Genomic DNA, 56,350 nt, shown 5'->3' with positions numbered 1-56,350 from the left:
AAGACCGACATGAGCCTGTCCAACAACAAGGGCCTTCGCCTGGTGAGTGGCGGCCTCTGTCCGAAGAACCACGTGATCCCGGACGCCATGTACGCACCCGAGGAGCTCCGCATCCTCCGGGGTGCGCCACCATGGATGGAACCGGACGGCATCGAGCTGGTCGCCGAAGTCACCTCCAGCAAGCCCAACCAGGACCGCATCGCCAAGCGGCATTGCTACGCCCGGGCCGGCATCCCGCTCTACCTCCTCATCGACCGCGAGAAATCGCAGGTCAGCCTCTTCTCCAAGCCCCACCGCGACGAGTACACCGAGGTCCACCTCGCCGCCTTCGGCGAGCCCCTCGCCCTCCCCGCCCCGTTCGAGTTCGAGCTGGACACCAAGGACTTCCTCTGACCGCTCCCTGAACACGAAAACGGCCCGCACCCCCCGTCAGGGGTGCGGGCCGTTCCGCCGCTGCGGCGCCGGGTCAGCTACGGGTGGCCATGGCGCGCAGGAAGAAGGTGAGGTTGGCGGGGCGCTCGGCGAGGCGGCGCATGAAGTAGCCGTACCACTCCTGGCCGTACGGGAGGTACACCCGCATGGTGTTGCCCTCCTCCGCGAGGCGCAGCTGCTCCTCGGGGCGGATGCCGAACAGCATCTGGTACTCGAAGGAGTCCCGGGTGCGGTTGTTCCACTGGGCCAGCTGGCCCGCGATCTTGATCATGTTGGGGTCGTGCGAGGCGATCATCGGGTAGCCCTCGCCGGCCATCAGGACCTTCAGCGCGCGGACGTACGCGAGGTCGACCTCGTGCTTGCCCTGGAAGGCGACCGACTCGGGCTCCTTGTAGGCGCCCTTGCACAGGCGCACGCGGGAGCCGGGGCCGGAGAACTCGCGGCAGTCGGCCTCGGTGCGGCGCAGGTAGGCCTGGAGGACGACGCCCAGCCAGGGGTAGTCCGCCCGCAGCTCGCGCGCGATGGCGAGGGTGGAGTCGGTGGTGGTGTGGTCCTCCATGTCGAGGGTCACCGTGGTGCCCGCTGCGGCGGCGGCCTCGCAGATGCGGCGGGCGTTCTCCAGCGCGATCTTCTCGCCGTCCACCGGCAGGAACTGGCCGACGGCCGACAGCTTGACCGAGACCTCGGCGCCGGCCGCCAGGCCGGTCTCCTTGAGGGCCTTGAGCAGGTGCTCGTAGGCCTCGGCGGTGCCGGCGGCCTGGGCCGCGTCCTGGGTGTCCTCGCCGAGGTGGTCGAGGGTGACCTTGCGGCCGGTGGCGATCAGGTCGTCGGTGGCGGTCACGGCGTCGTCGAGGACGTCGCCGGCGACGAAGCGCTCGACTATCGCGTGGGTCGGGGGGAACTTCTCGACCACGGTGCGGACCTGGGGGGACCGGGAGGCCGCGAGAAGGGCGGAACGGAGCATCGTGACTCCAGGAGCTGGTGTTTCCAAGGGTGGCAGAAAGAGGGCCGGGGCGGCGGTACGGGGGTGAGCCGCCGCCCCGGCGGGGCGGCGCCCGGCTGCGGGACCGGGCGTCGCGGGTGACCGTTGGCTACGGAGCGAGCCGGTTGGTCGGGGGGCTGGTCAGCCCATGTGCGGGTAGCGGTAGTCGGTCGGCGGGACGAAGGTCTCCTTGACCGAGCGGGTCGAGGTCCACCGCGCCAGGTTCTGCTTGGCGCCGGCCTTGTCGTTGGTGCCCGAGGCCCGGCCGCCACCGAAGGGCTGCTGGCCGACGACGGCGCCGGTCGGCTTGTCGTTGATGTAGAAGTTGCCGGCGGCGAAGCGCAGCTTGTGCATCGCGTCCTGGGCCGCCGCGCGGTCCTGGGCGATGATGGCGCCGGTCAGGCCGTAGGCCGACACGGACTCCATCTGGGCCAGCATCTCCTCGTACTTCTCGTCCTCGTAGACGTACACGGCGAGGATCGGGCCGAAGTACTCCTCGCGGAAGTACTCGGCGGCCGGGTCCTGGCAGACCAGCACGGTCGGGCGGACGAAGTAGCCGACGGAGTCGTCGTAGGTGCCGCCGGCCAGGACCTCGACGGTCTCGTCGGCCTGGGCGCGGTCGAGGGCGGCCTTGTTCTTGGCGAAGGCGCGCTCGTCGATGACGGCCGACATGAAGTTGGACAGGTCGGTGACGTCGCCCATGGTGAGGCCGTCGACCTCGGCGGCGAACTCGTCCTTGAGGCCGGCCCAGATCGAGGCGGGGACGTAGGCGCGGGAGAGCGCCGAGCACTTCTGGCCCTGGAACTCGAAGGCGCCGCGGGTCATCGCGGTCTTCAGCACGGCCGGGTCGGCCGACGGGTGGGCGACCAGGAAGTCCTTGCCGCCGGTCTCGCCGACGATCCGCGGGTAGGTGCGGTAGCCGGCGATGTTGTTGCCGACCTCGCGCCACAGGTGCTGGAAGGTGGCGGTGGAGCCGGTGAAGTGGATGCCGGCCAGCGACGGGTGCTTGAGCGCGACGGCGGAGACGTCCAGGCCGTCGCCGGTCACCATGTTGATGACGCCCTTGGGCAGACCGGCCTCCTCCAGCAGCTGCATCAGCAGGTGCGCGGAGTACTGCTGGGTCGGGGACGGCTTCCACAGCACCACGTTGCCCATCAGCGCGGGCGCGGTCGGCAGGTTGCCGGCGATCGCGGTGAAGTTGAACGGGGTGATCGCGTAGACGAAGCCCTCCAGCGGGCGGTGGTCGCTGCGGTTCCACACGCCGTCCGAGGAGATCGGCTGCTCGGCCATGATCTGGCGGGCGAAGTGCACGTTGAAGCGCAGGAAGTCGACCAGCTCGCAGGGGGTGTCGATCTCGGCCTGCTGGGCGGTCTTGGACTGGCCGAGCATGGTGGCGGCGGCCAGGGTCTCGCGCCAGGGGCCGGCCAGCAGGTCGGCGGCCTTGAGGAAGATCGCGGCGCGCGAGTCGAAGGAGAGCGCCTGCCAGGCCGGGGCTGCGGCCAGGGCAGTGTCGATGGCCTCCTGCGCGTCGGCCTGGGTGGCGTTGCGCAGGGTGCCGAGCCTCGCCGCGTGGTTGTGCGGCTGGACTACGTGGATCTCGGTGCCGCCGCCCATCCGGCGCTCACCGTTGATCGTCATGGTCAGCTGGACCGGCTCCTGGCCGCCCAGCTCCTTCAGCTTGGCCTCCAGGCGAGCCCGTTCCGGGCTGCCGGGGGCGTAGCTGTGGACCGGCTCATTCACCGGCGCGGGGACCTGGGTCACAGCGTCCATAGAGCGCACGCTCTCCTTCGTTCAATGCGGGGGGATTGCCTGCGCGGGTCACACGCGGGCCACAGCACGAACGCTATTCCTGCCCGCCCGGCCACTTGATTGGCCGGGCGGCTAAATTCCCCCGTACGGCGTTGTCCGGCCCGACGAAGGCGGTCACGCCGCGGTCACGACCGCCCGTCAGGCGGCCCGCCCGGCACGCTTCCCCCGACCCACCGGCACCCCTGGCACCACCGGCACCACCCGCCGCTCCCAGTCGATCCGGTACCCGTGGACGGGGCGGAGCATCTTCTCCGGGCTCATGAAGGTCTTCATCGCGATCGGCGCGACCGCCCGGAACAGCATCCGGGCGACCGGCCCGGAGGCCTTCTGGTTGTTGGTGCGCACCGCGTCGGCGGCGATCTTCTCGACCCGGGGCCGGCGCATCGCCTCGTACGCGGCGAAGGCGGCGGTGTGGTCGGGCAGGTCGCGCAGGCAGCGGGCGAGTTCGACGGCGCTCTCGACGGCCAGCGAGGCGCCCTGGCCGGAGCTGTTGGACGGCGCGTGCACCGAGTCGCCGACCAGCACCATCCGGCCGCGGTACCAGTGCGGGACGGACGGCATGATCTCCAGCCGGGGGAAGGCCTCCATGGTGGCGGGGTCGGCCAGCCGCAGCACGTCCCGGGCCGGCCGGTCGTCGGCGTGCAGCTCGCGGCAGCGGCGCAGCCACTCGTCCATCCCGGCGTCGCGGACCTCCTCGGGGCTCAGCTGCTCGGGCTGCGGGATGTTGCTGAACCAGGCGGTGCCGCTGCCGTCGGCCTGGCCCCAGTAGCCGAAGAAGGCGCGGGCGCCGTTGGCGAAGTGCACGCTCTCGCCGCGCCCGGCCCGGCCGGGCAGCCGGTACGCGCTGTAGCCGCCGATGCCGAGCAGCCCGGTGTACCGGGCGGCGGGCGCGGCCGGGTCGATCAGGGTCCGTACGGCCGAACCGGTGCCGTCGCAGCCGATCAGCAGGTCGCCGGTGGCGCTGCTGCCGTCGGCGAAGTGGGCGGTGATGCCGTCGGCGCCCTCCTCGGCGCCGACCAGGCGCTTGCCGTGCCGGACCTCGATGCCCGTCTCGCGCAGCCGCCGCCGCAGCACCTCGTACAGTTCGGCGCGGCGCATCAGCCGCTGGCGCGGCAGGTCGGCGAGGCCGGCGAACTCGCCGAGCACGCCGCCCTTGCCGTCCTCGATCACCATCGGTCCGACCGGCTGCCCGATCCGGCCGACCTCCGCCTCCAGCCCGACGACGGCCAGCGCGCCGAGCCCGTTGGGGGCGATCCCGAAGGTCCCGCCGATGCCCTCGGCGGAACTCCGGTAGGCCTCGAAGACCTCCGCCCCGATGCCGGCCTTGTGCAGCGCCAGCGCCGTCACCGGGCCGGCGATGCCGCCGCCGATGACCAGGGCCTTCCTGCTCGACGTACGCGGTTCGCTCATTGCAGACTCCTCATGAAGTCCCGCAGGGTCCGGTTGAACTCCGGGTCCCCGATCTGTGTGATGAGCCTCTCGGTATAGCGGCGCTCGGCCTGCAGCATCGCGAGGGCGAACTCCTCCTCGACGACGAACATCGGGTGGACGCCCAGCTCCCCGCCCTTGTGCAGCAGGGCGCGCGAGGCGTCGATCCGTTCGTCCAGCGCCTCCAGCCGCCGGCCGAGCAGGGCGGCCGACTCCTCGGTCGGGAGCACCACCAGCAGGCACAGGGCGACCCCGAACGCCGGGTACTCGTCCTGCGGTTCGGAGAGCCACTCGCGCATCCAGTCGAGCATCTCCGCCTGGCCCTCGGGAGTGAGGGCGTAGACGGTGCGCTCCGGCCGCTGGGTGTCGCGGACGGTCTCCTGCTCGGCGACGAACCCGGCCTTCCGCAGTTGCTCCACGACCATGTAGAGCGAGCTGCGGTTGTACTTCACGTTGCGGTCCTTGCCGTGCTCCTTGAGCCGGCGCCCCATCTCGTAAGGGTGCATCGGTTCGGCTCCGAGCTCGGCCAGGACCACCAGGGCCAGCGGGTTCGAGACCTTGCGTCGCTTCGCCATGAGAGCGTTCCCCATCAATTGGTCGGTACTGACTATCCATTCTCGTATAGTCGAAGTCAACTATTCAGGCCCAACCAATCCGCCCTCTGTCCGCCCGGCTAAAATCGACCGCGGAACGCTGTCCGCCCGGACGAAGAAGGAGGGACGTGACCACACCCGGCCTCCCGCTCCGCCAGCTGCTGATGTCGCTCGGCGAGCCCCTGGTCGAACTCCAGGCCGCCCCCCTGGGCCTGGACGTCCCCGTGCGCGACGTCGCGATCCTCGACCCGGAGGACCCGCCGACCGCCTCCCCCGGTGAACTCGTCCTCGCCATCGGCGCCCGCGGCCGGGCCGCGCTGCCCGCCCTGCGCGCGGCGGGCCGGGCCGGTGCCGCCGCCGTCGCGGTCAAGCTGGACGCCCCCGGCCAGGCCGACGCCCTGCGCGAGGCCGCCACCGACGCGGGCGTCGCCCTGCTGTCGGTGCGCCGGGAGACCCGCTGGGAGCACCTGGACTCACTCGCCCGGGCGATCATCGCCGGCCCCGACGCCCCGGCCGCCCCCGGCACCCCCGAGCCCAACGCGGGCGACCTCTTCTCCCTCGCCCAGACCGTCGCCGTGCTCACCAACGGCATCGTCTCGATCGAGGACACCTCCAGCCGGGTCCTCGCCTACTCCCGCTCCTCCGACTCCGACGAGGTCGACGACCTGCGCCGGCTGTCGATCCTCGGCTGGCAGGGCCCGGAGCCGTACCTCTCCAAGCTCCGCGAGTGGGGAATCTTCCAGCACCTGCGCAGCTCGGACGCCCCGATCGCGGTCGAGCCGCACCCCGAGCTCGGCCTGCGCCGCCGCCTCGCGGTCGGCATCCGGGCCGGGGCGCAGCCGCTCGGCACCATCTGGGTGCAGGAGGGCGCCCAGCCGCTGGCCCCGCACGCGGAGCAGGCCCTGGTCGGCGCCGCCCGGGTCGCGGCCGCCCAACTGGTGCGCCGTCGCCGGGAGTTGTCCGCCGACGTCCGGCTCACCCAGACCCTGCTGACCGGACTGCTGGAAGGCTCCACCGGCCCCCAGTCACTGGCCACCCACCTCGGCCTGGACCTGCGCCGCCCGGCCACCGTGCTGGCCTACGGCGCCCACACCACCGAGGCGCTGCACCGCTCCGACGTCACCGGCCTGATCTCGGTGCACACCGCCGCCCGGCACCGCACCGCGCTGCTCGCCCCGATCGAGTCCCGGGTCTACGTGCTGCTGCCCGAACTGCCGCCCGGCCTGCCGATGAGCACCGTGCGCGACTGGGCCGCCGAGGTGGTCACCGCGGCCCGGGAGCACCTCGGCGTCCCGCTGCGCGCCGCGATCGGCTCGACCGTCGACGGCCTGTCCCAGGTGCCGGACTCGCGCGCCCAGGCCGACCGGATCCTGGACGCGATGGGCCGCGGCGGGGTGGACCTGGACGTCGCCGCGCTGATCGACGTCCAGGCCGAGGTGCTGGTCAGCGAGATGCTGGCGCTGCTCCAGGAGCGCGGCGGCCTGCGCGACCCCCGGCTCACCGCGCTCACCGCGTACGACCGCCGGCACGGCACCCGGCTCGCCGAGTCCGTGCTGGCCTGGCTGGACGCGCTGGGCGAGGTCCGGGTCGCCGCCGACGCCCTGCACATCCACCCCAACACCCTGCGCTACCGGGTGCGCCGCGCCGAGCAGTTGACCGGCATCGACCTCGCCCAGCCGCAGCAGCGGCTGCTGGCGATGCTGCAGCTGCGGCTTCCCGCGGACGAGTAGTCACCACCGGCGCAGCGTCAGGAGCCGTACCCCTGGCCGCGCTTGTGCTCGTTCAGCCGGCGCCACGGCCCGCTGATCGCCAGCTGGATGCCCGGCTCCTGGATGTTGGCGAACAGGGTCCGGCCGTCGTCCGAGAAGGTCACCCCGGTGAACTCGCTGAACTCGGGCTTCTCGGCGCCGCCGATGTTCAGCTCGTTGCGGGCGATCGGGTAGACCAGGCCCTCCTCGGTGGCGCCGAACAGGTGCGAGACGCCGTTGCCGTCCTCCGCGATCACGATCCCGCCGTACGGCGAGACGGTGATGTTGTCCGGGCCGTCGTAGTTGTCGTGGTCGCCCCAGACGTCCTCGTTGACGCCCAGCAGCACCTTCAGCGTGATGGTGCGACGGGCCGGGTCGAAGAACCAGACCTGGCCGTCGTGCTGCAGCGGGCTCTCCGAACGGGCGTAGCTGGAGACGAAGTAGAAGCCCTTGTCACCCCACCACATGCCCTCCAGCTTGCGGGCCCGGGTGACCTCGCCCTCCTTGAACTGCTTGCGCACCGAGACGGTCCGGGCGTCCCGGTCCTGCACCTTGACCCAGTCCACGCCGTACACGGTGCCGACCTTGGTGGCCCGGGAGAGGTCGTCGACGAACTTGCCGTGCGAGTCGAAGACCTTGAAGGCCTCCAGCACCCCGGCGTCGGCGGCCAGCTTCCGCAGCTGGTACCGGCCGTGCTTGAAGCCGGCCGGCGGGGTCCAGCGGAACAGCAGGCCGTTCGGGTTGGAGGCGTCTTCGGTCAGGTAGACCTGGCCGCGCTTCGGGTCCACCACCACGGCCTCGTGGGCGTAGCGGCCGAAGGCCTTCACCGGCTGCGGGTCGCGGTTGTAGTCGTCGTCGAAGGGGTCGACCTCGAAGACGTAACCGTGGTCCTTGGTGAAGCCGTTCTTCCCGGCCTTGTCCTCGGTCTCCTCACCGGACAGCCAGGTGCCCCACGGGGTCACCCCGCCCGCGCAGTTGGTGGCGGTGCCGGCGATGCCGACCCACTGCTCGACCGAGCCGTCCCGCTTGGCGTGCACGATGGTGCAGCCGCCGGCCGCGCCCGGGTCGTAGACGTGCCCCTCGGTCAGCGGCACCGGGTGGGGCCAGTTGGCCCGGGCGCCGGACAGCTCGTGGTTGACCACCAGCAGGTTGCCGCCGCGCTCGTCCTCGAAGGCGGAGGTGCCGTCGTGGTTGCTCGGGGTGAACTCGCCGGTGCGCAGCCGGGTCCGGCCCGCCCGGTTGAGCACCTTGTACGAGAAGCCCTTGGGCAGCGACAGCAGCCCGGCCGGGTCCGGCACCAGCGGGCCGTAGCCGATCGCGGCGCCGCCGGCCGAGTTGGTCCCGGCGGCCCCAGCGGCACCGGCGGCACCGGCGAGCGGCGCCTCCCCGCCGACCGGCGCGGCGATCGCACCGGGGGCGCTGGCCAGCGCCCCGGCGCCGCCGGCGATCAGCACGCCGGCCCCGGCGAGGGTGGAACGGTTGACGAAGTCCCGGCGGGACAGCGACATGGCAGCAACTCCTGAGGGGTGTACGGGCGTCGAGGCGGGTCGTCGACACCCGGCAGACTCCGCCGCAGGGGTGAACCCGGCATGACGCCCGCCTCACCACGAGGCGGCCATTTGCCAACCGATGACCTTCACATGACCAATGCTTTACCGATAGCCGGTCAGCCGCGCCCGGCCCGCCACTGCTCCCAGGCCGCCAGCCACAGCTGCTCCACCACCCGCCGCTCCTCCCGGCCGTCCGCCCCCGCGTCGCCCGGACGCTCCCGCCAGAGCTGCTCCCAGGCCCGCTGGGCCGGCAGGCTGGCCACCTCACTGGCGAACACCGTGTAGCGGACCACCTCCTCGACCGCCGCCTCCCCGATCGGCGTGCCGACCAGCCAGTGCGACTGCTGGGCCAGCCGGTTGAGGTGGTTGACCATCGAGGTCACCGCCGCCGCGGCCTCCTCCCGGCTCTCCGTGGCGAGCCGCATCTGCTGGCGCACCGCCGCCTCCCAGCGCAGCGCGCCGACGTCCCCGCGCAGCCCGCGCGGCAGCCTCGGGGTGCGCCCGACCCGCACCTGTGCCTCGATCGCGGCGGACTCGGCGATCCGCTGGGCGATCAGCTCCCGGTGCGCCTCCAGCCCGACCGCGGGCGGCAGTTCGCGCTCCTCGACCGGTACGTAGCGGGCCCGCCGGGAGGCCAGGTCGCGCAGCAGCTCGGTGCGTCCGCGCAGGTAGTCGTCGAAGTCGCCGATCCCGCCGAGCTCCACGCCGCCGGGCGGCAGCCCCCGCCCGCACACCGTGACGGCCTGCCGGCCGACCCGCAGCCGCCCGGCCCAGACCGGCCCGGCCGCACCGCCCGCGGCCGTGACCGCGCCCGCCCCGACCGCGGTCACCGGCCGGTCCTCGTGCACCTCCAGCGCGCGCGGCTCACCGTCCACCGTGATCCATTCGCGCAGCGCCCGCACCCGCCCCGGACCGTCGCCCTCGTCCACGCCCAACTGCTCGTAGACCCGGTCCCGTTCGTCCTCGACCACGTCCTCCAGCTCGGGCAGCACCTCGCACTCGTCGGCCCCCGGCCGGTAGGTGCGCACCGTCACGTACGGCCCGGCCGACGTGGTCCAGTCACCGCACTGCACCTCGACCCAGCGCAGTTCGCCGCCGCAGGTCTCGAAGGCCGTCAGCGCCTCGCCCCGCCCCCGCGCCCCGGCCACGCCGAACACCGGGAAGTCCACCGCGGCGAGGGTCCGGCGGGAGAACTCCTCCTGGTCGGCGAAACGATCCTGCCTGCCCGGCCGCTCAGGTTCCGACCGCTCGGCGTTCCACTCCTGGGGCCTTCCGCCGCTCTCCCGCACCATCCTCTGCCGCACCCCCGAGTCCTCGCGCCCGCACTGCTGACGCCACCTTACGTGCCCGGAGCTGCCGGGTCATCAGCTCGCCTGCCGTACGGGGGCGCTGGCCGTGTCAGTCGGCCAGGTTGTCAGCCGCCCTCCCTACGCTGGCCGCATGACCGCACAGAACAGCACCGACCAGGCCGCCTTCCCCGCCCGGATCAGCATCGTCACCCTCGGCGTCACCGACCTCGACCGCAGCACCCGCTTCTACGAGGACCTCGGGTGGAAGCGCTCCTCCGCTTCCAGCCCCGAGATCGTCTGGTTCCGCACCGCCGACTCGGTGCTCGGCCTCTTCCCCACCGAGGAGCTGGCCGCCGACGCGGGCGTGCCCGCCACCGGGGAGCCCTCGTTCCGCGGCGTCACCCTCGCGGTGAACCTGGAGTCCCCCGCCCTGGTGGACGCCGCCCTGCGCACGGCCGTCGAGGCCGGCGCCGTGGTGGTCAAGCCGCCGGTCCCGACCAGCTGGGGCGGCTACTCCGGCTACTTCGAGGACCCGGACGGGCACCTGTGGGAGCTGGCCCACAACCCGTTCTTCCCGTTCACCGAGGCCGGCTCGCTGGACCTCCCGTAGCGCGGGCCCCGGATCCGCACCGGATCCAGGGCCCGCCGCCCCACCGCGACCGCGCTCCACCGGGCCCGCGCCCTACCGGACCGCCCCGCGGTTCAGCCCGTGGGCTGCCCGCGGTTCAGCCCTTGGACCGCGCCTTGAAGGCCGCCTTCCGCGCCTCCTTGGCCACCGCCCGGTCCAGGTGCAGCTCCCCGATCGCCTCCAGGACGTCCGCCGTGTACGGGTGGTCGACCCGCCACAGCTCGCCGAAGTACGACGCCGGATCGCCGATCGTCGGAAGGTCCGCGATCAGCTCGCGCAGCAGCTCGGCGTCACTGCCGTTGTCCAGCAGCTGGGCGGCGAAGGTGTCGACCACCGTCCACAGTGCCATCGCCCGGTCCGGCACCGGCACGTCCGTCCGGCCCAGCGCGGACAGCCAGGCCCGGGCCGAACCGCCCAGCTCCGGGTCGCCCAGCACCTCCCGGACGGCGGGCTCGGCGCCCTCCCCCAGCAGGTTGAGCGCCGAGACGCACAGCATCCGGCGCAGCGGCCCGTACGCGTCGTCGCCGCGCGCCGCCGCCAGCAGCTCGCGCGCCGCCGGCTCCGGCTCCCGGTCGGCCACCCAGACCCGCAGCTCCTCCTCGGGCAGCACATTGGCCGACTCGCACAGCCCGCGCAGCAGCTCCGCGGCGTCCCCCTGGGCCAACTCGCCGACCAGCGGCGCGTCGTAGCCGTCCTCCAGCAGCCACTGCCGGATTCCGTACTGGCCGAGCGGGGTGAGCCGGACCAGCCCGAAGCGGGCCGACTCCTCCTCGTCCAGCGGGGATTCGCCGACGACGGCGGGCTCCTCGCCCTCCTCCTCGTCGAACAGCTCCGGGTCGATCGGCCGGTAGTCCAGCAGGCCCAGCTCGGCGAGGTCGCCCAGCATCGGGTCCAGCGCGACCATCACATCGGTGATGTCGCCGAGCAGCTCCTCGCTCGGCTCCTCGCCCTCCGGCACCACCAGCAGCGCGGCCAGCACGCCCAGCGGCACCGTCTCGTTGCCCGGCTCGGCGAACGCGGTCGTCTCGTACAGCACCTGCAGCGCCTCGTCGAGCAGTTCGGCGGCGGCGTCCCGGGCCTCCTCGACCTCGTTCAGGCCGTCCTCGTCCTCCTCGTCGGCCCCGGTCTCCGCCTCCTCCCCCTCCTCCGGCACCGAGTCGGCCTCCACCGCCAGCTCCCGGACGATCCCGGCGGCGGTCAGCCACAGCTCCAGGACGGTCTCCGCGTCCCCCCGCTCGGCCGGCTCCAGGTCCGGCCCGGGCACCGCGACGTGCTCCCCGGCGGCGGTCGTGCCCAGCTCCACCAGGTCCAGGTCACAGGCCAGCGACCAGGCCCGCAGCGCCTCGATCTCGGCCTCCTCCGGCACCTCGCCCTCGGCCGGGGCCAGCCCGAGCAGCCGGGCGACCGGCCCCCGGTCCTCCTGGGCCAGGTCGCCGAACTCGTCCACCACCCGGTGCGGGTACGCCCAGCGGGCCAGCGCCAGCGCGTAGCCGAACATCGGCACGGCCTTCGCCTGCTCGGCCAGCTCCTGCTCGGGCGGCAGCTTCACCGGCGGCACCAGCACCGCCGCGTCGTCCAGGTCCTCGTCGTCCAGACCGTGCGCGGCGAACGCCCCGTAGAGGTCCTGGAGCTCCAGGTCCGCGGGCAGCACCGCCTCGGCCGCACCCTCTCCCGCCGAAGTCCCGGTGTTCTTCCGACGTCGTCCGGCCATCGTCGTGTGCTCTCCCTCAGCCAGCGGTCAGCTCGAACAGCTCCGCGTATCGATCTACCACCTCAGCGTATAGGCCGGGCACCCCCGATGCCCGGCCCCGAAGGGCGCACACAGGGGCGCGCGCCGGATGTGCGCGCCCACCCCTTATCCTTCGCATTGGTGCCCGCGCACACCCCGCGCGGCCCACCGGGCAACGAAGCCCGCATCCTCACGCTCACCCGCTCCACCAGGGAGCCCCGCACCGCGGCCACCACCACAGCGCCTCCGGAGGGGCGCGCCGGCACACCCCGCCGACCCCGGTGGTGCCCGGCCACAGGAGACCCCTGCCATGGCGGACCTCTCCCCCGCCGGCTCCGCGCTGCGCACCGCGCAGTTCGACGGACGCCGACTGTCGGAGGCCCTGCTCCCCCTGGAGCTCGCGCCCCGCGCCCAGCTCCAGCTCTCCGCGATCAGCCGCTGGAACGCGCTGCGCGGAGTCCGCGTCGGCCTGGTGGCCGGCGCCCTGCTGCTGATGCTGATCGGTGCCAACCTGGCGACGCCGATCTACCCGCTCCTCCAGCAGCGCCTCGGTCTCGGACCGCTCGACACCACGATCCTCTTCACGATCTACGTGTTCGCGCTGGTCCCCGTCCTGGCCGTGGTCGGCCACTGGTCCGACCACCTCGGCCGCCGCGCCCTGATCCTGCCCGCCGTCGCCCTGGCCGCCGCCGGGGACGTGGTGTTCGCCACCGCCGGCAGCTTCTGGCAGCTCGCCATCGGCCGGGCCGTCCAGGGCATAGCCGTCGGCCTGTCCACCGGAGCCGCCGGAGCCGCCCTCGGCGACCTGCTGCCCGACCACCCGGCCCTGGCCCCCAAGCTCACCCTTGCCTGCTCGGCCGGCGGCGTCGCCCTCGGCCCGGTCGTCGGCGCCCTGCTGGCCGGCGGCTCCGACCCGCTGCTGACCCCCTTCCTGCTGCACGCCGTCGCCCTGCTCGCGCTGTGCGTGCCGCTGGCCCTGGTCCACCCGCGGATGCCCGGCCGCAACCGCCCGCCGGCCTCCCCGCCCCGCATCACCACCCCGGCCCACCTGCGCCCCCAGCGCCTGCGGCTGCCCCGCACCGGGCGCCGCGAGTTCCTGCTCGCCGCCACCGCGGGCTTCATCTCCTACGGGGTCTTCGGCGTCTACCTGGCCCTCGCCCCGGCCTTCTCCGCCAAGCTGCTGCACACCTCCTCGCACCTGACCGGCGCGATCGTGGCCGCCCTGCTGCTCGGCTCCTCGGCCGTCGCCCAGCTGATCATCCCGCCGACCACCGACCGCACGGTGATCGCCCTCGGGATGACCGGCCTGGCCGCCGGCCTGGGCCTGGTCGTCGCCGCCGGGTACACCGGCACCCCGGCCCTGCTCTTCATCGGCAGCGTCCTCGGCGGCGTCTGCCAGGGCGTGGCCTTCCGCTCCCTGTTCACCGCCGCCGTCGCCGTCATGGACCCGGAACGCCGGGGCTCCGAGCTGAGCTCCCTGTGGATCATCGTCTACCTCGGCAGCTCCGCCCCCGTCATCGCCGTCGGCGCCCTGGTCCAGAGCTACGGCCTCCTCCCCGCCGTCAGCGGCTTCGCCGCCGTCGCCGCCGTCCTCTGCGCCGGCCTCGCCCTCACCGTCGCCCGCAAACCCACGACGGCCTGACCACCCACCCCACCTAACGCCGCTGCCCGGGCCCCCTCACGGAGTCCCGGGCAGCGGCGTTCCCGCCACCAGGTGAACACCCGCGCACCATCTGCTCCCCTGAGAAGTTCCCCACCGTTCCCCACCATCCACCCCCACCCGCCTCCCGGCGGGTGCCCGCCCCCGCCCTCGGTCTTGGCTGAGGCGAGGTGGTCACCCCTCCACCTGACCGAGCGGTCTACTCGGCAGCAAGTTGACGGCCCCATCCTGAGGGCGCCTGGCCGGGGGGACCGGATCGGCTCATGGACCGAACACACCAGTCCACCAGTTGATACAGCCTCAGGTGAGCAACTTGCTGTCGAATCCGTCGGCCAGAAGCCGCTGATAAGCGTCACGAACGATCTCCGGAACGTCCTGGGCGACGGCGAACCCGAGCCTCGGGTACTCGATCACCCGCTGGAGATCTCCCACGAGGCCGTCGATCACGAGAGCATCGTCGCCGATCGTCTTCACGTAGTCGTTCAGGTTCATCGGGGTCGAGGCGCACACCGCCTCCACCTGTGGCCACACCTGGCGGCACGTGGCGTACGCTCGGCGCTCCATGTACGGCATGCTCACCAACAGCACCGAACGCACATCGAGCCCGGCAGCCTCCAGGGCCTCCCGAGAGAACTGGATGTTCTGCCCGGTGTTGCGGGCCCGCGGCTCCTGGAGGATCGCGTGACCGGGCACACCGAGCGCGAGGGCGTGCTCGGTGAAGTGCGCGGCCTCCCCGCGGGGGAAGTGATCCGGCCGGGAGGGGTTCGGCCCACCGGTGAACACGATCCTGGACACCAGACCGTCCAGGTACAACGCGGCCGTCTCAGCGGCGACCCCGAGGTCGTGGCAGCCCAGGCCGATCGCCACATCGCACGGTTGCCGCCGGTGCCCCATCTGGTGGTACTCCCAGATCAGCGTGGCGTCCGCCCACTGCCGACCGGTGATCTCACGCTGCCAGCTGTCCGTCACGTCGTTCTCCCGCTCACTGGAGGCACGCTGCCCGCTGGAAGCCCGCTCGGATGCCATGGGCACTCCTCTGCCGGTGTGTCGTACCGTACTTGGCCTCCAAGGCCCCGGCCCGGTCCGGCGGGGCGAGCTCCCTCCTCGTCCCTCGCACGATCACTCGGCCGGATGTTCCCGTGAGCAGTGGTCAGCCGAAAGCCCCGCATCGGAGCCGAAGCCCGCCCGCCGGCCCAAGGGGGCGGGTACCTTCCCCGACCCTGCATAGGCGGCGCACCGGCCGTCGGCCGAGGAGAGCCGTCGCCCAGGCGGACTCGTCCTGCAGCCTGGACTGCGTTCATCAGGCAAGTCATGCGTCGGGATCAAAGGCCCCTGCTTTGAACCAGCAACGTCAGCGCGCCTTGAGACGGTCCATGAGGTCTGCGACACCGTCGACCTGTCGGTAGGGCTTGAATGCCGGGGCGAGCTCGCGTACCAGGGTGACGCACCGTTCGGCGCCGATCCGGGTGGCGAGGTCGAGTGACTGGTTCGTAACGGCGAGGGCGTGTTCGATCTCGCGGGCCTGAAGGAGGCTGCGGGCCTCGTAGGTCAGGAAGATGCCGCGGGTCTTGTCGCGGGAGCGCGGCAGCAGGCTCATGCCCTCGCCGATACGGGTGTGGGCATCGTCGGCGCGGCCAAGGTCGAGCATGCACTGGCCGGAGTCGACGGCCAGGTCGGCCGTGCTCATCCACCGGCACCAGCCGGGGGCCGGGTCGGGGCTGTCGGTCAGCAGGGCGGCCTCGGCGGCGGTCAGGTCCCGGTGGCAGTCGGAGGCGGCACCGAGGGCGGCGTGCGCGCGGGCCCGGCGGAGGTGGAGCAGGGAGCGGGCGGTGGGGTGCAGGGTGTGGATGAGGGCCTGGCTGAGCGGTTCGACGGCGGCGCCGGGCTGGGTGAGCCAGATCGACTGGTAGGCGAAGTCGGAGAGGATGCCGGCGCCGAGGTCACGGTCGCGGGCGGCGTGCGCGTTGGTGAGGGCCGCGTTCCAGAGCTTGCCCGCCGCGTGATGGTGGCCCTGGTCGAAGCGGTACCAGCCGCAGGTGCTGGCCAGGGAGGCGGCCAGCAGGTGAAGCCGTCGGCCGACGGGTTCGGTATAGCGGCCTTGTTCCAGCAGGTCGGTGACCGTGTCCAGCTGGGCGTCCATCAGCTTCGCGGTGTGCTGGCGCTGTTCGGTGGGCAGCGCGGTCAGCTTGGCGCTGGTGCCCTCAAGCCAGTCGACCAGTTCCGCGTCAACGTGCTTGCCGTTCAGCGCGGTGGTGAGCCGGTCGGGTTCGAGGGCGGCCCACTGGGTGGAGAGCCCGGCCAGCGCCAGCGCGCTGAAGGTCATGAAGGTGCGGCGGCGATGGTCCATTGCGGCTCTCTGTGCATCTCGAAGGGCGAGGACGGTGAACGCCGAGCCGAGCGGCACCGGCTGTTCCTGGCCGGGCAGCCAGTGGGGCCACTCGAAGGCTTCCAGGTCGGAGATCGGCACGTCGAAGGCTTCGGCGATCAAGAGCTGGGACTCGATGCCGGGCGTCTTGCGCCAGTTCTCCCACTTGCTGACGGCGGCCTTGTCGGTGCCGGAGCGAAGGCCCTCGGGCCTGTTCCTGGCGGCGTGGTGGATGCGGGCCGCGAGGTCGCTCTGGGACCAGCCGCGAAGCGCGCGGGCGTACGCGAGGGGATGCCGGATCTGGTCGTCCACGGGGCCAATCCCATCATCGACGGTGACCGTGAGCCTACTGCGAGCGATGGCGGGACTACCCCGGGACTACAGACAACGCCTGGTTGGTGACCGTGAGTTGGGCTCTACTCGTCGTGCACCGACAAGTTCCTTCAGGAAGCGGAAGGAGTCCGCGCATGAAACGACGCGCTGCGGTCATCGGCCTCGGCCACCAGGCGCTCGAAGACCACCTGCCCGGCCTGCTCGCCTCCAGCCGGGCCGAGCTCGTCGCCATTTGCGACCGCAACCCTGACACTTTGCGTCAGCGGCAGGAAGCCCTCCAGGTCCCCGGATTCACCAGCGCCGGTGAGCTGCTGGACGCCGTGGCCCCGGATTTCGTGGTCGTCGCCGTCCCGCACCACGCCGGCCGGGAGGTCGTCGAGGAGTGCGCCGCACGGGGCGTCCACGTCCTCAAGGAGAAGCCGTTCGCCACCAGCGTGTGGGAGGCCCGGGATCTCGCCCAGGTCTGCCGGGCCGGGCAGGTCGAGCTGATGGTCACCCTCCAGCGGCGCTTCAACCCGATCCACGCGAGCGTCGCCGGGATGCTGGACCAGATCGGCACCCCGTTCCTGATCGACGGCCAGTACACCTTCCACACCGACGACCCCGGCGCAGGCTGGCGCGGGGACGTCCGGCAGGCCGGCGGCGGCTGCATCATCGACATGGGCTACCACCTCATCGACCTGCTGCTGTGGTACTTCGGCCTGCCCAGCCGAGTCATCGCCGAGTTCTCCACCACCGCCGTCCCCGGCGCCGGATACGACGCCGAGGACACCGCCGTCATCCAACTCGGCTACGACAGCGACCTGTACGGCTCGGTACTGCTGTCCAGGTGGATGGCCCCGAAGACCGAGCGCCTGCACGTGGTCGGCACCCGCGGCTCGGTGCTGCTGACCAAGTGCCAGGTCCAGCGGCTCGACCTGCACGGCACCGTGGTGGAGGAGCTGACCCGCCCGCACGCGCCCGCCTCGGCGGCGACCGCGCAGATCGACTACTTCTGCCGGGTCCTGGACGGCGAGCGGCCCAACACCTCCGGCCCCGACCAGCACCTCGCACACGCCGCCTTCATCGCCTCCTGCTACCAGTCAAAGGCAGCGGGGCGCTACATCGACCCGAAGGAGATGCTGTGACCAGCCCCCTCGCCCTGCTCGGCGGCAAGCCCGAAGTGACCGCCCCGGGCCCGCACTTCACCTGGCCGCCGATCGACGACACCACCCGCGCCAAGGTCGCCGCCCAGCTGGAGGAGTCGATCTCCATCCCCGGGCGGTCCGGCATCGTCGCCGAACTGGAGGACGGCCTCCAGGACTACTTCGGCGTCCGGCACGCAATCACCACCAGCTCCGGCACCGCTGCTCTGCACGCCACCTACTGGGCCGCAAGGATCAAGGCCGGCGACGAGGTCATCGTCCCGGCCTGGACCTTCCACGCCACCGCCTCCCCGCTCTTCCACCTCCGCGCGGTGCCCGTGCTGTGCGAAACCGGGCCGGACGGCAACATCGCCCCGAACCGGATCGAGGAGCTGATCACCCCTCGCACCCGGGCCATCATGGTCACCCACCTGTGGGGCAGGCCCGCCGACATGGCGGACATCGTCGCCGTGGCGAACGCGCACGACCTTCTCGTGCTGGAGGACGGCTCGCACGCCCACGGCGCGAGCATCAGCGGGCAGAAGGTCGGCACGTTCGGACTCGCCTCGGCCTTCTCCCTCAACGGCCCCAAGCCGCTGTCCGGCGGCGAGGGCGGGTTCGTCCTCACGGACGACGACGACACCTACCACCGGGTCATCACGTTCGCGCACTACAACAAGCGGGCCAGGACCGAGATCCCGGAAGGCCATCCGCTCGCGCGGTACGCGGTCACCGGGGCCGGCCTCAAGCTCCGCATCCACCCCCTTGCCGCAGCCATCGCCCACGACCAGCTCGCCCGCCTCGACGGCTACCTCGCCGGCCGGGCCGAGATCGCCCGCCACCTCACCGAGCAGTTCGCCCGGATACCCGGCCTGGAGGTGACCGCCATGCCCGACGGGGTGATCCCGTCCTGGTACGGGTTGACGCTCACCTACAAGCCGGAGGAGCTCGGCGGCCTGCCGATCGAGCGGTTCCACCAGGCGCTGGTCGCCGAGGGCGCCACCGAGTTCGACCGGCCCGGCTCCACCTGCCCGATGAACCAGCTGCCGCTGTACCAACAGCCCAGCACGCTGTTCCCGGGCCACCCGCACTCCCATCGCCGGTACAAGCCGGGTGACTTCCCCGTAGCCGAGCACGCCCACCACCACACGATCAAGCTCCCGGTCTGGCATCGTGAGCAGGATCTGAAGGTGGCCGAGCAGTACGTTCGCGCGGCCATCAAGATCAGCGACCATCACGAGGAGCTGCAGTGACCGTCACCTCCCCCGAGTTCGTGGCCGGCCTGGCGGCCGACGCCGAAGCCGCCGGCATCACCGGCCTCGTCTCCGCCGCCGTGATCAACCACGACGGCCGGGTCCTGCTCGTGCGTCGCAACCCCGACGACTACATGGGCGGGCTGTGGGAGATCCCCTCCGGGACGGTCGAAGCCGGGGAGACCATCCTGGACGCCCTGTACAGGGAGACCACCGAGGAAACCGGCCTGACCATCGACCAGGTCACCGGCTACATCGGCCACTTCGACTACCGGAACAGCCGCGGCGGCACCACCCGCCAGTTCAACTTCGCCGTCACCGTGGAGAAGACCGAACCGGTCGTCCTCACCGAACACGACGCGCACCAGTGGGCGCTCCCGGGCGAGCTGCCCGAGGTCAGCGACGCGGTCCGCAAGCTGATCGCCCACTGAGGCGGCGCGAGCGTGGGGGGGGCCCCGGATTCGCCGAGGCCCCCCCCACGCCACGGTCGAGATGACCTGCTGCGCCTCAAGGGGGTAACGCCGATGCGCACGGCCGATCTGGCTCGGCACCGGCGGAATGGGGCCCTCTCGTTTCCGGCAGGTCTTCCGCGCCTGAGACTCCCGCAGGAGTCCCAGGCAGCGGCGTTTCCGCCTACTCGTTCCAGGGCTTCCAAGCATCGGTACCGATCTCGACGCCAAAGGGCTTCGGCAACCGGACTGACTCCCCGAACTTCCACTCCCCCAGCACCTCGTACGTCCCCTCTGCCTTGTTCGGATCGCCGAAGAGCGTGACCCCGGGCTGACGCGGGTCGCGGTCCACCAGCAGGTAGTACGGCACCCCTGTCCGCGCGTACCCACTCCACTTGGTGGGCTTGACCTGACGGCCGAACATCGGACGCCGGTCGTAGCGGGCGTTCGACGGGGAGGTCACCTCGACCACCATGGCGACGTCGTGCGGGTAGAGACGAGCCAGGTCCCCGCTCAGCGCTCGCTCCTCCACCTGGACGTCCGCGACGACGAGGTCCGGGACGTAGCCGTCTCCGGTCTCCACCAAGTCCAGATTCACCGCTTGAAGCACCCTCCACGGGAAGTCCGGGTCCGCTCCCAGGGCGAGGGTGAACCGCCGCTCGATATGCGAGAGGAACACCGCATGCGTAACTACCGGCGCCGGTGACACGACGATCTCCCCTCCGACCACCTCGACCCGCGTGCCGTCGTCCGGGAGCCGGAGGTACTCCTCCAGTTCTCCCCGGACCCACATGGCGTACGGCGAGTCAGGCAGGAGCAACTGCGCAAACGCAACTACCGACATGACTTCGCTCCCTCCGAGGTCGCGGCACCAGCCTGGCCGCCCAGTCGCAGATATACCACTGCCGCACAAACCTTTCCCCCGAAGGAGAGGTTTGCGCGACAGCAGGTTGACGAATCGGCGCCGCGTGCCGCTTGGCCAGGCGGCACGCGGCCGACTCCGGGGCGGGCACCCGCCGGGAGGCGGGTGGGGGTGGATGGTGGGGAAAAACGCTGCTGCCCGGGACTTCCGAAGGAGTCCCGGGCAGCAGCAAAAAGCGAAAGACAGCGATCAGACGTTGAAGCCCAGCGCCCGCAGCTGGTCGCGGCCGTCGTCGGTGATCTTGTCCGGGCCCCACGGCGGCATCCAGACCCAGTTGATCCGCAGATCCTGGACCAGGCCGTCGGTGGCGGTCTTGGCCTGGTCCTCGATGACGTCGGTCAGCGGGCAGGCCGCCGAGGTGAGCGTCATGTCGATGGTGGCCACGTCGGACTCGTCGATGTGGATGCCGTAGATGAGGCCCAGGTTGACGACGTCGATGCCCAGTTCGGGGTCGACGACGTCCATCAGGGCCTCGGTCAGGTCCTCGACGGAGACGGTGCCGGCGGTGGTACCGACGATGAGGCCGGTCGGCTGCTCCTCCGTCGTGGTGGCGACGGCGTCCGCGACGGCGTCCGTGACGGTGTCCGCGGCGGTGTCCGCAGCGGAGGGGGTTTCGTCAGTCATGGTCATTCCTCCTCTGCGGGATCAGTCGTTCACAACGGGGTGCTGGGCGAGGGCCTGGGCGGTGGCGTCCTTCCAGGCCATCCAGCTGAGCAGGGCGCACTTGACCCGGGCCGGGTACTTGGAGACGCCGGCGAACGCGACCGCGTCCTCCAGCACCTCCTCGTCGCCCTCGCCCTGGCCCTTGCTCTGCATCAGCTCCAGGAAGGCCTCCTGGACCGCCTGCGCCTCGCCGACGGTCTTGCCGACCACCAGGTCGTTCAGCACCGAGGCGCTGGCCTGGCTGATCGAGCAGCCCTGGGACTCGTACGAGACGTCGGTGACCGTCGCGCCGTCGAGCTTCACCCGCAGGGTGATCTCGTCGCCGCACGTCGGGTTGACGTGGTGCACCTCGGCGTCGCCGTCCCGCAGCCCCTTGCCGTGCGGGTTGCGGTAGTGGTCCAGGATGATGTCCTGGTACATCGAGTCGAGCTTCATGATCGTCCTGCCCTGTCCCGTCAGCCGAAGAAGTTCCGGACGTGGTGCAGGCCGTCGATCAGCGCGTCGACCTCGCCCGGCGTCGAGTACAGGTAGAACGACGCCCGCGTGGTCGCCGGAATTCCGTACCGCAGGCAGACCGGCCGCGCGCAGTGGTGTCCGACGCGCACGGCGATGCCCTGCTCGTCCAGCACCTGGCCCACGTCGTGCGGGTGGATGTCGCCGAGGGTGAAGGAGATCGCGGCTCCGCGGTCCACGGCCGTGCGCGGGCCGATGATCCGCAGGTCGGGGACCTCCAGCAGGCGTTCCACCGCGTACTCGGTGATCGCGTGCTCGTGCGCCGCGATCTTCTCCATGCCGATCGCCGACAGGTAGTCGATGGCCGCGCCGAGCCCGACCGCCTGGGCGATCGGCGGGGTGCCGGCCTCGAACTTGTGCGGCGCCGGGGCGTAGGTGGACGAGCCCATGGTGACGGTCTCGATCATCTCGCCGCCGCCGAGGAACGGCGGGAGGTCCTCCAGCAGCTCCTGGCGGCCCCAGAGCACGCCGATGCCGGTCGGGGCCAGCATCTTGTGCCCGGTGAAGGCGACGAAGTCGGCCTCCAGCGCCTGCACGTCCAGCACCATGTGCGGGGCGGCCTGCGAGGCGTCGATGACGACCAGCGCGCCGACCGACTGGGCCTTGCGGACGATCGTCTCGACCGGGTTGACCGTGCCCAGCAGGTTGGAGACCAGGGTGAAGGAGACCACCTTGGTCTTCTCGGTGATCAGCTCGTCGATGTTCGACAGGTCGAGCCGGCCCTCGTCGGTCAGCCCGAACCACTTGAGCTTCGCACCGGTGCGCTGCGAGAGCAGCTGCCACGGGACGATGTTGGAGTGGTGCTCCATCTCCGTGATCACGATCTCGGAGTCGGCGTCCACCCGGTACGGCTCATCGGCCCAACCGAGCATGTTGGCAACGAGGTTGAGCGACTCCGAGGCGTTCTTGGTGAAGATCACCTCGTTGCGGCTCGGCGCGTTGACGAAGGCCGCGACCTTGTCCCGGGCGCCCTCGTACAGCGCCGTGGCCTCCTCGGCGAGCACGTGCACGCCGCGGTGGACGTTGGCGTTGTGCCGCTCGTAGTAGCCGGTCAGCGCTTCGAGCACCTGCCGCGGCTTCTGCGAGGTGGCCGCGTTGTCCAGGTAGACCAGTGGCTTGTCGTCGTGGAGCAGCCGCTGCAGGACCGGGAAGTCCTTGCGGATCGCGTCGGTGTCGAGCAGGCCGGCCTGGCCCGTGAACGGATGCGTCACTCGGACGCGCCCCCCTTCACATACGCCTCGTAGCCCTCGTTCTCCAGCTTGTCGGCCAGCTCGGCGCCGCCGGACTCGACGATGCGGCCGCCCGCGAAGACGTGGACGTGGTCGGGCTTGATGTACCGCAGGATGCGGGTGTAGTGGGTCACCAGCAGGGTGCCGACCTCGCCGGTGGAGCGGACCCGGTTGATGCCCTCGGAGACGATCCGCAGCGCGTCGACGTCCAGGCCGGAGTCGGTCTCGTCGAGGATCGCGATCTTCGGCTTGAGCAGCTCCAGCTGGAGGATCTCGTGGCGCTTCTTCTCGCCGCCGGAGAAGCCCTCGTTGACGTTGCGCTCGGCGAACGCCGGGTCCATCTGCAGGGCGGCCATCGCCTCCTTGACCTCCTTGACCCACAGCCGCAGCTTGGGGGCCTCGCCGCGGACGGCGGTGGCGGCGGTGCGCAGGAAGTTGGAGACCGAGACGCCGGGGACCTCGACCGGGTACTGCATGGCCAGGAAGACGCCCGCCTTGGCCCGCTCGTCGACGGACATCTCCAGGACGTCCTCGCCGTCCAGCAGCACGGTGCCGCCGGTGACGGTGTACTTGGGGTGACCGGCCAGTGAGTAGGCCAGGGTGGACTTGCCGGAGCCGTTCGGACCCATGATGGCGTGGGTCTCGCCCTGCTTCACGGTCAGGTCGACGCCCTTCAGGATCTCGCGCGGGCCGTTCTCGGCCTCGACGGAGACGTGCAGGTCGCGGATTTCAAGGGTTGCCATGTGTACTCAGGACTCCTGGTTGACGGAGACGAGCACATCGTCCCCTTCGATCTTTACGGGGTAGACAGCGACCGGCTTGGTGGCGGGCAGGCCGGAGGGCTTGCCGGTGCGCAGGTCGAAGCTGGAGCCGTGCAGCCAGCACTCGATCATGCAGTCCTCGACCTCGCCCTCCGAGAGCGAGACGTTCGCGTGCGAGCAGGTGTCGTTGATCGCGAACACCCCCTCGTCGGTGCGGACGACCGAGACCGGCACGCCGTTGAGGTCCACGCGCTTGGGCACGTCCTCCTGGAGGTCGCTCAGCGCGCAGGCACGGAGGAAGCTCATCGGGGTCAGACCGCCGCTTCGAGCTCGGCGTCGATCTTCTCCATGAGCTGCTCCTGGACCTCGGCCACGCCGATCTGCTGGAGCAGCTCGGCGAAGAAGCCGCGGACCACCAGGCGGCGGGCCTCGTCGGCCGGGATGCCGCGGGCCATCAGGTAGAACAGCTGCTCGTCGTCGAAGCGGCCGGTCGCCGAGGCGTGGCCGGCGCCGACGATCTCGCCGGTCTCGATCTCCAGGTTCGGGATCGAGTCGACCCGGGCGCCGTCGGTGAGCACCAGGTTCCGGTTGAGCTCGTAGGTGTCGGTGCCGACCGCGGCGGCGCGGATCAGCACGTCGCCGACCCAGACCGCGTGGGCGTCCTGGCCCTGCAGCGCGCCCTTGTACGCCACGTTCGACCGGCAGTGCGGCGTGTCGTGGTCGATGACGAGGCGGTGCTCCAGGTGCTGGCCGGCGTCGGCGAAGTACAGGCCGAACAGCTCGGCCTCGCCGCCGGGAGCGGCGTAGTTGACCCGCGGGTGCAGGCGGACCAGGTCGCCGCCGAAGGTCACGACCACGGACTTGAACGAGGCGTCCCGACCGACCAGCGCGTTGTGCTGGGCGACGTGGACGGCGTCCCGGTCCCAGTCCTGCACGGAGACGAGGGTGAGCTTGGCGCCGTCGCCGACCAGCAGCTCGACGTTGGCGGCCCGGGTGCCGGTGCCCTCGTGGTTGAGCACCACGACGGCCTCGGCGAACGGCTTGACGTCGATCACCACGTGGGCGAAGCGGACCCCGCCCTCGGCACGCACGTCGATCCGGACCGGCTCGGTCAGCACCGCGTCCTTGGGGACGGTGACGACCAGCGCCTGGTCGAAGGCGCTGAACGCCTGGGCGGCGACCCGGTCGACCGGCGTGCCGGCCTTGCCCAGCCGGGCGTCGTCGCGGCCGACGGTCTCGGCGGTGACGCCGTCCGGCAGCGCGAGCTCGACCTTGTCCTCGCCGCGCTCGCCCTCGACGGCGGTGCCGTCGTGCAGCCCGCCGAGGCGGTGCAGCGGGGTGAACCGCCAGTCCTCCTCGCGGCCGGTGGGCACCGGGAAGTCGTTCACGTCGAAGGACGGCTTGACCGCGACGCGCGCGTCGATCGGCTGCTGGACGGTGGCCCGGCCGGTGCCGGGCCCGGCGAGCTGCGCGCCCGCGCCCGCGGTGCCGACCTCGATCGAACCGGCGGTGGTGGAGCCGGTGGTGTTCTGAACGTCAGCCATGGCTGTTCGTAGTGCTCTCTTCCTCAGGAATTCCGGAGTTCCGGATGGCGGCGGTGGCGGCTGGTCGTCAGCCGACCGCGCCCTCCATCTGCAGCTCGATCAGCCGGTTGAGCTCCAGCGCGTACTCCATCGGCAGCTCGCGCGCGATCGGCTCGACGAAGCCGCGGACGATCATCGCCATCGCCTCGAACTCGGTCATGCCGCGGCTCATCAGGTAGAACAGCTGGTCCTCGCTGACCTTGGAGACGGTCGCCTCGTGGCCCATGGACACGTCGTCCTCGCGGACGTCCACGTACGGGTAGGTGTCCGAGCGGGAGATCGTGTCGACCAGCAGCGCGTCGCACAGCACGTTGGACTTGGCGCCCTTGGAGCCCTCGCCGATCTCGATCAGACCGCGGTAGGAGGTCCGGCCGCCGCCGCGCGCCACCGACTTGGAGACGATGTTGGACGAGGTGTTCGGCGCCATGTGCACCATCTTGGCGCCGGCGTCCTGGTGCTGGCCCTCGCCCGCGAAGGCGATCGACAGGGTCTCGCCCTTGGCGTGCTCGCCCATCAGGTAGACGGCCGGGTACTTCATGGTGACCTTGGAGCCGATGTTGCCGTCGACCCACTCCATGGTCGCGCCCTCGTACGCCACGGCGCGCTTGGTGACCAGGTTGTAGACGTTGTTCGACCAGTTCTGGATGGTCGTGTAGCGGCAGCGGCCGCCCTTCTTGACGATGATCTCGACGACCGCGGAGTGCAGCGAGTCGGACGAGTAGATCGGCGCGGTGCAGCCCTCGACGTAGTGGACGTAGGCGTCCTCGTCGACGATGATCAGCGTCCGCTCGAACTGGCCCATGTTCTCGGTGTTGATCCGGAAGTAGGCCTGCAGCGGGATGTCGACGTGCACGCCCTTCGGCACGTAGATGAACGAGCCGCCGGACCACACCGCCGTGTTCAGCGCGGCGAACTTGTTGTCGCCGGCCGGGATGACGGTGCCGAAGTACTCCTTGAAGATCTCCGGGTGCTCGCGCAGCGCGGTGTCGGTGTCCAGGAAGATGACGCCCTGCTCCTCCAGGTCCTCGCGGATCTGGTGGTAGACGACCTCCGACTCGTACTGGGCGGCGACACCGGCGACCAGGCGCTGCTTCTCCGCCTCCGGGATGCCCAGCTTGTCGTAGGTGGCCTTGATGTCCGCGGGCAGGTCCTCCCAGGACTCGGCCTGCTTCTCGGTGGAGCGGACGAAGTACTTGATGTTGTCGAAGTCGATGCCGGTGAGGTCGGAGCCCCAGGTCGGCATGGGCTTCTTGCCGAACAGCTTCAGGCCCTTGAGCCGGAGGTTCAGCATCCACTCGGACTCGTTCTTCTTCGCGGAGATGTCGCGGACGACCTCCTCGCTGAGCCCGCGCTTGGCCGCGGCACCGGCGGTGTCCGGGTCGGCCCAGCCGTACTCGTAGGTGCCCAGGCCTTCGAGCTCCGGGTGCGAAACGGTGTCAGTCATGCGAGCTTCCTAACGCGCGGACGCTGAATCTTCGGTGGACGCGGAATTTTCATGTACTGGCAGTCGGCGCCGCATCGGAGCCGTGGCCCGCGGACCGCTGGGCGGGCGACGATGCGGCACCGGGTGCCGGCACATAGGTGGTGCAGACCCCGTCGCCGTGGGCGATGGTGGCCAGCCGTTGCACATGGGTGCCCAGGAGCTGGGAGAAGACCTCGGTCTCCGCCTCGCAGAGCTGCGGGAACTGCTCGGCGATGTGCGCGACCGGGCAGTGGTGCTGGCAGAGCTGGGCGCCCGCCGGGGCCTTGGCCACGGCCGACGGGACACGCCGCACCGTGGCAGCGTACCCGTCCGCGCTCAGCGCCTGGGCCAGGGCCTCCGGGCGCTGCTGCGCCTCGGTCTGCCGCAGGGTCTCCAGGTACTTCTCGGCCTGCTTGCCGAACCGGGCGCGGGCGAAGGCGGCGACCGCCTCCTCGCCCGCCTCGCCGCCGCCGACGGAGTCCGCGATCCAGCGCAGCGCGTCGGCGGCGAGCTGGTCGTACGCCTGGTAGAAGGCGTCCCGGCCGGCGTCGGTGAGGGCGAAGACCTTGGCGGGGCGACCGCGGCCGCGGCTGCCGTAGACCCGCTGTTCGCGGGACTCGACCAGGCCGGCGGCGGTCAGTCCGTCCAGGTGGCGGCGGACGGCGGCGGCGGTGAGGCCGAGCCGGGTCGCCAGGTCGGCGGCGGAGGAGGGGCCGTGGTCCAGGATCGACCGGGCGACCCGGTCCCGGGTGGCGCGGTGGCCGTCCAGCAGCACCTCGGCCGCGGTCACGGGCACGTCGCAGCCGGGGGCCGACTCGGCCTCCTGCTGCGGGGTGTGCTCGCGCATGTTTTTCACAACACCAGTGTTGCGTAATTCCTTCCGACAGGACAAGCCGTGATCCAGGCCTCACCCGTGTCATCTGTCACGCAGGTAAGCCTTACCTGACCTGCGGAAATGATCACCAAGGCCGGTGTCGGGCCCGTCCGTTCGGCCCTCTTAGACTCGCCGGTATGCATTCCGAACCCGCGGTCCAGGTCGCCGGGCTGGTCAAGCGCTACGGCGACAAAAGCGCGGTGGACGGTCTTGACCTGACCATCACCAGCGGCGCGATCACCGCCGTCCTCGGCCCCAACGGCGCCGGCAAGACCACCACCATCGAGACCTGCGAGGGCTACCGCCGCCCCGACGCCGGCACCGTCCGCGTCCTCGGCCTCGACCCGGTCACCCAGAACGAGGCGCTGCGACCCCGGATCGGCGTGATGCTCCAGTCCGGGGGCGTGTACGCGGGCGCGCGCGCGGTCGAGATGCTGCGGCACACCGCCAAGCTGCACGCCCACCCGCTGGACGTGGACGCCCTGGTCGAACGCCTCGGCCTCGGCTCCTGCGGCCGCACCACCTACCGCCGGCTCTCCGGCGGCCAGCAGCAGCGGCTCGCCCTGGCGATGGCCGTGGTCGGCCGCCCCGAGCTGGTCTTCCTGGACGAGCCCACCGCCGGACTCGACCCGCAGGCCCGCCGCGCCACCTGGGACCTGGTCCGCGACCTGCGCCGGGACGGCGTCACCGTGGTGGTCACCACCCACCACATGGACGAGGCCGAGCAGCTCGCCGACCACGTCGCCATCGTCGACCGCGGCAAGGTCATCGCCGGCGGCACCACCGAGGAGCTCTGCCGCGACGGCGCCGAGGACGCCCTGCGCTTCGACGGCCCGCCCGGACTCGACCTCGGCCCGCTGCTCGCCGAGCTGCCCGCGGGCGCCACCGCCGTCGAGACCGCCCCCGGCAGCTACCGGGTCGGGGCTCCGCTCGAACCCGCCCGACTGCTCGCCGCCGTCACCGCCTGGTGCGCCTCCGCCGGCGTGCTGCCCGAACGGCTGGCCGTGCAGCGCCGCAGCCTCGAAGACGTCTTCCTCGACCTGACCGGACGGGAGCTCCGCTCGTGACCACCCCTACGGACGCGACCGCCACGACGGACGTGACCGCCGCGGACTACTCCCCGAAGCCGGGCGCGGCGCCCGTCGGCCGGATGCTGCTGGCCCAGACCGCCTTCGAGACGAGGATGCTGCTGCGCAACGGTGAGCAGCTGCTGCTCACCGTGGTCATCCCCACCGTGCTGCTGGTGCTGTTCTCCGCCGTCGACGTGGTCGCCGTGGAGGGCCCCGGCAAGCGGGTCGACTTCCTGGCGCCCGGCCTGCTCGCGCTCGCCGTGATGTCCACCGCCTTCACCGGGCAGGCCATCGCCACCGGCTTCGAGCGCCGCTACGGCGTGCTCAAGCGGCTCGGCGCCAGCCCGCTGCCGCGCTGGACGCTGCTGACCGCCAAGACCGGCTGCGTCCTGGTCACCGAGGTGCTGCAGGTCGCCCTGCTGTCGGTGATCGCCCTGGCGCTCGGCTGGTCCCCGCACGGCAACCCGCTGGCCGTCGCCGCCCTGCTGGTGCTGGGCACCGCCGCCTTCTCCGGGCTCGGCCTGCTGATGGCCGGCACCCTCAAGGCCGAGGCCACCCTGGCCGCCGCCAACCTGGTGTTCATCCTGCTGCTGCTGGCCGGCGGGGTGATCGTGCCGCTGAGCAAGTTCCCGGACGCCGTGCGGTCGGTGCTGGAACTGCTGCCGATCTCGGCGCTCTCCGACGGCCTGCGCTCGGTGCTCCAGCACGGCGCCGGGGTGCCCTGGTCGGACCTCGGCATCCTGGCCGCCTGGTCCGTGCTGGGGCTGGCCGCGGCCGCCCGGTTCTTCCGCTGGGAGTGACTCCGGCCCGAACGACCCGACGCCCCCGGCCTGTTGAGGCCGGGGGCGTCGCTGTTTTCGACTGACTGACCGTCAGCTCTCGCTGCCGCCACGGCGCTTGCGGGCCACCAGCACCAGCGCACCGCCGACCAGCAGCACGCCGGCGCCGGCCGCCGCGATGATCGGGGTGGCGTCGCTGCTACCGGTCTGGGCCAGCGCCGGGGCGCTGGGCGCGGGCGCCGCCGGGGCCACCGTGGTCCTGCTCGGGGTGGGCGTGGGGGTGGCCGACGGGGTCCTGCTCGGGGTGGGCGTCGCCGACGGGGTGTCGGTCGGCGTCGGGGTGGGGGTGGGGGTGGGCGTCTTGGTGGGGGTCGGGGTGGGCGTCGGGGTCGGGGTGTGACACGGCGCGATGGTCTTGGTCTCGTCGATGCTCCAGCCCTTCTCGGCCGGGGTCTCGGTGGTCTTGACCACCAGGTGCGCCGTGATCGGGGCGTCGTGGTCCTTCACCGGGAAGGTGCCGTGGAACTCCGCCGGGAACTCCTTGGCGTCCAGGACCTTGTCGTCGCCGATGGTGAGGCTGACGGTGTTCTTCACGTCAGGCTTGGGGCTGTAGTTGATCAGGTCGATCACGACCTTGTCGCAGGTCGTCGACCAGGTCGGGATGTGCGCCGAGGCGCTGGTGGCCAGTGCCAGCGGCAGGAGAATTCCGGCCGCCGCCGTACCGGCGAGTGCCGCCGCGCCCATCCGAGTGTGCCGCTGCTGTCGCGCCATTACCCTGTTCCCCTCCGAACGGTCTTGCGCAGCAGGCGTGTTGTGGGTGGTTCGCGGGGCCCGCCACGTCGTGTCCGGGGACTCTACCGGCACTCCCGCACCTCACCACACCCCGCCGTACGACCGGATTTCGTCTGTCCGTCCGTCCCCGGATGTGCATGGCCAGCCCATCACGGCTGCCACCTCGCAGAACGCGGAATCGGCAAACTTGAATGAACTTCGTCACCTTGGCCAGAGAAGAGCGCCCCCGGCGATCAGGCTCGATCACCGAAGGCGCCATTGTCGATCAGTCGACGGACCCGCGAAGCGTTCCGACGCGTCAGGCCTTCTTGGCCGCCCTGCGCCGGGCCGCCACCACGATCCCGCCACCGGCCGCCAGCGCCACCGCACCGGCGATCGCCAGCGGCAGCACCGGGCCGGAGCCGGTGTGCGCCAGGTTGCCGCCCTCGTTCGCCTGGGCGGACGGACCGGCGGAGGACGAGGCACCCGGCACGGCAGCCGAGGAGGAGGCGGACGGGCTCGACGAGCCGCCCGGGCTCGGCTTCCCGGAGGCCGGGGCGCTCGGGGAGCCGGACGGGCTCGCCGAGTGGCCCGGCGTGGCCGGAGTGGTCGGGGTGCCGCTCGGCGTGGCCGGCGGCGTCACCGGCGGGGTGACCGGCGGCGTGGCCGGAGTGGTCGGCAGCACGGTGCCGGGCAGGCAGCCGGTGAACGGGTAGTGGTGGGTCTCCGCGCCGCCCTTGCCGGTCAGCGAGGCCGCGATCACCGAACCGTTGACCGGACCGCCGCTGCCGAGGTCGAAGGCGGCGTTCGGCGCGAGCACCGTGCCCGCCCAGGCGGCCTTGCTGTTCTTGACCACCTTGGTCGCGGTCGGGAAGTTCCAGAGCAGCTTGGCCCGGATCGCGCCGCCCGCGGCGCTCTGCAGCTTGTCGTCCAGCACGAAGGCCGACGTGCCCGCGTCCCACAGGTGGAAGCCGGTGGTACCGGCCGCCGCCATGTCGTACGAGCCACCGGTCACGTTGATGACGGTGACCGCGCCGGCCGGCACCTTGATGAAGACGTCCTTGGCGCCCTGGAGCTTCGCGGCGTCCACGGTGAAGCTGTTGTACTTGGCGTCGCCACCGGTGAAGGTGAGTTCGGCACCCTTGGCCTCGACGGTGGCCCCGGCGGTCTGCGGCACGGCGGCCAGCGAGCCGGCGGCGGAGCGCAGCTTGGCGAACTCGGCCTTGAAGTCGATCGGCGAGGCGCCCTGGGCGATCGAGCCGGCGTGGGCCTGGACGACGGCGCCGTCGGCCTTCGAGCCGTAGACGCCGTTGCCCTTCATCACCTGGGTGTTACTGCCGGTGATCTTGCCGGCCACCACGAGGGCGTTCTTGCCGGGCAGGGCGTCGACCTCGGCGGCGGTCAGCTCCTGGCCGACCGAGAAGCCCCCGGTGAAGTTCGCGTTGCCGCCGACGGCGACGGCGCCCTCGGCGTCGGGGGTGTGGGTGTCGTCGCCCTCGATGAACTCTCCGTAGAGGTTGGCGACCCCGAGGCTGCGGCACTCCTGGTCGGCGGCGACGGCGTGTGCGGCCGGAGCGATCAGCCCGGCCAAAGCGAGCGAGCCGCCGACCGCGAGCGCGGCGGCGGATGTGGGTATGCGCATGTGCAGGATCTCCGCTTACGTGCGGGAAGTGGGAGTGGCCCGAAAAAAGGTATGGACCATTCGGCACTCTTTCGGCCAAACGGGTGAATGGTCAAGACCAATGACCGCCTTGCCCGAACAGTCCCGTTTGCCCCTCGGCCGCCGCACGCCGTGCCCCGCCCCAAGATCGCCCGTAAGGCCACCTACGATTGACCCGTGCGTACCCCCTTCTCCCTGCTCGCCGAGCGCTGGCAGCCCACCGCCGCAATGGTCCGGCGCGCCACGTTCGCCGCGCTGGTGATGAGCGTGGTGATCGTCGTCACCGGCGGCGCCGTCCGGCTCACCGCCTCCGGCCTCGGCTGTACGACCTGGCCCCGCTGCACCGCCGACAGCCTCACGCCCACCCCCGAGATGGGCTTCCACGGCATCGTCGAGTTCACCAACCGGATGCTCACCTACGTGCTGAGCGCCGCCGTCGGCTGGGCCATCCTGGCGGCGCGGTGCCACCGCCCCTGGCGGCACGGCATGACCAAGCTCGGCTGGGCCCAGTTCTGGCTGGTGATGAGCAACGCCGTCCTCGGCGGCATCACCGTGCTGACCGGCCTGAACCCGTACACCGTGGCGCTGCACATGATCGCCGCGATGGCGCTGGTCTGGGTGGCCCTGCTGATGTGGGAGCGCTCGAAGGAAGGCGACGGCGCACCGAAGCTCTCGGTGGCCCGCCCGATCCACCAACTCTCCTACGTCCTGGTGACGGTCGTCGGCCTGCTGGTCGCGGCGGGCACCCTGGTCACCGGCGCCGGCCACCACCCGGGCACGCCCCAGGACAACAAGATCGTCCCCCGCATCCCGATCGACTACGACCGGCTCGCGCAGTTCCACGCCGACTTCGCCTTCATCTCGGTCGGCCTCACCATCGCGATGATCTTCGTGTTCGCCGCGATCAAGGCCCCGCAGGCCGCGAAGTCCCGCACCAAGGAACTCCTGGTCGTCCTGCTCCTCCAGGGCGTCCTCGGCTTCATCCAGTACTTCACGGACGCCCCCGAGCTGATGGTCGTCCTCCACATGCTGGGCGCCACCCTCACCTGGATCGCCGCCCTCCGCATCCCCCTCGCCCTCCGCACCCGCGCGGCGGAGGACACTCCGGAGCAACTCCCCACCCAGACCCCCCAGCCCGCCGCAGTCTGAGCATCACCGAAGGCCCCCATCCCAAAGGATGGGGGCCTTCGCCATATCCCGGTGCCTATGACACGACACGCTCACGTATCGATCAGGCAGATCAGCCCTGGCCGAGGTCCCTGGACAGCGTTTCGTGCGGCCAATGCGGCTTCGGCAGCCCCAGTTCCTGCAAGTACCCGATCCGCGCGTTTATGGCAGCGGAGAAGTGCCTCCAGTCCAGGCTGGCTACGGGCTCGCTCGGCTTCGGGTCGGTCGCGGACGACGTGACGTAGCAAACGGAGTCGTAGATCTGCTCGGCCATCAACCGCTGGCAGAAGATTCCGAACCGCTCCTGATAGGACTTGCCGCGCCAAATGTCCTCTACGGGGAAGGCCCCCGCAGCCGGCTTCACGGGCCGCCTCGATCCTTCCTCGTCCTGCATGATGAAGAAGTACCCGAGCCAGGGCTTCTCGCCGGGATAGAGGTCGGCCAATGCGGCCCTTCGAAGGTCGACAGCGCTGCCGAGGGCCTCTTCAACCCGGTTGTTGTAGTTGTTGCCGAAGGACGGCCCGCCCAGGGCCTTCAGCTCGAAAGCGGCCACCAGTGTGTTCTCGTAAGCGACGACGACGTCCCACTGCTTCTGGGGCCTGTAGTAGCCAGGGAGCTCCAGACGCTGGGACTTGGCGATCCGGATGCTCTCACGCGGATAGCCCGCTTCGAGGAAGAACTTCGCCAGAAGGGCCGCGATGGAATCGAAGTGCTTGCCACCTCTGACAGAGCCCGCGGTACCGGCACCGACTGCGGCCTTGATTGCCGACTGATCCTTCTGGGCCTGCTTGACACCCCAGTACGCCGCAACGGCGTCCTCGAAGTCCTGGCGGCTGACCGTCAAGGTCGGTTCCTCCTAATCGGGCAGCTCGGTAAGCCCGTAGACACGCAGTGCTGCATCGGTGGCCGCCTTCACGTCCCGCCTGTCGAAGGCGTCGGCCAGGGCAACACGGTCCTCCGCGGCGATGGCCGCCGGGTCCGGAACACGGATCTTGCGGAGGTACTGCGCCTGGAAGCGGAGAGTTCCCCCACGCATCTTGACCGCGTACGCCTCCACGAACGCCTCGGCCACCTTGGAGAGGAGCAGGCCACCGAGCACCCGCATGTCCCAGACGTCCGAGACGATGAAGTACAGGTTGTGGTGAGGGTACAGCGTCCCTTCGTCGAGCACCGGATGGATCGTCAGCTTCATGTCCGGGAAGAGAAGCTTGGGCCGGCTCGTCAGTCTGTGGTCGACCTTGTCGATCGTCTTGTACCAACGGTCGGGCTGCTTGACCGCGACGTACCTCTTACGCAGGACCCCGCTGTGTCGGCGGAAGTAGGCGGCGAGTTTCGGATAGCCGGCAAGGTCCACCAGGTCGCCCTGGGAGTTCCACGGATTCACCAGGCAGGACCCGCTCCAGTCGATGGAGCCGCTGGTGGTGTCCCGGACCATGGCCAGGGGCAGAAGCCGATCCGGCTCGACGAGTTCACGATCATCGGTGATGAAGACCTTGTCCGCACCGGTCGCGATACCGATGCCGACGCGTGTCCCCGTGGTTTCGTCCTCCAACAGCCGAAACCGGTCGCCAAGGTCTTCGAGAACGGCGAGCCTGGCAGGTGAGGCCGCCGGCCAGGAGTCCTCGCCGGGAAACCAGTGCGGCAGAGGAGCCGCCTGAAAGGCGGCCGTGGCAATCGGCTTCCTCTCCTCGGACTCGTACCAGGCAAGGAAGTCACGGGCCTCCGGTTCCCCGAACACGCGGGTCGTGTCGGCGGCAACCGCACCGCCCTGCACCTGACGAGAGATGATCGTGACAGCGGGGTACGCCGAGACCTGCTCCTGGAAGGCGTCCACGTCGTGCATCACCAGCGCCAGGTCCATGCTGAACTGCCTCGTCACCAGCTGACGGAGCTTACGGCCGTACTGGTTCCTCATCCAACGGTCCGCACAGATGAAACCGAGCCGACCCCCCGGCCGCAGGCTCCGGAGCGCCACCTCGTAGAAGCCGATGTAGATGTCGGCGCGGCCTCCCATCGCTGAACAGGCGCTGCGATAGGCGTCCATCCGGTCGGCGGGTACATCCTCCAGCCTGATGTAGGGAGGATTGCCGACGACGAAATCCGCACGGTGCTCGGCGTCGGCCTGGAGAAGGTAATCGCCCTGATTCACCCAGTGCGAGGCAACCTTCCGCGCCGCGCTTCGCCCCCAACCGTCATCGTGGAGGCGCTGCTCGACGACTCCCCGGCTCTCGGCCACGTTGCGCCCGAGCAGGTCGAACGCCTGGACGGCGTTCACCGCGTCGGTGATCGGACGACCGTGGGCTCGACATGAAGCACTGATCCGTGAAGCGATCACGCCGAGGAACGCCCCTGCACCACAAGCAGGCTCGACGACCTTCAGCTCCGCGAGGTCCATGTCCGGCGTGTAGCCGAGCAGATCGAGGATGAGCTCAACGACCCAACCGCGGGTGAAGACCTCGCCGTGCTCCACTGCTTCTGCGGGGACCTCAGGCAGCGCCTGCTTGTCGATGTCGAAGAGCGCCAGAGTTGCCACCACTCGACCCTACAGCGGGGCGCCTCGCCGACCGCCCCATGCCTGACCAGGATCAGTTGACGTCGAGGATCAAGGTCATCACAACCGCGGGGCACCGCGTCCGGATCGGCCACCAGGACGGGCCTGGCTGGAGTCTCCCCACCCAAAGACGACGGCCCGGCTCCCCCGTCTGGGGGAGCCGGGCCATCGGACGAACGCGGAGGCCTCAGCCGCCGAGCTGGATGCCCGCCATGCGCTTCCACTCGTACGCGCTGGTCTTGACCCTGAGCCCCAGCTCGCCCTCGAAGTTCTCGTGCAGGGTCAGCCCCGCCAGCTCCGCCGCCCGGCGGCCGACGGCGTAGGTCGGGGCGACCTGGTCACCCCAGGCGCCGTCCGCGCCGACCACGACGATGCGGGTGGCCACGGCGCCGACGTACTCGACGACCGCGTCGGCGCTGCCGCCGTGCTGCTGGGCGAAGGTGGTCAGGTGCTTGGCGATGCGCTTGGCGCGGCGCTCGGTGCGGGCGTCCGGCGCGGCGGCGGTGGCGGTCTCTGCGCTGCTCATGTCCGCATGCTACCCACCGGTAGAGAAGCTGGCGACGGGAGCGCCCTGTGCACCGGGACACATACTCGGAGCATGACGTTCACAGGCTGGCCGGCCGAGGCCCTCGACTTCTACGAGCACCTCGAAGCCGACAACTCCAAGACCTTCTGGCAGGCCCACAAGGAGCAGTACGACGACGCCGTACGCGCCCCGATGGAGCTGCTGCTCGCCGAGCTGGAGCCGGAGTTCGGGCCGGGGAAGATCTTCCGCCCCAACCGGGACGTCCGGTTCAGCGCCGACAAGTCCCCGTACAAGACGCACATCGGCGCCCACCTGGAGACCGGCGGCTACATCCAGCTCTCCGCCGACGGCCTGGCCTGCGGCAACGGGATGTACCAGCTCGCCCCGGACCAGTTGGACCGCTACCGCGCCGCCGTCGCCGAGGACGTCGGCGGCGCCGAGCTGCTGCGGGTGATCGCCGCCGTCGAGAAGGCCGGCCCGCAGGTCCACGGCCGGGACAGCCTCAAGTCGGCCCCGCGCGGCTACCCCAAGGACCATCCGCGGATCGAGCTGCTGCGCCACAAGGGCCTGGTGGCCTGGCAGGAGTGGGAGCCCGCGACGTGGCTGGGCACGAAGGCCGCCGGCACCCGGATCGCCGCCTTCCTGCGCGCCTCCCAGCCGCTCCGGGACTGGCTGGACGGCCACGTCGGCCCCTCCGAACTACCAACCCGGTAAAGGCAGAAAAGGCAGAAGAGCCCCGGTCCGCCAGGACCGGGGCTCTTCCTCCAACAACCGAGCCCTACTTCACGAACGGGTCGATCGCGCACACCACGAACAGCAGCGACAGGTAGGTGATCGACCAGTGGAACAGCCGCATCTCCTTCAGCTTGGCGCCCACGATCCCGGCCTTCGCCCGCCCGTACAGCGCGTGCGCCTCGCGCAGCCAGAACCCGCCGAGCAGCACCGCGGAGACCGGGTACAGCCAGCTCATGTGCCCGAGCGGCCAGACCGCCAGCGAGACCGCGACCATCACCCAGGAGTAGGCGACGACCTGCTTGCCGACCGCCACGTTGCCCTTGACGACCGGCAGCATCGGCACGCCGGCCCGCTCGTAGTCGTCGCGCACCTTCATCGACAGCACCCAGGTGTGCGGCGGGGTCCAGAAGAAGACCACCAGGAACAGTGCGATCGCCGCCCAGGAGACCGAGTCGGTCACCGAGGACCAGCCGATCAGCACCGGCATGCAGCCGGCGATGCCGCCCCAGACGATGTTCTGCGAGGTGCGCCGCTTGAGCCCCAGCGTGTAGACGAACACGTAGAACAGCAGCGCGCCGAGCGCCAGTGCGGCGGAGAGCCAGTTGACGCCGAAGCCGAGCAGCAGGGTGGAGACGACACCGAGCGTGATGCCGAAGACCAGCGCCTCGCGCGGGGAGACCATCCCGGTGACGATCGGTCGCCGCTCGGTACGGGTCATCAGCGCATCGATGTCGCGGTCGATGTACATGTTGAGGGCGTTGGCGCCGCCCGCCGACAGGTAGCCGCCGACCACGACCTTCAGCACCAACAGCATGTTCGGCACGCCCTGTTGGGCCAGGAACATCACCGGCACCGTGCTCATCAGCAGCAGCTCGATGATCCGCGGCTTGGTCAGTGCGACGAACGCGCCGACACGGGCCCCGAGCGGCCGGTGCGCAGGAGTCGCCCCGGTGACCCCGGCGGGACGGGTTTCGACGGCGGTCACTAACACCCCAACTGAAGATGAATCCTCGCAGGCGTCCACAGGAACGAAGGGTCCCGAATCGTCCGCTCTGCGCGTACCACGCCACCTTAGACGCTCCATATATCCCTTCCGGCTCCGGGGTCCCCCGGCGAGGCGGATGCCGCGGGGCCGACTGGGCCGACTGGGTGAAGGCACGAAACGGCCCCGGCGGGCCCCGCGCAACCCGTCCCGACCACCCGGGCGGCGCGTGCCGCCGAACCGGGAGAGGCTGGGACAAAACACGCCAGAACGCCCTAGTGGGAATCACCATGCGGAAATCCCGGTTGTCCCGGCACGGAGGGTGAGCCCCGGCCCGGACGGTAGGCTCGCACGGAGAAGCGGGATCTACCCTCCGTGACCGGCACCATCCACAGTCGGGCCCACAGCGCCGTGGCCGACCCGGTCCCCATTCACGGGGTCACTCTTCACCATGGAAGGAGCCCTGAGACAGGGTGAGCACTGCGCCGAAGAACGCATTCGAGTGGAGCGACCTGGACGAGCGCACGGTTGACACGGCGCGGGTCCTGGCGATGGACGCTGTCCAGAAGGTCGGTAACGGGCACCCCGGGACGGCCATGTCGCTGGCCCCCGCGGCCTACCTGATCTTCCAGCGCTTCCTGCGCCACGACCCGACCGACCCGGCCTGGGTCGGCCGCGACCGCTTCGTCCTCTCCCCCGGGCACACCAGCCTGACCCTCTACACCCAGCTGTACTTCTCGGGCTACGGCCTGGAGCTGGACGACCTCAAGGCCTTCCGGGTCGCGGGCAGCCGCACCCCGGGCCACCCCGAGCACGGCCACACCGCCGGCGTCGAGACCACCACCGGACCGCTCGGCCAGGGCATCGCCAACGCGGTCGGCATGGCGATGGCCGCCCGCTACGAGCGCGGCCTGTTCGACCCGGAGGCGGCCGCCGGGGAGTCCCCCTTCGACCACACCGTCTGGGCGATCGTCTCCGACGGCGACCTGGAGGAGGGCATCTCCGCCGAGGCCTCCTCGCTGGCCGGCCACCAGAAGCTGGGCAACCTGGTCGCCCTGTACGACGACAACCACATCTCGATCGAGGGCGACACCGAGACCGCCTTCTCCGAGGACGTGCTCAAGCGCTACGAGGCCTACGGCTGGCACGTGCAGCGCGTCACCCCGAAGGCCAGCGGCGACATCGACGTCGAGGCCCTCGCCGGTGCGCTGGAGGCGGCCAAGGCCGAGACCTCCCGGCCGTCGCTGATCGCGATGCGGACGATCATCGCCTGGCCCGCCCCGGACGCCCAGAACACCGCCAAGGCGCACGGCTCCGCGCTCGGCGCCGCCGAGATCGCCGCCACCAAGAAGGTCCTGGGCTTCGACCCGGAGAAGACCTTCGAGGTCAGCGACCAGGTCATCGGGCACGCCCGCCAGGTCATCAAGCGCGGCAAGGCCGCCCGTGACCAGTGGCAGCTGGGCTTCGACGCCTGGCGCGCCGCCAACGCGAACCGGGCCGCGGAGTTCGACCGCATCCAGGCGGGCGAGCTGCCCGAGGGCTGGAAGAAGGCCATCCCCTCCTTCCCGGCCGGCAAGGACGTCGCCACCCGCAAGGCCTCCGGCGAGACCCTCAAGGCGCTCGGCGCGGTGATCCCGGAGCTGTGGGGCGGCTCGGCCGACCTCGCGGAGTCCAACCTCACCACGATCGACGAGGACAGCTCCTTCCTCCCCGAGGGCAACCCGCTGAAGTCCGCCAGCCCGTACGGCCGGACGATCCACTTCGGCATCCGCGAGCACGCCATGGGCTCGACCATGAACGGCATCGCGCTGCACGGCAAGACCCGCGTGTACGGCGGCACCTTCCTGGTCTTCGCGGACTACATGCGCCCGGCCGTCCGCCTGGCCGCGCTGATGAAGCTGCCGGTCACCTACGTCTGGACGCACGACTCGATCGGCCTCGGCGAGGACGGCCCGACCCACCAGCCGGTCGAGCACATGGCCTCGCTGCGCGCCATCCCGGGCCTGTCCATGGTCCGTCCGGCCGACGCCAACGAGACGGCCGTCGCCTGGCGCACCGTGATCGAGCGCCAGACCAGCCACCCCGGCCCGGTCGGCCTGGCCCTCACCCGCCAGAACGTCCCGACCTTCGACCGCGAGGTCTTCGCCTCCGCCGAGGGCACCGCCAAGGGCGCCTACGTGCTGGCCGAGGCCGGCAACGGCGACCCGCAGGTGATCCTGCTGGGCACCGGCTCCGAGGTCCAGCTGGCCGTCCAGGCCCGCGAGGTGCTGGAGGCCGAGGGCATCGCCACCCGGGTCGTCTCCGTCCCGTCCTTCGAGTGGTTCCAGGAGCAGGACCAGGCCTACCGCGACAGCGTGCTGCCGCCGTCGGTCAAGGCCCGCGTCTCGGTCGAGGCCGGCATCGCCCAGGGCTGGCGCGAGCTGGTCGGCGACCACGGCCGGATCGTCTCCCTGGAGCACTTCGGCGCCTCCGCCGACTACAAGGTCCTGTTCGAGGAGTTCGGCCTGACCGCCGAGCGCGTGGTGGCCGAGGCGCACAACGCCCTGCGCTCCCTCGAAGCCGTCAACCGCTAACCGCTTCGGGCCGCGTGCCCGCCCGCACGCGGGCACGCGGCTCCCTCTGACTACCCCACGCAGAAGAAGACGAAGGACTGAAGCACCATGACTGACGCACTGAAGCGCCTCAGCGACGAAGGCGTTGCGATCTGGCTGGACGACCTCAGCCGCAAGCGGCTGAACTCCGGCAACCTGGCCGAGCTGGTGCAGAACAAGCACGTGGTGGGCGTCACCACCAACCCGACCATCTTCCAGAAGGCCATCGCCGGCAGCGGCGACACCTCCTACGACAGCCAGCTGCGCGACCTGGCCGTCCGCAAGGTCACCACCGACGAGGCGATCCGCATGATCACCACCTCGGACGTGCGCGACGCGGCCGACGTGCTGCGCCCGGTCTACGACGCCTCGAACGGCCGCGACGGCCGGGTCTCCATCGAGGTCGACCCGCGCCTGGCGCACGAGACCGCCCCGACCGTGGCCGAGGCCAAGCAGCTGTGGTGGCTGGTCGACCGCCCGAACGTGCTGATCAAGATCCCCGCCACCAAGGCCGGCCTGCCCGCCATCGCCGAGGTCATCGGCCTGGGCATCAGCGTCAACGTCACGCTGATCTTCTCCCTGGACCGCTACAAGGCCGTCATCGACGCCTACCTGACCGGTCTGGAGACCGCCAAGGCCAAGGGTCTGGACCTCTCCCAGATCGAGTCGGTCGCCTCCTTCTTCGTGTCCCGCGTGGACACCGAGATCGACAAGCGCCTGGACAAGATCGGCGGCGAGGCCAGGAACCTGCGTTCCAAGGCCGCGCTGGCCAACGCCCGCCTCGCCTACCAGGCGTACGAGGAGGTCTTCGGCTCGGTCGACGGCAAGACCGCCGGCAGCGCCCGCTGGCGCTCGCTGGAGGCCGCCGGCGCCAAGCCGCAGCGTCCGCTGTGGGCCTCCACCGGCGTCAAGGACCCGGCCCTGCCGGACACCCTGTACGTCACCGAGCTGGTCGCCCCCGGCACGGTCAACACCATGCCCGAGGCCACCCTGGACGCCACCGGCGACCACGGCGTGATCACCGGCAACACCATCGTCCCCAACTACGCCGACGCCAAGGCCGTCCTGGACGCCATCGCGGCCGCCGGCGTGGACTACGACGACGTGGTCCAGGTGCTGGAGGACGAGGGCGTGCAGAAGTTCGAGCAGTCCTGGCAGGAACTGCTCGACACCGTCACCACCTCGCTGGCCACCTTCGCCGGCGAGAAGTGACCCCCGCTCACACAGCCAGCGCACGAAAGCGGAGCACACCAAGTGAGCACTGATTTCCCCGAGTTGACGTCGGAGTCGGACGCGGACGATCTCCCGTCGCGCCCCGTCAACCCGCTTCGTGACCCCTCCGACCGGCGGCTCCCGCGCATCGCGGGGCCGTCCGGCCTGGTCATCTTCGGAGTCACCGGCGACCTGTCCCGCAAGAAGCTGATGCCGGCCATCTACGACCTGGCCAACCGCGGCCTGCTGCCGCCGGGCTTCTCGCTGGTCGGCTTCGCCCGCCGCGAGTGGGACGACGAGGACTTCGCCCAGGAGGTCCACGACGCGGTCAAGGAGCACGCCCGCACCCCGTTCCGGGAGGAGGTGTGGCAGCAGCTCGCCAAGGGCATGCGGTTCGTCCACGGCACGTTCGACGACGACCAGGCCTTCGACAAGCTCCGCGAGACCATCGAGGAGCTGGACAAGGCCCAGGGCACCGGCGGCAACTTCGCCTTCTACCTGTCCGTCCCGCCGAAGTTCTTCCCGACCGTCGTCCAGCAGCTGAAGAAGCACGGCCTGGCCGACCCGCCGCAGGGCTCCTGGCGCCGCGCCGTCATCGAGAAGCCCTTCGGCCACGACCTGGAGAGCGCCCAGGAGCTCAACAAGGTCGTGCACGAGGTCTTCCCGCGCGACGAGGTCTTCCGGATCGACCACTACCTGGGCAAGGAGACGGTCCAGAACATCCTGGCGCTGCGCTTCGCCAACCAGATGTTCGAGCCGATCTGGAACCGGTCGTACGTCGACCACGTGCAGATCACCATGGCCGAGGACATCGGCATCGGCGGCCGGGCCGGCTACTACGACGGCATCGGCTCCGCCCGTGACGTCATCCAGAACCACCTGCTGCAGCTGATGGCGCTCACCGCCATCGAGGAGCCGGCCTCCTTCCACCCGAAGGCGCTGGTGGCCGAGAAGCTCAAGGTGCTCAGCGCCGTCAAGCTCCCGGCCGACCTCGGCCGGCACACCGTGCGCGGCCAGTACGCGTCCGGCTGGCAGGGCGGCGAGGAGGTCGTCGGCTACCTGGACGAGGACGGCATCGACCCGGACTCCAAGACCGACACCTACGCGGCCATCAAGCTGGAGATCAACAACCGCCGCTGGGCGGGCGTCCCGTTCTACCTGCGCACCGGCAAGCGGCTGGGCCGTCGGGTCACCGAGATCGCGGTGGTCTTCCAGCGCGCCCCGTACCTGCCGTTCGACTCCTACGCGACCGAGGAGCTGGGGCAGAACGCCCTGGTCATCCGGGTCCAGCCGGACGAGGGCGTGACGGTGCGGTTCGGCTCCAAGGTGCCGGGCACCTCCTTCGAGGTCCGGGACGTCACGATGGACTTCGCCTACGGCGAGTCCTTCACCGAGTCCAGCCCGGAGGCGTACGAGCGGCTCATCCTCGACGTGCTGCTCGGCGACGCCAACCTGTTCCCGCGTCACCAGGAGGTCGAGCTCTCCTGGCAGATCCTCGACCCGATCGAGAAGTACTGGGACGCCCACGGCAAGCCCGCCCAGTACGCGGCGGGCACCTGGGGTCCCGCCGAGGCGGACGAGATGCTCGCACGAGACGGCAGGAGCTGGCGCCGGCCATGAAGATCGACCTCACCAACACGACGTCCAGCAAGATCAACGCCGCGCTGATGGAGGCGCGCCGGACCAGCGGCTCCACCGCCGCCGGCATGGTGCTCACCCTGGTGATCGTGACCGACGAGGGCAGCGCCTACGACGCCCTCAAGGCCGCCAACGAGGCCTCCCGCGAGCACCCGATGCGCACCCTCGCGGTGATCAAGCGCGCGGGCCGCTCGCCCCGGGCCCGCGCCGAGACCCGGCTGGACGCCGAGATCCTGGTCGGCTCGGACGCCGGCTCCGGAGAAACGGTCATCCTGCGCATGCACGGCGAACTCGCCTCGCACGCCCAGTCGGTGGTCCTGCCGCTGCTGCTGCCGGACGCCCCGACCGTGGTCTGGTGGCCGGACAACGCGCCGCTCCACCCGGCGCAGGACCCGCTGGGCGCGCTCGCCCAGCGCCGGATCACCGACGCGGTCACCGCCGAGTCCCCGGTCGGCCAGCTCGCCCAGCGGGCCCAGAGCTACACCCCGGGCGACACCGACCTGGCCTGGACCCGGATCACCGGCTGGCGCTCGATGCTGGCCGCCGCGCTGGACCAGCGCCCGACCACCGTCACCTCGGTGATGGTCGAGGGCGAGTCCTACAACCCCAGCGTCGAGCTGCTCGGCCTGTGGCTGCTCAACCGGCTGCAGGTACCGGTCGAGCGGGTCGTCACCGGCGGCCCCGGCATCACCGCGGTGCACCTGCGCACCAAGGACGGGGACATCACCCTGGACCGCCCGGACGGCCTGATGGGCACCCTGTCCATGCCCGGCTCGCCGGACCGCCAGGTGGCGCTCAAGCGGCGCGAGACCTCGGAGCTGATCGCCGAGGAACTGCGCCGACTGGACCCGGACGACATCTACTCGACGGCCGTGCGCACGTCCGTCGAGCGGCTGAGCGAGCCGGCCGAGGGCGGACCGGCGGCAGCCGACCCGGTCGCGGCCGGGCCCGCCGCGGCCGACTCCGTGGGCGAGGCGGCGGCCGCGGCCGCCGACGCCGCGGTGGCCAACCCGGCCCGGGTGACCGCCGACAGCGCGGAGAAGTCCCCGGCGAAGAAGGCCTCGGGCAAGCGCGCCGCCAAGGGGAGCGCATGACCGCCGCGACCCCGCAGCTGGTCGTCCACCGGGACAAGGAGCTGATGGCCCAGGCGGCCGCGGCCCGGCTGATCACCCGGATCGTGGACGCCCAGGCCGCCCGCGGCACCGCCTCGGTGGTGCTCACCGGCGGCCGCAACGGCAACGCCCTGCTGGCCGCGATCGCCGCCTCCCCGGCGCGCGACGCGGTCGACTGGGGCCGGCTGGACCTCTGGTGGGGCGACGAGCGCTTCGTGCCCGCCGCCGACCCGGACCGCAACGCCGTCCAGGCCCGCGCCGAGCTGCTGGACGCCGTCCCGCTGGACCCGGCGCGGGTGCACGAGATGCCCGCCGCGGACGGCCTGGACGGCTCGGACGTGGAGGCCGCCGCGGCCCGCTACGCCCAGGAGCTGGCGAAGGCCGCCGAGCCGGGCGACCGGCTGGGCGTCCCGGCCTTCGACGTGCTGCTGCTCGGCGTCGGCCCGGACACCCACGTGGCCTCGCTCTTCCCGGAGCACCCGGGCGTGCGGGAGACCGAGCTGACCGTGATCGGCGTGCGCGGGGCCCCCAAGCCCCCGCCGACCCGGATCTCGCTCACCCTCCCGGCGATCCGGGCGGCCCGCGAGGTCTGGCTGCTGGCCGCCGGCGAGGACAAGGCGGGCGCCGTGGCGCTGGCCCTGTCCGGCCCCGGCGAGCTGCAGGCCCCGGCCTCCGGCGCGTACGGCCGCAGCCGCACCCTGTGGCTGCTGGACCGCGCCGCCGCGGACCGGATCCCCCCGCAGCTGTACCCGCCGGCCTCGGCCTGACGGCCGGGAACGGCCCGGCAGCGGAAACACCGAAGGGCGCCACCGTCGACGACGGTGGCGCCCTTTCCGCAGGTCCGACGCCCTACGGCCGTCCGGTCAGATCTCACCGCGCAGCTTGGCCAGCGCCTCGGCGAGGATCGCCTCGCCGTCGGCGTCGGTGCGCCGCTCCCGGACGTAGGCGAGGTGGGTCTTGTACGGCTCGTTGCGCGAGGGCGCGGGCGGGTTGTGCTCGTCCTGACCGGCCGGGAAACCGCAGCGCGGGCAGTCCCAGGTGTCCGGGATGACGGCTTCGGCGGCGAAGCTGGGCTTGGTCTCGTGCTTGTTGGCGCACCAGAAGGAGATCCTGTTGCGCGGAGCGGACTCACCACGCTCCGCCTCCCCCATCGGGCCTGCCCCGACCCTGCTCCCACGGATGGCGTTGCCACTTGCCACGGTCTGACTCCCTGCGTGCTGGTGCGCCGACCCGCCGCGGTGCGCGTCGGTGGCGAAAGTCGTCCTAGTGTAAGCAGGACTTAAGCATCCGCCACCATCGCCTCCGCCCCCGACCGTCCCAGGATAGGCGCTCGGGCGACGGGGCGTCAGACCTGTGTCAGTTCTTGTACTTCAGTACCAGACCCAGCACGATGATGCAGGCGAACCAGCCCAGACCGACCACGATGGTGATGCGGTCGAGGTTGCGCTCGGCCACCGCCGAACCGCCGCCGGTGGACATCGCGCCACCACCGAACATGTCGGAAAGACCGCCGCCCTTCCCCTTGTGCAGCAGCACCAACAGGATCATCAGCGCACTGAAGATGATCAGGGCAATCGAGAACCCGAGAACCACGACGGGACCAACTCTCTCGTATCTTCGCGAAGGGGCCGGGCCGCGTACGGCGGTCCGGCCCCAAAGCCTACGTTGCTGCGGCGGCGTTAGCCTACTGCCTGCTCACGGTAGCGCACGATCTTGACGAACTCGTCGGCGTCCAGCGAGGCACCGCCGATCAGGCCGCCGTCGATGTCGGGCTTGGCCATCAGACCGGCCGCGCTCGACGACTTCACCGAACCGCCGTACAGCACACGGACCTTGTCGGCCAGCTCGGCGGAGTACAGCTCGGCGAGCCGGGTCCGGATGGCGGCGCAGACCTCCTGCGCGTCCTCCGGGGTGGCCACCTCGCCGGTGCCGATCGCCCAGACCGGCTCGTACGCGACCACGATCGACTCGGCCTGCTCCGCCGGGACGCCCTCCAGGGCGCCGTCCAGCTGGGCCAGGGTGTACTCGACGTGGGTGCCGGCCTTGCGGATCTCCAGCGGCTCGCCGATGCACAGGATCGGGGTGACCCCGGCCCGGTAGGCGGCCTTGACCTTGGCGTTGACGATCTCCTCGTTCTCGCCGTGGTACTGGCGGCGCTCCGAGTGGCCGATCACCGCGTAGGCGCACTGCAGCTTGGCCAGCATCGGGCCGGAGATCTCGCCGGTGTAGGCGCCGCCGTCGTGCTGCGAGATGTCCTGCGAGCCGTACTTGATCTTCAGCTTGTCGCCGAAGACCAGGGTCTGCACCGACCGCAGGTCGGTGAACGGCACCAGGACAGCGACCTCGACGGCCGCGTAGTCCTTGTCGGCCAGCGCGAAGGCCAGCTTCTGGGTGTGCTGGATGGCCTCAAGGTGGTTGAGGTTCATCTTCCAGTTGCCCGCCATCAGCGGGAGACGCTCAGTCATGCTTTCAGTCCTCCAGAGCGGCGAGACCGGGAAGGGTCTTGCCCTCCAGGTACTCGAGGCTCGCGCCGCCGCCGGTCGAGATGTGTCCAAAGGCGTTCTCGTCGAAGCCCAGGATGCGGACGGCCGCGGCGGAGTCGCCGCCACCGACCACGGTGAAACCGGGGCTGTCGAGCAGCCCCTGCGCGACGGCCTTGGTGCCGTTCGCGTAGTCCGGGTGCTCGAAGACGCCCATCGGGCCGTTCCAGAACACGGTGCCCGCGTCGGCCAGCTTCGAGGCGTACAGCTCGCGGGTCTTCGGGCCGATGTCCAGGCCCTCCTTGTCGGCGGGGATCTTGTCCGCGTCGACGACCTCGTAGACCGCCGGGGTCTTGCCCTTGAGGTCCGGGAAGTCGGCCGAGACCAGGACGTCCAGCGGCAGGACGAACTCGACGCCCCGCTTCTGCGCCCGGTCCAGGTACTCCAGGACGGTCGGGATCTGGTCCTCCTGCAGCAGCGAGATGCCGACCTCGTGGCCCTGGGCCTTGAGGAAGGTGTACGCCATGCCGCCGCCGACCAGGATCCGGTCGGCCTTCTCCAGCAGGTTGTCGATCACGGCGAGCTTGTCGGACACCTTGGCGCCGCCGAGCACCACGACGTACGGGCGCTTGACGTCCTCGGTCAGCTTCTTCAGCACGCCGACCTCGGTGGCGATCAGGTCGCCGGCGGCGTGCGGCAGCAGGGCCGGCAGGTCGTAGACCGAGGCGTGCTTGCGGTGCACGGCGCCGAAGCCGTCGCCGACGTAGAGGTCGGCCAGAGCGGCCAGCTGCTCGGCGAAGGCCTTGCGCTCGGCGTCGTCCTTGCTGGTCTCACCGGCGTTGAAGCGCAGGTTCTCCAGCAGCGTGACCTCGCCGTTCGCCAGCGCGGCGACGGTGGCCTTCGCGCCGTCACCGACGGTGTCGGTGGCGAAGGAGACGTTCTTGCCGAGGATCTCGCCGAGGCGGGCGGCCACCGGCGCGAGCGAGAACTTCGGGTCCGGCTCGCCCTTGGGGCGGCCGAGGTGGGACGCGACGACGACCTTGGCGCCGGCCTCGGCGAGCTTGGCGATGGTCGGGGCGACGGCGCGGATCCGGCCGTCGTCGGTGATCGTGATGCCGTCCAGCGGCACGTTCAGGTCCGCGCGCACGAACACGCGCTTGCCCTCGATGCCGTCCTGGATGAGTTCGTCGATGGTCTTCACGGGGATTCGGTTACTCCTGGGGAGATGGTCGATGCGCAGAGGCGGCACGGCGCAGGGGCCGCCTGAGAAGTCCTTGTACGCAGAGCGAGGGCCCGGTCGGCGTGTTCTCGCCGTCCGGGCCCTCGCCCCTACATCACGTCAGCTCCCACTGCGTCAGAGCTGGCCACCGACGATGGCGACCAGGTCCACGACGCGGTTCGAGTAGCCCCACTCGTTGTCGTACCAGCCGAGCACCTTGACCTGGTTGCCCTGGACCATGGTGAGCTGCGAGTCGAAGATGCACGAGTGCGGGTCGTTCACGATGTCCGAGGAGACGATCGGGTCCTCGGTGTAGGCCAGGATGCCCTTGAGCGGGCCCTCCTGCGCGGCCTTCTGGAAGGCCGCGTTGACCTCGTCCTTGGTGACCTCGCGCTCCAGGGTGACGACCAGGTCCGTGATGGAACCGGTCGGGACCGGGACGCGCAGCGAGGTGCCGTCCAGCTTGCCCTTCAGCTCCGGCAGGACCAGGGCGGTCGCCTTGGCGGCACCGGTCGAGGTCGGGATGATGTTCTGGCTCGCCGCACGAGCACGGCGCAGGTCCTTGTGCGGGAAGTCCAGGGTGACCTGGTCGTTGGTGAACGCGTGGACGGTGGTCATCAGGCCCTTGACGATGCCGAAGCTCTCGTTCAGCACCTTCGCCATCGGCGCCACGCAGTTGGTGGTGCAGGAGGCGTTGGAGATGACGTGGTGGTTGGCCGCGTCGTACTTCTCGTCGTTGACACCCAGGACGACGGTGATGTCCTCGTCGGTGGCGGGGGCCGAGATGATGACCTTCTTGGCACCGGCGGCGAGGTGCTTCTTCGCAGCCTCGGCCTTGGTGAAGATGCCGGTGGACTCGACGACGATGTCGGCGCCCAGGGCGGCCCACGGCAGGTTGGCCGGGTCACGCTCGGCGGTCACCTTGAAGGTGTGGCCGTCGACGGTGATGCTGTCCTCGGTGTGCGAGACCTCGCCCGGGAAGGTACCCAGGGTGGTGTCGTACTTGAGCAGGTGAGCCAGCGTCTTCGTGTCGGTGAGGTCGTTGACACCGACGATCTCGATGTCCGCACCCTGGGCCTTGACGGCGCGGAAGAAGTTGCGGCCGATGCGGCCGAAGCCGTTGATGCCTACCCGGATCGTCACGAACCGATCTCCTCGTTAGGTACGCCGGCGCTGAGCCGACGGGGATGAGATTTGGGAAGTCCCCGACCGCCTACGACCCTACCCCTCCCGACCCTGGGAGGGCACATCGCGCCACCTGGCAGGACGTGGCGTGGCGCGCTTCCGGGCCCTCCGTCCTTGCCCGCCCGGGCCGTTGGTCCTGGTCAAGTGGTCTTGACCAATTTCGGTTTCCCGTCCCCGCCCGGAGACGCCGACGGCCGGTGCCCGGAATCCGGACACCGGCCCTTACTCGCCCGCTCGCCTCCGGGACGCTCCGACCCGGTGCCGACGGTCGGCGCTCCCCTTCGGCTCGGGGCGGGGGTCCTAACGGAGCGCGAGCTGGATCAGTTGAGCGCCATCTCGTCGGTCAGGTTGGCCTCGGTGCTCGGCAGGCCGAGCTCGGCGGCCCGCTTGTCGGCCATCGCCAGCAGTCGGCGGATCCGGCCGGCCACCGCGTCCTTGGTCAGCGGCGGGTCGGCGAGCGCGCCCAGCTCCTCCAGCGAGGCCTGCTTGTGCTGCATCCGCAGCTGGCCGGCCGCGGCCAGGTGCTCGGGCACCTCCTCGCCGAGGATCTCCAGCGCGCGCTGCACCCGGGCGCCGGCCGCCACCGCGGCGCGGGCCGAGCGGCGCAGGTTGGCGTCGTCGAAGTTGGCGAGCCGGTTGGCGGTGGCCCGGACCTCGCGCCGCATCCGGCGTTCCTCCCAGGCGAGCACCGACTCGTGGGCGCCGAGCCGGGTCAGCAGCGCGCCGATCGCGTCACCGTCGCGGATGACCACCCGGTCCACCCCGCGCACCTCGCGGGCCTTGGCCGGGATGCCGAGCCGACGGGCCGCGCCGACCAGCGCCAGCGCCGCCTCGGAGCCGGGGCAGGTGATCTCCAGCGAGGAGGAGCGGCCCGGCTCGGTGAGCGAGCCGTGCGCCAGGAAGGCCCCGCGCCAGGCCGCCTCGGCGTCGCAGGTGGCGCCGGAGACGACCGCCGGGGGCAGCCCCCGGATCGGCCGGCCGCGGCCGTCCACGAGGCCGGTCTGGCGCGCCAGCAGCTCGCCGTCCTTGACCACCCGGACGACGAAGCGGCTGCCGCGCCGCAGCCCGCCGGGGGCCATCACCACGAGGTCGGAGGAGTGACCGAAGATCTCCAGCAGGTCCTTGCGCAGCCGCCGTGCCGCCGCCCCGGTGTCCAGCTCCGCCTCGATCACGATGCGGCCGCTCACGATGTGCAGTCCGCCCGCGAACCGCAGGATCGCCGACACCTCCGCCTTGCGACAGCAGGCCCGGGTGACCGGGAGCCGGCTGATCTCGTCCTTCACCGCTGGAGTCATCGCCATGGCCCGATCCTTCCATGTGTCCGGAAAATCCGGTCGTACGCGGCCGCCAACAGCTCGGGGTCGTGTCGCGGGGTGCCGTCGGTACGGGCCACCGTGCCGAGCACCAGAGCGGCACCCATGCGTTCGGCGGCCTTCTCCAGACCGGCCAGGTCCGCCTGGCCGAAAGCGCCGCCGGTGACGGCCCGCTCGTCCACCAGGATCGCATCCACCGCGAGGTCGGGGGCGTGGTCGGCGATGACCTCCAGGTGCCGCTGCGGGGTGAAGCCCTCGGTCTCGCCGGGCTGCGGGGCCAGGTTCAGGGTGAGCAGACGGCGGGCGCGGGTCTCCGTCAGCGCCTTGACCAGCTCGGGCACCAGCAGGTGCGGCAGCACGCTGGTGAACCAGGAGCCCGGGCCGAGCACCACCCAGTCCGCCTCCCGCACGGCCGTGACCGCCTCCGGGACGGCCGGCGGCCCGTCCGGCAGCAGCCGGATCGACTGCACGGTGCCCGGGGTGACCGCCACGTTGGCCTGGCCGCGGACGGCCGCGACCTCGGCCGGGCGGGCCGGGTCGTGGCCGCGCACGGTCGCCTCGATGTCCAGCGGCACCGCCGACATCGGCAGCACCCGGCCCTGGACGTTCAGCAGCCGGCCGACCCAGTCCAGCGCCGCCACCGGGTCGCCCAGCTTCTCCCAGAGCGCGACGATCAGCAGGTTGCCGACCGCGTGGCCGCCCAGTTCGCCGTTGCCGGTGAAGCGCTGCTGGATCACCTCGGACCAGGTGCGGCCCCAGTCGTCGTCCCCGCACAGCGCGGCCAGCGCCTTGCGCAGGTCCCCGGGCGGCAGCACGCCCAGCTCCTCGCGCAGCCGCCCGCTGGAGCCGCCGTCGTCGGCGACGGTGACCACCGCGGTCAGGTCGCTGGTGAGCCGGCGCAGCGCGGACAGCGAGGCGGACAGGCCCTGGCCACCGCCGAGCGCGGTGATCCTCGGGGCCGGATTGGCCCGGGCGGGACTGCTGCGCGGACGGCTCGGCGAGGGGCTACCCGCCCGTTCGCCGGTCCTGCTCTGCGGCTGCCGACCGGGCACGTATCCCGCCACAATCACCTCGCGTTCCTCGGCCCCGCCACCGGCTCCGCCGGCGGCCCGGCAGGGAAGGCGGCGGTTACTCCCGTCCCATGTCACGGTGGACGAGCACCGTCTCGACTCCGTCGGCGATGAGACGCTTGGTCAGACGCTCGGACATGGCGACGCTACGGTGCTTGCCACCGGTGCAGCCTACGGCAAGCGTCATGTAACGCTTGCCCTCGCGGCGGTAGCCCTCGGTGACGATGCGCAGCAGCTGGGCGTAACCGTCCAGGAACTCGTTGGCCCCGGGCTGCTGGAACACGTAGTCGGCGACGTCCGCGTCGGTGCCGGTGCGGGCCCGCAGCTCGGGCACCCAGTGCGGGTTGGGCAGGAAGCGGCAGTCCACCACCAGGTCGGCGTCGACCGGCAGGCCGTACTTGAAGCCGAAGGACATCACGGTGGCGCGCAGCTCGGGCTCGTCGTGGTCGGCGAACTGGGCGTCCAGCTTGGCGCGCAGCTGGTGCACGTTGAGGTTGGAGGTGTCGATCACCAGGTCAGCCTCGCCGCGCAGGTCGCGCAGCAGGTCGCGCTCCTGGGCGATGCCGTCCACGATCCGGCCGTCGGCCTGCAGCGGGTGCGGGCGGCGGACGCTCTCGAAGCGTCGGACCAGGGCGTCGTCGGAGGAGTCCAGGAAGACCACCTGGAGCCGGACGCCGCGCTTCTCCAGCTCGTCCAGCGAGGTGAGCAGGTCGTCGAAGAACTGGCGGCCGCGGACGTCCACGACCACGCCGATCCGGGCGACGTTGCCCTGGGAACGGGCGCCCAGGTCGACCATGGTGGGGATCAGGGCCGGCGGCAGGTTGTCCACCACGAACCAGCCCAGGTCCTCCAGGCACTTCGCGGCGGTGGAACGGCCGGCTCCGGACATGCCGGAGATGATCACCAGCTCCGGCGCGTTCTCGGCCACGTCTGACACGGTCACTTCGGTTCCCCGCTCTCGGTCTTTCTGCTGGGGAGCACGCGCACGGCTCGGCGGCCCTCCCCCGGCCCGGACAGGCGGGCGGGGTCGGGGCGCGCCGACAGACGGGCGGCGTCGGCCGTCATGGCGTCTCCTGGGATGGTGCGGTCTGGGGTGCTGCGGCCACCGGCTCGGCGGCCTCGTCGACCCCGTCCTCGATGATCTCGCCGGTCGCGGTGTTGACCGCGGGTGCGGCGGGTGTACGGGACGACAACGCCGCCGCAACAGTCTCCGCGGTGCGGCGCCCGATGCCGGGTACCTCGCAGATCTCGTCGACGGTGGCGGCCCGGAGCTTCTTCAGCGAGCCGAAGTGCTTGAGCAGCGCCCGGCGGCGAGTCTCGCCGAGGCCCGGGACGGAGTCCAGTTCCCCGGCGGTGAGTCGCTTGGAACGCTTGCTGCGCTGGTAGCCGATCGCGAAGCGGTGGGCCTCGTCGCGCACCCGCTGGAGCAGGTAGAGGCCCTCGCTGGAGCGCGGCAGCACGACCGGGTCGTCCTCGCCGGGCAGCCAGACCTCCTCCAGCCGCTTGGCCAGGCCGCACAGCGCGACGTCGTCGATGCCGAGCTCGTCCAGCGCCCGCCGGGCGGCGGCGACCTGCGGCTGGCCGCCGTCGACCACCAGCAGCTGCGGCGGGTAGGCGAAGCGCTTGGGGCGGCCATCCTCGGTGCGCGGGCCGTCGGCCGGCTGGTCCTCGTCGGGCTCCTCCGGGACGGCCCACTCGCCGGTCTGCTCGCGCTCCTGGAGGTAGCGGCGGAAGCGGCGGCTGATCACCTCGTGCATCGAGCGGACGTCGTCCTGGCCGGCGAAGCCCTTGATCTGGAAGCGCCGGTACTCGCTCTTGCGGGCCAGGCCGTCCTCGAAGACGACCATGGAGGCGACCACGTCCTCGCCCTGGAGGTGGGAGATGTCGTAGCACTCGATGCGCAACGGGACGGAGTCCAGCTCCAGCGCGTCGGCGATCTCCTGGAGGGCGCGGCTGCGGGTGGTGAGGTCGGAGGCGCGCTTGGTCTTGTGCAGGGCCAGCGCCTGCTGGGCGTTGCGCTGCACGGTGGCCATCAGGTCCTTCTTGTCCCCGCGCTGCGGGATCCGCAGGTCGACCTGGCTGCCGCGCAGTCCGCTGAGCCAGTCCCGTACCGGGGCGGCCGGTTCGGGCAGCGCGGGGACCAGCACCTCGCGCGGGACGGACTCGTTGCGTTCGTCGGCGCCGGCACCGCCGTAGAGCTGCTGGAGGGCGTGCTCGACCAGGCCGGCGGTGTCCACGTCCTCGACCTTGTCGGTGACCCAGCCGCGCTGGCCGCGCACCCGGCCGCCGCGGACGTGGAAGATCTGGACGGCGGCCTCCAGTTCGTCCTCGGCGACGGCCAGCAGGTCGGCGTCGGTGGCGTCGGCGAGCACGATGGCGTTCTTCTCCATCGCGCGCTTGAGGGCGCCGATGTCGTCCCGCAGCCGGGCCGCCTTCTCGTACTCCAGCTCCTCGGCGGCCTCCTGCATCTGCTCTTCCAGCCGGCGCAGGTAGTTGCCGGTGCGCCCGGCCATGAAGTCGCAGAAGTCCTCGGCCAGCGCCCGGTGTTCGTCCGCCGAGACCTTGCCGACGCAGGGCGCGGCGCACTTGCCGATGTAGCCGAGCAGACAGGGGCGGCCGACCTGCCGGGCGCGCTTGAACACGCCGTTGGAGCAGGTTCGGACGGGGAAGACGCGCAGCAGCAGGTCGACCGTCTCGCGGATCGCCCAGGCGTGCCCGTAGGGGCCGAAGTAGCGCACGCCCTTCTTGTGCGCCCCGCGCATCACCTGGACCCGCGGGTACTCCTCGTTCAGGGTGACGGCGAGTTCCGGATAGCTCTTGTCGTCGCGGTACTTGACGTTGAACCGCGGGTCGAACTCCTTGATCCAGGAGTACTCCAGCTGGAGCGCCTCGACCTCGGTGGCGACCACCGTCCACTCCACCGAGGCGGCGGTGGTGACCATGGTCGCGGTGCGCGGGTGCAGCCCGGCGAGGTCCTGGAAGTAGGACGACAGCCGCGGCCGCAGGCTCTTGGCCTTGCCGACGTAGATGACCCGGCCGTGGGCGTCACGGAACTTGTAGACGCCCGGGGAGGTCGGGATCGCGCCCGGCGCCGGACGGTAGGTACTCGGGTCAGCCATGGGTCCACCGTACCGAGTGCGGTCGGGGCCGCGCGGACGGGACCAGCGGGAGGACGGTCAACTGCTTCAGCTCGGGGTCACCTTGAGGTTCCCGCCCTCGACCGTGACGGTGTAGGCGGGCAGCGGGCTGGGGGCCGGGCCGTCCTGCACGGCGCCGTCCGCGATGGCGAACCGGCTGCCGTGGCAGGGGCACTGGATCTGCTGGTTCTTCACCTGGTCGACGATGCAGCCGGCGTGGGTGCACTTGGCGCTGAAGGCCTTGTACTCGCCGGCGGCCGGCTGGGTCACCACGATCTTCTGCTCGCGGAACACCTTGCCGCCGCCCTCCGGGACCGCCGAGGCCGGGCCGAGGTCGACCGGGCCCTTGGCGGTGCCGCTCTTGTCCGAGGAGCCGGCGGAACCCGCCGAGGAGCCGCAACCGGTGACCGCCACGGTGCCGCCGGCCGCCAGGACGGCCGCGGCGCCGCAGAGCAGGGTGCGGCGGGAGGTGGCGGGGCTGCTCTCGGGGGCCTCGGACATCGGTGTGCTCCTACGGTTGCTGCGGCGAGGGACCACGGAATTCTATGCCGCACGCGCCCCGCCGCTCCCGATGGTCCTCGGGAGCGGCGGGGCGCGTGGAGGCTACTTCTTCGCCGCCGCGGCCCGCTTGCGCGGGGCCGCCTTCTTGGCGGGCGCCTTGACCGGTGCGTCGGTGAACTCCACCGGCAGGATGTCCCGGAGGAACTTGCCGGTGTGGCTCTCCGGGACGGCCGCGATCTGCTCCGGGGTGCCCTCGGCGACCACCGTGCCGCCGCCGGAGCCGCCTTCGGGGCCCATGTCGACGACCCAGTCGGCGGTCTTGATCACGTCGAGGTTGTGCTCGATCACGATCACCGTGTTGCCCTTGTCCACCAGCCCGCTGAGCACCTTGATCAGCTTGCTGATGTCCTCGAAGTGCAGGCCGGTGGTGGGCTCGTCCAGCACGTAGACCGTCCGCCCGGTGGAGCGCTTCTGCAGCTCGGAGGCGAGCTTGACGCGCTGCGCCTCGCCGCCGGAGAGCGTCGGCGCGGACTGGCCGAGCCGAACGTAGCCGAGGCCGACGTCGTTGAGCGTCCGCAGGTGCCGGGCGATCGCCGGGACGGCCTCGAAGAAGCCGAGCGCCTCCTCGATCGGCATGTCCAGCACCTCGGCGATGGACTTGCCCTTGTAGTGCACCTCCAGCGTCTCCCGGTTGTACCGGGCGCCGTGGCAGACCTCGCACGGCACGTAGACGTCCGGCAGGAAATTCATCTCGATCTTGATGGTGCCGTCGCCGGTGCAGTTCTCGCAGCGGCCGCCCTTGACGTTGAAGGAGAACCGGCCGGGCAGGTAGCCGCGGACCTTGGCCTCCTGGGTCTCCGCGAAGAGCCGGCGGACGTGGTCGAACACCCCGGTGTAGGTGGCCGGGTTGGACCGCGGGGTGCGGCCGATCGGCGACTGGTCGACGTGCACCACCTTGTCCACCAGGTCGGTGCCGGTGATCCGGGTGTGCCGGCCGGGCACGCTGCGGGCGCCGTTCAGCTCCCGGGCGAGGTGGGTGTACAGGATGTCGTTGACCAGCGTCGACTTGCCGGAGCCGGAGACGCCGGTGATCGCGGTGAGCGTCCCGAGCGGGAAGCCGACCGTGACGTCCTTGAGGTTGTGCTCGCGGGCGCCGTGCACCGTCAGCTGGCGCTTCTTGTCCCGGTCGCGGCGGCCGGCCGGGATCGGGATCGACCGCTTGCCGGAGAGGTACTGGCCGGTCAGCGACTCCTTGTTGGAGAGCAGCTGCTT

At 71.2% G+C, this 56,350-nt stretch carries 51 protein-coding genes (2 of these 51 only partly in view); 16 read left to right on the top strand and 35 right to left on the bottom strand.

Annotated features, from left to right (window positions below):
- A protein-coding gene (locus ACIP4P_RS19685) for a Uma2 family endonuclease (protein WP_400920094.1) crosses the window boundary here: on the top strand, positions 1–393 show its 3' portion. Its footprint begins 201 nt before the window's first position; 393 of the gene's 594 nt are visible here — the last part of the coding sequence; its start codon lies off the left edge, out of view; its stop codon occupies positions 391–393.
- 73 nt (positions 394–466) lie between these two features.
- On the opposite strand, the gene ACIP4P_RS19680 is transcribed toward ACIP4P_RS19685, so the two are convergent.
- From ACIP4P_RS19680 to ACIP4P_RS19665, 4 genes are all read right to left on the bottom strand, one after another.
- The gene (locus ACIP4P_RS19680; RefSeq protein WP_350511643.1) at positions 467–1,396 is read right to left on the bottom strand and encodes a proline dehydrogenase family protein; all 930 of its coding nucleotides are present in this window, start codon (positions 1,394–1,396) and stop codon (positions 467–469) included.
- 159 nt (positions 1,397–1,555) lie between these two features.
- Complete coding sequence (pruA, locus tag ACIP4P_RS19675; protein ID WP_400920091.1) at positions 1,556–3,184, bottom strand: L-glutamate gamma-semialdehyde dehydrogenase; 1,629 nt, start codon at positions 3,182–3,184, stop codon at positions 1,556–1,558.
- A 177-nt stretch (positions 3,185–3,361) separates the two neighbouring features.
- On the bottom strand, positions 3,362–4,633 hold the full coding sequence (locus tag ACIP4P_RS19670) for an FAD-dependent oxidoreductase (protein WP_400920089.1): 1,272 nt from the start codon (positions 4,631–4,633) through the stop codon (positions 3,362–3,364).
- Positions 4,630–5,226, bottom strand: coding sequence for a PadR family transcriptional regulator (locus ACIP4P_RS19665; protein WP_400920087.1), 597 nt, complete (start codon positions 5,224–5,226; stop codon positions 4,630–4,632). Before ACIP4P_RS19665 ends, ACIP4P_RS19670 begins: the two co-directional genes overlap by 4 nt.
- A 146-nt stretch (positions 5,227–5,372) precedes the next feature.
- Here ACIP4P_RS19665 and ACIP4P_RS19660 point away from each other — a divergent pair, with 146 nt between their 5' ends.
- Positions 5,373–6,974: a PucR family transcriptional regulator gene (locus ACIP4P_RS19660; protein WP_400920085.1), complete on the top strand. Its 1,602-nt coding sequence runs from the start codon at positions 5,373–5,375 to the stop codon at positions 6,972–6,974.
- Positions 6,975–6,991: 17 nt separating this feature from the next.
- Here the strand turns inward: ACIP4P_RS19660 and ACIP4P_RS19655 are convergent, their stop codons facing one another.
- Entirely contained in the window at positions 6,992–8,500 is a 1,509-nt protein-coding gene (locus tag ACIP4P_RS19655) for an alkaline phosphatase PhoX (RefSeq protein WP_400920083.1), read from the bottom strand.
- Positions 8,501–8,658: 158 nt separating this feature from the next.
- Positions 8,659–9,846 (bottom strand): hypothetical protein, encoded by a 1,188-nt coding sequence (locus ACIP4P_RS19650; RefSeq protein ID WP_400920081.1) that lies wholly within the window; start codon positions 9,844–9,846, stop codon positions 8,659–8,661.
- A gap of 136 nt (positions 9,847–9,982) precedes the next feature.
- Here ACIP4P_RS19650 and ACIP4P_RS19645 point away from each other — a divergent pair, with 136 nt between their 5' ends.
- Positions 9,983–10,441, top strand: a complete 459-nt coding sequence (locus ACIP4P_RS19645) for a VOC family protein (RefSeq protein ID WP_350511650.1) — start codon at positions 9,983–9,985, stop codon at positions 10,439–10,441.
- Positions 10,442–10,556: 115 nt separating this feature from the next.
- Here ACIP4P_RS19645 and ACIP4P_RS19640 read toward each other — a convergent pair whose 3' ends face one another.
- Positions 10,557–12,170 (bottom strand): hypothetical protein, encoded by a 1,614-nt coding sequence (locus ACIP4P_RS19640; protein WP_400920078.1) that lies wholly within the window; start codon positions 12,168–12,170, stop codon positions 10,557–10,559.
- A 328-nt stretch (positions 12,171–12,498) separates the two neighbouring features.
- On the opposite strand from ACIP4P_RS19640, the gene ACIP4P_RS19635 reads away from it, so the two are divergent.
- Positions 12,499–13,830, top strand: a complete 1,332-nt coding sequence (locus ACIP4P_RS19635; protein WP_400920076.1) for an MFS transporter — start codon at positions 12,499–12,501, stop codon at positions 13,828–13,830.
- Between the two features lie 318 nt (positions 13,831–14,148).
- Here the strand turns inward: ACIP4P_RS19635 and ACIP4P_RS19630 are convergent, their stop codons facing one another.
- Complete coding sequence (locus tag ACIP4P_RS19630; RefSeq protein ID WP_400920074.1) at positions 14,149–14,874, bottom strand: YdcF family protein; 726 nt, start codon at positions 14,872–14,874, stop codon at positions 14,149–14,151.
- A gap of 325 nt (positions 14,875–15,199) precedes the next feature.
- Entirely contained in the window at positions 15,200–16,525 is a 1,326-nt protein-coding gene (locus ACIP4P_RS19625; protein WP_400920072.1) for a helix-turn-helix transcriptional regulator, read from the bottom strand.
- 155 nt (positions 16,526–16,680) lie between these two features.
- Here ACIP4P_RS19625 and ACIP4P_RS19620 point away from each other — a divergent pair, with 155 nt between their 5' ends.
- Genes ACIP4P_RS19620 through ACIP4P_RS19610 form a run of 3 tightly spaced genes read left to right on the top strand, consistent with a single transcriptional unit; the run spans position 16,681 to position 19,354 of the window.
- Positions 16,681–17,673 carry a Gfo/Idh/MocA family protein gene (locus ACIP4P_RS19620; RefSeq protein WP_400920070.1) on the top strand — a complete coding sequence of 331 codons (993 nt, stop codon included), beginning with the start codon at positions 16,681–16,683 and terminating at the stop codon, positions 17,671–17,673.
- Positions 17,670–18,923 carry a DegT/DnrJ/EryC1/StrS family aminotransferase gene (locus ACIP4P_RS19615; protein ID WP_400920068.1) on the top strand — a complete coding sequence of 418 codons (1,254 nt, stop codon included), beginning with the start codon at positions 17,670–17,672 and terminating at the stop codon, positions 18,921–18,923. The genes ACIP4P_RS19620 and ACIP4P_RS19615 overlap by 4 nt, the downstream gene beginning before the upstream one ends.
- The gene (locus ACIP4P_RS19610; protein ID WP_400920066.1) at positions 18,920–19,354 is read left to right on the top strand and encodes an NUDIX hydrolase; all 435 of its coding nucleotides are present in this window, start codon (positions 18,920–18,922) and stop codon (positions 19,352–19,354) included. Before ACIP4P_RS19615 ends, ACIP4P_RS19610 begins: the two co-directional genes overlap by 4 nt.
- A 202-nt stretch (positions 19,355–19,556) precedes the next feature.
- Here ACIP4P_RS19610 and ACIP4P_RS19605 read toward each other — a convergent pair whose 3' ends face one another.
- The 9 genes from ACIP4P_RS19605 to ACIP4P_RS19565 all read right to left on the bottom strand — a co-directional run bounded on the left by ACIP4P_RS19605 (position 19,557) and on the right by ACIP4P_RS19565 (position 27,352).
- A complete protein-coding gene (locus ACIP4P_RS19605; RefSeq protein WP_400920064.1) occupies positions 19,557–20,216 on the bottom strand; it encodes a Uma2 family endonuclease in 660 nt (219 codons plus the stop codon).
- 267 nt (positions 20,217–20,483) lie between these two features.
- Positions 20,484–20,918 carry a metal-sulfur cluster assembly factor gene (locus tag ACIP4P_RS19600; RefSeq protein WP_400920062.1) on the bottom strand — a complete coding sequence of 145 codons (435 nt, stop codon included), beginning with the start codon at positions 20,916–20,918 and terminating at the stop codon, positions 20,484–20,486.
- A gap of 21 nt (positions 20,919–20,939) precedes the next feature.
- The gene (gene sufU / locus ACIP4P_RS19595; RefSeq protein WP_350511661.1) at positions 20,940–21,392 is read right to left on the bottom strand and encodes a Fe-S cluster assembly sulfur transfer protein SufU; all 453 of its coding nucleotides are present in this window, start codon (positions 21,390–21,392) and stop codon (positions 20,940–20,942) included.
- A 20-nt stretch (positions 21,393–21,412) separates the two neighbouring features.
- Positions 21,413–22,681, bottom strand: coding sequence for a cysteine desulfurase (locus ACIP4P_RS19590; RefSeq protein ID WP_400920059.1), 1,269 nt, complete (start codon positions 22,679–22,681; stop codon positions 21,413–21,415).
- Positions 22,678–23,442 carry a Fe-S cluster assembly ATPase SufC gene (sufC, locus tag ACIP4P_RS19585; RefSeq protein WP_350506659.1) on the bottom strand — a complete coding sequence of 255 codons (765 nt, stop codon included), beginning with the start codon at positions 23,440–23,442 and terminating at the stop codon, positions 22,678–22,680. Before sufC ends, ACIP4P_RS19590 begins: the two co-directional genes overlap by 4 nt.
- 6 nt (positions 23,443–23,448) lie before the next feature.
- Positions 23,449–23,766, bottom strand: coding sequence for a bifunctional 3-phenylpropionate/cinnamic acid dioxygenase ferredoxin subunit (locus tag ACIP4P_RS19580; protein ID WP_350506658.1), 318 nt, complete (start codon positions 23,764–23,766; stop codon positions 23,449–23,451).
- A 5-nt stretch (positions 23,767–23,771) separates the two neighbouring features.
- A complete protein-coding gene (gene sufD, locus ACIP4P_RS19575; RefSeq protein WP_400920056.1) occupies positions 23,772–25,004 on the bottom strand; it encodes a Fe-S cluster assembly protein SufD in 1,233 nt (410 codons plus the stop codon).
- Between the two features lie 67 nt (positions 25,005–25,071).
- The gene (gene sufB / locus ACIP4P_RS19570) at positions 25,072–26,487 is read right to left on the bottom strand and encodes a Fe-S cluster assembly protein SufB (RefSeq protein ID WP_350511665.1); all 1,416 of its coding nucleotides are present in this window, start codon (positions 26,485–26,487) and stop codon (positions 25,072–25,074) included.
- A gap of 49 nt (positions 26,488–26,536) precedes the next feature.
- Complete coding sequence (locus ACIP4P_RS19565; protein WP_350511666.1) at positions 26,537–27,352, bottom strand: helix-turn-helix domain-containing protein; 816 nt, start codon at positions 27,350–27,352, stop codon at positions 26,537–26,539.
- A gap of 164 nt (positions 27,353–27,516) precedes the next feature.
- Between ACIP4P_RS19565 and ACIP4P_RS19560 the strand changes: the two genes are divergently transcribed.
- Positions 27,517–28,446, top strand: a complete 930-nt coding sequence (locus tag ACIP4P_RS19560) for an ABC transporter ATP-binding protein (RefSeq protein ID WP_350511667.1) — start codon at positions 27,517–27,519, stop codon at positions 28,444–28,446.
- Between the two features lie 83 nt (positions 28,447–28,529).
- Positions 28,530–29,249, top strand: coding sequence for an ABC transporter permease (locus ACIP4P_RS19555; protein WP_400920299.1), 720 nt, complete (start codon positions 28,530–28,532; stop codon positions 29,247–29,249).
- 72 nt (positions 29,250–29,321) lie between these two features.
- Here ACIP4P_RS19555 and ACIP4P_RS19550 read toward each other — a convergent pair whose 3' ends face one another.
- Together ACIP4P_RS19550 and ACIP4P_RS19545 are read right to left on the bottom strand one after the other, a co-directional pair.
- Positions 29,322–29,999, bottom strand: coding sequence for an LAETG motif-containing sortase-dependent surface protein (locus ACIP4P_RS19550; RefSeq protein WP_400920053.1), 678 nt, complete (start codon positions 29,997–29,999; stop codon positions 29,322–29,324).
- Between the two features lie 319 nt (positions 30,000–30,318).
- Entirely contained in the window at positions 30,319–31,641 is a 1,323-nt protein-coding gene (locus tag ACIP4P_RS19545; protein ID WP_400920051.1) for a choice-of-anchor A family protein, read from the bottom strand.
- Between the two features lie 195 nt (positions 31,642–31,836).
- Here ACIP4P_RS19545 and ACIP4P_RS19540 point away from each other — a divergent pair, with 195 nt between their 5' ends.
- A complete protein-coding gene (locus ACIP4P_RS19540) occupies positions 31,837–32,808 on the top strand; it encodes a heme A synthase (RefSeq protein WP_400920049.1) in 972 nt (323 codons plus the stop codon).
- Positions 32,809–32,899: 91 nt separating this feature from the next.
- Here ACIP4P_RS19540 and ACIP4P_RS19535 read toward each other — a convergent pair whose 3' ends face one another.
- The 3 genes from ACIP4P_RS19535 to ACIP4P_RS19525 all read right to left on the bottom strand — a co-directional run bounded on the left by ACIP4P_RS19535 (position 32,900) and on the right by ACIP4P_RS19525 (position 35,903).
- Positions 32,900–33,670: a PaeR7I family type II restriction endonuclease gene (locus ACIP4P_RS19535; protein WP_400920047.1), complete on the bottom strand. Its 771-nt coding sequence runs from the start codon at positions 33,668–33,670 to the stop codon at positions 32,900–32,902.
- 12 nt (positions 33,671–33,682) lie between these two features.
- Entirely contained in the window at positions 33,683–35,359 is a 1,677-nt protein-coding gene (locus ACIP4P_RS19530) for an Eco57I restriction-modification methylase domain-containing protein (RefSeq protein ID WP_400920045.1), read from the bottom strand.
- A gap of 205 nt (positions 35,360–35,564) precedes the next feature.
- Entirely contained in the window at positions 35,565–35,903 is a 339-nt protein-coding gene (locus ACIP4P_RS19525) for a hypothetical protein (RefSeq protein ID WP_400920043.1), read from the bottom strand.
- 72 nt (positions 35,904–35,975) lie between these two features.
- Here ACIP4P_RS19525 and ACIP4P_RS19520 point away from each other — a divergent pair, with 72 nt between their 5' ends.
- Positions 35,976–36,617, top strand: coding sequence for a DUF2461 domain-containing protein (locus ACIP4P_RS19520; protein ID WP_400920041.1), 642 nt, complete (start codon positions 35,976–35,978; stop codon positions 36,615–36,617).
- A 64-nt stretch (positions 36,618–36,681) separates the two neighbouring features.
- Here the strand turns inward: ACIP4P_RS19520 and ACIP4P_RS19515 are convergent, their stop codons facing one another.
- On the bottom strand, positions 36,682–37,629 hold the full coding sequence (locus ACIP4P_RS19515) for a heme o synthase (protein ID WP_350511680.1): 948 nt from the start codon (positions 37,627–37,629) through the stop codon (positions 36,682–36,684).
- Between the two features lie 464 nt (positions 37,630–38,093).
- Here ACIP4P_RS19515 and tkt point away from each other — a divergent pair, with 464 nt between their 5' ends.
- The 5 genes from tkt (at position 38,094) to pgl (ending at position 44,940) form a co-directional block, all read left to right on the top strand.
- On the top strand, positions 38,094–40,193 hold the full coding sequence (gene tkt / locus ACIP4P_RS19510; protein ID WP_400920039.1) for a transketolase: 2,100 nt from the start codon (positions 38,094–38,096) through the stop codon (positions 40,191–40,193).
- Between the two features lie 87 nt (positions 40,194–40,280).
- Positions 40,281–41,423 carry a transaldolase gene (tal, locus tag ACIP4P_RS19505; RefSeq protein ID WP_400920036.1) on the top strand — a complete coding sequence of 381 codons (1,143 nt, stop codon included), beginning with the start codon at positions 40,281–40,283 and terminating at the stop codon, positions 41,421–41,423.
- 63 nt (positions 41,424–41,486) lie between these two features.
- Positions 41,487–43,043 carry a glucose-6-phosphate dehydrogenase gene (gene zwf / locus ACIP4P_RS19500; protein ID WP_350511809.1) on the top strand — a complete coding sequence of 519 codons (1,557 nt, stop codon included), beginning with the start codon at positions 41,487–41,489 and terminating at the stop codon, positions 43,041–43,043.
- The gene (gene opcA / locus ACIP4P_RS19495) at positions 43,040–44,155 is read left to right on the top strand and encodes a glucose-6-phosphate dehydrogenase assembly protein OpcA (RefSeq protein ID WP_400920034.1); all 1,116 of its coding nucleotides are present in this window, start codon (positions 43,040–43,042) and stop codon (positions 44,153–44,155) included. Before zwf ends, opcA begins: the two co-directional genes overlap by 4 nt.
- Positions 44,152–44,940, top strand: a complete 789-nt coding sequence (pgl, locus tag ACIP4P_RS19490; protein WP_400920032.1) for a 6-phosphogluconolactonase — start codon at positions 44,152–44,154, stop codon at positions 44,938–44,940. Before opcA ends, pgl begins: the two co-directional genes overlap by 4 nt.
- A gap of 96 nt (positions 44,941–45,036) precedes the next feature.
- Here pgl and ACIP4P_RS19485 read toward each other — a convergent pair whose 3' ends face one another.
- The 11 genes from ACIP4P_RS19485 to uvrA all read right to left on the bottom strand — a co-directional run.
- Positions 45,037–45,324 carry an RNA polymerase-binding protein RbpA gene (locus ACIP4P_RS19485; RefSeq protein WP_057240347.1) on the bottom strand — a complete coding sequence of 96 codons (288 nt, stop codon included), beginning with the start codon at positions 45,322–45,324 and terminating at the stop codon, positions 45,037–45,039.
- A gap of 205 nt (positions 45,325–45,529) precedes the next feature.
- On the bottom strand, positions 45,530–45,766 hold the full coding sequence (gene secG, locus ACIP4P_RS19480; RefSeq protein WP_400920029.1) for a preprotein translocase subunit SecG: 237 nt from the start codon (positions 45,764–45,766) through the stop codon (positions 45,530–45,532).
- A gap of 86 nt (positions 45,767–45,852) precedes the next feature.
- Entirely contained in the window at positions 45,853–46,638 is a 786-nt protein-coding gene (gene tpiA, locus ACIP4P_RS19475; protein ID WP_350511686.1) for a triose-phosphate isomerase, read from the bottom strand.
- 4 nt (positions 46,639–46,642) lie between these two features.
- Positions 46,643–47,854: a phosphoglycerate kinase gene (locus ACIP4P_RS19470; RefSeq protein ID WP_400920027.1), complete on the bottom strand. Its 1,212-nt coding sequence runs from the start codon at positions 47,852–47,854 to the stop codon at positions 46,643–46,645.
- A gap of 153 nt (positions 47,855–48,007) precedes the next feature.
- Positions 48,008–49,015, bottom strand: a complete 1,008-nt coding sequence (gene gap / locus ACIP4P_RS19465; protein ID WP_350511688.1) for a type I glyceraldehyde-3-phosphate dehydrogenase — start codon at positions 49,013–49,015, stop codon at positions 48,008–48,010.
- A 362-nt stretch (positions 49,016–49,377) separates the two neighbouring features.
- Positions 49,378–50,358, bottom strand: a complete 981-nt coding sequence (whiA, locus tag ACIP4P_RS19460; RefSeq protein ID WP_188308910.1) for a DNA-binding protein WhiA — start codon at positions 50,356–50,358, stop codon at positions 49,378–49,380.
- On the bottom strand, positions 50,349–51,434 hold the full coding sequence (gene yvcK, locus ACIP4P_RS19455; protein WP_350511810.1) for a uridine diphosphate-N-acetylglucosamine-binding protein YvcK: 1,086 nt from the start codon (positions 51,432–51,434) through the stop codon (positions 50,349–50,351). The genes whiA and yvcK overlap by 10 nt, the downstream gene beginning before the upstream one ends.
- A gap of 64 nt (positions 51,435–51,498) precedes the next feature.
- Positions 51,499–52,383 carry an RNase adapter RapZ gene (rapZ, locus tag ACIP4P_RS19450; RefSeq protein WP_363427807.1) on the bottom strand — a complete coding sequence of 295 codons (885 nt, stop codon included), beginning with the start codon at positions 52,381–52,383 and terminating at the stop codon, positions 51,499–51,501.
- 118 nt (positions 52,384–52,501) lie between these two features.
- Positions 52,502–54,559: an excinuclease ABC subunit UvrC gene (uvrC, locus tag ACIP4P_RS19445; RefSeq protein ID WP_400920023.1), complete on the bottom strand. Its 2,058-nt coding sequence runs from the start codon at positions 54,557–54,559 to the stop codon at positions 52,502–52,504.
- Between the two features lie 66 nt (positions 54,560–54,625).
- Positions 54,626–55,078, bottom strand: coding sequence for a Rieske (2Fe-2S) protein (locus ACIP4P_RS19440; protein ID WP_400920021.1), 453 nt, complete (start codon positions 55,076–55,078; stop codon positions 54,626–54,628).
- A 102-nt stretch (positions 55,079–55,180) separates the two neighbouring features.
- On the bottom strand, positions 55,181–56,350 hold the 3' end of the coding sequence (uvrA, locus tag ACIP4P_RS19435) for an excinuclease ABC subunit UvrA (RefSeq protein ID WP_350511691.1). 1,746 nt of this gene lie beyond the right edge of the window; 1,170 of the gene's 2,916 nt are visible here — the last part of the coding sequence; its start codon lies beyond the right edge, outside the window; its stop codon occupies positions 55,181–55,183.

Source organism: Kitasatospora sp. NPDC089509 (genome assembly GCF_044749365.1).
Taxonomy (GTDB): Bacteria; Actinomycetota; Actinomycetes; order Streptomycetales; family Streptomycetaceae; genus Kitasatospora.
Note: the sequence above shows the minus strand (reverse complement) of the source record. Positions and strands in the feature narration are given on the sequence as shown.

What these genes read in the sequence shown, in the direction of transcription:
- ACIP4P_RS19605 (WP_400920064.1), bottom strand. Translation starts at nt 20,216, where the DNA reads ATGTCGGTAGTTGCGTTTGCGCAGTTGCTCCTGCCTGACTCGCCGTAC.
- pgl (WP_400920032.1), top strand. Translation starts at nt 44,152, where the DNA reads ATGACCGCCGCGACCCCGCAGCTGGTCGTCCACCGGGACAAGGAGCTG.
- ACIP4P_RS19565 (WP_350511666.1), bottom strand. Translation starts at nt 27,352, where the DNA reads ATGCGCGAGCACACCCCGCAGCAGGAGGCCGAGTCGGCCCCCGGCTGC.
- ACIP4P_RS19670 (WP_400920089.1), bottom strand. Translation starts at nt 4,633, where the DNA reads ATGAGCGAACCGCGTACGTCGAGCAGGAAGGCCCTGGTCATCGGCGGC.
- pruA (WP_400920091.1), bottom strand. Translation starts at nt 3,184, where the DNA reads ATGGACGCTGTGACCCAGGTCCCCGCGCCGGTGAATGAGCCGGTCCAC.
- ACIP4P_RS19485 (WP_057240347.1), bottom strand. Translation starts at nt 45,324, where the DNA reads ATGGGGGAGGCGGAGCGTGGTGAGTCCGCTCCGCGCAACAGGATCTCC.
- ACIP4P_RS19550 (WP_400920053.1), bottom strand. Translation starts at nt 29,999, where the DNA reads ATGGCGCGACAGCAGCGGCACACTCGGATGGGCGCGGCGGCACTCGCC.
- ACIP4P_RS19645 (WP_350511650.1), top strand. Translation starts at nt 9,983, where the DNA reads ATGACCGCACAGAACAGCACCGACCAGGCCGCCTTCCCCGCCCGGATC.
- opcA (WP_400920034.1), top strand. Translation starts at nt 43,040, where the DNA reads ATGAAGATCGACCTCACCAACACGACGTCCAGCAAGATCAACGCCGCG.
- ACIP4P_RS19440 (WP_400920021.1), bottom strand. Translation starts at nt 55,078, where the DNA reads ATGTCCGAGGCCCCCGAGAGCAGCCCCGCCACCTCCCGCCGCACCCTG.
- sufU (WP_350511661.1), bottom strand. Translation starts at nt 21,392, where the DNA reads ATGAAGCTCGACTCGATGTACCAGGACATCATCCTGGACCACTACCGC.
- ACIP4P_RS19630 (WP_400920074.1), bottom strand. Translation starts at nt 14,874, where the DNA reads ATGGCATCCGAGCGGGCTTCCAGCGGGCAGCGTGCCTCCAGTGAGCGG.
- tpiA (WP_350511686.1), bottom strand. Translation starts at nt 46,638, where the DNA reads ATGACTGAGCGTCTCCCGCTGATGGCGGGCAACTGGAAGATGAACCTC.
- sufC (WP_350506659.1), bottom strand. Translation starts at nt 23,442, where the DNA reads ATGGCAACCCTTGAAATCCGCGACCTGCACGTCTCCGTCGAGGCCGAG.
- ACIP4P_RS19520 (WP_400920041.1), top strand. Translation starts at nt 35,976, where the DNA reads ATGACGTTCACAGGCTGGCCGGCCGAGGCCCTCGACTTCTACGAGCAC.
- whiA (WP_188308910.1), bottom strand. Translation starts at nt 50,358, where the DNA reads ATGGCGATGACTCCAGCGGTGAAGGACGAGATCAGCCGGCTCCCGGTC.
- ACIP4P_RS19620 (WP_400920070.1), top strand. Translation starts at nt 16,681, where the DNA reads ATGAAACGACGCGCTGCGGTCATCGGCCTCGGCCACCAGGCGCTCGAA.
- ACIP4P_RS19545 (WP_400920051.1), bottom strand. Translation starts at nt 31,641, where the DNA reads ATGCGCATACCCACATCCGCCGCCGCGCTCGCGGTCGGCGGCTCGCTC.
- sufD (WP_400920056.1), bottom strand. Translation starts at nt 25,004, where the DNA reads ATGGCTGACGTTCAGAACACCACCGGCTCCACCACCGCCGGTTCGATC.
- ACIP4P_RS19665 (WP_400920087.1), bottom strand. Translation starts at nt 5,226, where the DNA reads ATGGCGAAGCGACGCAAGGTCTCGAACCCGCTGGCCCTGGTGGTCCTG.
- tal (WP_400920036.1), top strand. Translation starts at nt 40,281, where the DNA reads ATGACTGACGCACTGAAGCGCCTCAGCGACGAAGGCGTTGCGATCTGG.
- ACIP4P_RS19555 (WP_400920299.1), top strand. Translation starts at nt 28,530, where the DNA reads ATGCTGCTGGCCCAGACCGCCTTCGAGACGAGGATGCTGCTGCGCAAC.
- ACIP4P_RS19635 (WP_400920076.1), top strand. Translation starts at nt 12,499, where the DNA reads ATGGCGGACCTCTCCCCCGCCGGCTCCGCGCTGCGCACCGCGCAGTTC.
- ACIP4P_RS19655 (WP_400920083.1), bottom strand. Translation starts at nt 8,500, where the DNA reads ATGTCGCTGTCCCGCCGGGACTTCGTCAACCGTTCCACCCTCGCCGGG.
- uvrC (WP_400920023.1), bottom strand. Translation starts at nt 54,559, where the DNA reads ATGGCTGACCCGAGTACCTACCGTCCGGCGCCGGGCGCGATCCCGACC.
- ACIP4P_RS19525 (WP_400920043.1), bottom strand. Translation starts at nt 35,903, where the DNA reads ATGAGCAGCGCAGAGACCGCCACCGCCGCCGCGCCGGACGCCCGCACC.
- ACIP4P_RS19600 (WP_400920062.1), bottom strand. Translation starts at nt 20,918, where the DNA reads ATGACTGACGAAACCCCCTCCGCTGCGGACACCGCCGCGGACACCGTC.
- ACIP4P_RS19580 (WP_350506658.1), bottom strand. Translation starts at nt 23,766, where the DNA reads ATGAGCTTCCTCCGTGCCTGCGCGCTGAGCGACCTCCAGGAGGACGTG.
- ACIP4P_RS19560 (WP_350511667.1), top strand. Translation starts at nt 27,517, where the DNA reads ATGCATTCCGAACCCGCGGTCCAGGTCGCCGGGCTGGTCAAGCGCTAC.
- sufB (WP_350511665.1), bottom strand. Translation starts at nt 26,487, where the DNA reads ATGACTGACACCGTTTCGCACCCGGAGCTCGAAGGCCTGGGCACCTAC.
- ACIP4P_RS19640 (WP_400920078.1), bottom strand. Translation starts at nt 12,170, where the DNA reads ATGGCCGGACGACGTCGGAAGAACACCGGGACTTCGGCGGGAGAGGGT.
- ACIP4P_RS19680 (WP_350511643.1), bottom strand. Translation starts at nt 1,396, where the DNA reads ATGCTCCGTTCCGCCCTTCTCGCGGCCTCCCGGTCCCCCCAGGTCCGC.